At 65.2% G+C, this 57160-nt stretch carries 49 protein-coding genes and 1 pseudogene (1 of these 50 cut by a window edge); 26 read left to right on the top strand and 24 right to left on the bottom strand.

Going from position 1 to position 57160, the window contains the following annotated elements:
* The 3 genes and pseudogenes from BLV25_RS13445 to BLV25_RS13435 form a co-directional block, all read left to right on the top strand.
* Positions 1-469 (top strand): annotated as a pseudogene (locus tag BLV25_RS13445) (IS5 family transposase) (it extends 352 nt beyond the left edge of the window).
* Between the two features lie 377 nt (positions 470-846).
* Positions 847-1482 carry an IS6 family transposase gene (locus BLV25_RS13440; RefSeq protein WP_092734199.1) on the top strand — a complete coding sequence of 212 codons (636 nt, stop codon included), beginning with the start codon at positions 847-849 and terminating at the stop codon, positions 1480-1482.
* A gap of 83 nt (positions 1483-1565) precedes the next feature.
* Positions 1566-2465 (top strand): glycosyltransferase family 2 protein, encoded by a 900-nt coding sequence (locus BLV25_RS13435; protein WP_256335735.1) that lies wholly within the window; start codon positions 1566-1568, stop codon positions 2463-2465.
* A 12-nt stretch (positions 2466-2477) separates the two neighbouring features.
* Here the strand turns inward: BLV25_RS13435 and BLV25_RS13430 are convergent, their stop codons facing one another.
* Together BLV25_RS13430 and BLV25_RS13425 are read right to left on the bottom strand one after the other, a co-directional pair.
* Positions 2478-3920, bottom strand: a complete 1443-nt coding sequence (locus BLV25_RS13430; RefSeq protein WP_092734193.1) for an oligosaccharide flippase family protein — start codon at positions 3918-3920, stop codon at positions 2478-2480.
* 164 nt (positions 3921-4084) lie between these two features.
* Positions 4085-5377: a glycosyltransferase family 4 protein gene (locus tag BLV25_RS13425; RefSeq protein ID WP_092734190.1), complete on the bottom strand. Its 1293-nt coding sequence runs from the start codon at positions 5375-5377 to the stop codon at positions 4085-4087.
* Between the two features lie 5 nt (positions 5378-5382).
* Here BLV25_RS13425 and BLV25_RS13420 point away from each other — a divergent pair, with 5 nt between their 5' ends.
* The 4 genes from BLV25_RS13420 to aglM all read left to right on the top strand — a co-directional run bounded on the left by BLV25_RS13420 (position 5383) and on the right by aglM (position 9951).
* Positions 5383-6522 carry a sugar nucleotidyltransferase gene (locus BLV25_RS13420; protein WP_256335734.1) on the top strand — a complete coding sequence of 380 codons (1140 nt, stop codon included), beginning with the start codon at positions 5383-5385 and terminating at the stop codon, positions 6520-6522.
* Positions 6519-7478, top strand: coding sequence for an NAD-dependent epimerase/dehydratase family protein (locus BLV25_RS13415; protein ID WP_092734184.1), 960 nt, complete (start codon positions 6519-6521; stop codon positions 7476-7478). Before BLV25_RS13420 ends, BLV25_RS13415 begins: the two co-directional genes overlap by 4 nt.
* A gap of 62 nt (positions 7479-7540) precedes the next feature.
* Positions 7541-8599 (top strand): NAD-dependent epimerase/dehydratase family protein, encoded by a 1059-nt coding sequence (locus BLV25_RS13410; protein ID WP_092734181.1) that lies wholly within the window; start codon positions 7541-7543, stop codon positions 8597-8599.
* A 44-nt stretch (positions 8600-8643) separates the two neighbouring features.
* The gene (gene aglM, locus BLV25_RS13405; RefSeq protein ID WP_092734178.1) at positions 8644-9951 is read left to right on the top strand and encodes a UDP-glucose 6-dehydrogenase AglM; all 1308 of its coding nucleotides are present in this window, start codon (positions 8644-8646) and stop codon (positions 9949-9951) included.
* Between the two features lie 530 nt (positions 9952-10481).
* Here aglM and BLV25_RS17510 read toward each other — a convergent pair.
* Positions 10482-10625, bottom strand: coding sequence for a hypothetical protein (locus BLV25_RS17510; RefSeq protein WP_176819500.1), 144 nt, complete (start codon positions 10623-10625; stop codon positions 10482-10484).
* Between the two features lie 108 nt (positions 10626-10733).
* On the opposite strand from BLV25_RS17510, the gene BLV25_RS13400 reads away from it, so the two are divergent.
* Together BLV25_RS13400 and BLV25_RS13395 are read left to right on the top strand one after the other, a co-directional pair.
* Entirely contained in the window at positions 10734-13916 is a 3183-nt protein-coding gene (locus tag BLV25_RS13400; protein WP_092734175.1) for an oligosaccharyl transferase, archaeosortase A system-associated, read from the top strand.
* A 6-nt stretch (positions 13917-13922) separates the two neighbouring features.
* Positions 13923-14885, top strand: a complete 963-nt coding sequence (locus BLV25_RS13395) for a DUF368 domain-containing protein (RefSeq protein ID WP_092734172.1) — start codon at positions 13923-13925, stop codon at positions 14883-14885.
* Between the two features lie 93 nt (positions 14886-14978).
* On the opposite strand, the gene BLV25_RS13390 is transcribed toward BLV25_RS13395, so the two are convergent.
* From BLV25_RS13390 to BLV25_RS13360, 7 genes are all read right to left on the bottom strand, one after another.
* Positions 14979-17681, bottom strand: a complete 2703-nt coding sequence (locus BLV25_RS13390) for an outer membrane protein assembly factor BamB family protein (protein WP_092734169.1) — start codon at positions 17679-17681, stop codon at positions 14979-14981.
* On the bottom strand, positions 17681-19579 hold the full coding sequence (locus tag BLV25_RS18095; protein WP_081758153.1) for an ATP-binding protein: 1899 nt from the start codon (positions 19577-19579) through the stop codon (positions 17681-17683). The genes BLV25_RS13390 and BLV25_RS18095 overlap by 1 nt, the downstream gene beginning before the upstream one ends.
* Positions 19576-20250 carry a hypothetical protein gene (locus tag BLV25_RS13380; RefSeq protein WP_092734166.1) on the bottom strand — a complete coding sequence of 225 codons (675 nt, stop codon included), beginning with the start codon at positions 20248-20250 and terminating at the stop codon, positions 19576-19578. The genes BLV25_RS18095 and BLV25_RS13380 overlap by 4 nt, the downstream gene beginning before the upstream one ends.
* Before the next feature lie 6 nt (positions 20251-20256).
* Positions 20257-21273 (bottom strand): hypothetical protein, encoded by a 1017-nt coding sequence (locus tag BLV25_RS13375; RefSeq protein ID WP_021072418.1) that lies wholly within the window; start codon positions 21271-21273, stop codon positions 20257-20259.
* 3 nt (positions 21274-21276) lie between these two features.
* Positions 21277-22392, bottom strand: a complete 1116-nt coding sequence (locus BLV25_RS13370; protein ID WP_021072419.1) for a hypothetical protein — start codon at positions 22390-22392, stop codon at positions 21277-21279.
* A 182-nt stretch (positions 22393-22574) separates the two neighbouring features.
* The gene (locus tag BLV25_RS13365) at positions 22575-23369 is read right to left on the bottom strand and encodes a DJ-1/PfpI family protein (RefSeq protein ID WP_092734163.1); all 795 of its coding nucleotides are present in this window, start codon (positions 23367-23369) and stop codon (positions 22575-22577) included.
* Positions 23370-23421: 52 nt separating this feature from the next.
* Positions 23422-24288, bottom strand: coding sequence for a translation initiation factor eIF-2B (locus BLV25_RS13360; protein WP_021072421.1), 867 nt, complete (start codon positions 24286-24288; stop codon positions 23422-23424).
* 167 nt (positions 24289-24455) lie between these two features.
* On the opposite strand from BLV25_RS13360, the gene BLV25_RS13355 reads away from it, so the two are divergent.
* The 3 genes from BLV25_RS13355 (at position 24456) to BLV25_RS13345 (ending at position 27802) form a co-directional block, all read left to right on the top strand.
* Positions 24456-25121: an AIM24 family protein gene (locus BLV25_RS13355; RefSeq protein ID WP_021072422.1), complete on the top strand. Its 666-nt coding sequence runs from the start codon at positions 24456-24458 to the stop codon at positions 25119-25121.
* Positions 25122-25414: 293 nt separating this feature from the next.
* Positions 25415-26596, top strand: a complete 1182-nt coding sequence (locus BLV25_RS13350) for a tubulin/FtsZ family protein (protein WP_021072423.1) — start codon at positions 25415-25417, stop codon at positions 26594-26596.
* 3 nt (positions 26597-26599) lie between these two features.
* Positions 26600-27802 (top strand): tubulin/FtsZ family protein, encoded by a 1203-nt coding sequence (locus BLV25_RS13345; RefSeq protein WP_092734160.1) that lies wholly within the window; start codon positions 26600-26602, stop codon positions 27800-27802.
* Between the two features lie 44 nt (positions 27803-27846).
* Here the strand turns inward: BLV25_RS13345 and BLV25_RS13340 are convergent, their stop codons facing one another.
* The gene (locus BLV25_RS13340; protein ID WP_021072425.1) at positions 27847-28107 is read right to left on the bottom strand and encodes a hypothetical protein; all 261 of its coding nucleotides are present in this window, start codon (positions 28105-28107) and stop codon (positions 27847-27849) included.
* A gap of 115 nt (positions 28108-28222) precedes the next feature.
* Complete coding sequence (locus BLV25_RS13335) at positions 28223-28801, bottom strand: TetR/AcrR family transcriptional regulator (RefSeq protein WP_021072427.1); 579 nt, start codon at positions 28799-28801, stop codon at positions 28223-28225.
* A gap of 103 nt (positions 28802-28904) precedes the next feature.
* On the opposite strand from BLV25_RS13335, the gene BLV25_RS13330 reads away from it, so the two are divergent.
* A complete protein-coding gene (locus tag BLV25_RS13330; protein ID WP_092734318.1) occupies positions 28905-29699 on the top strand; it encodes an MBL fold metallo-hydrolase in 795 nt (264 codons plus the stop codon).
* A gap of 301 nt (positions 29700-30000) precedes the next feature.
* Entirely contained in the window at positions 30001-31053 is a 1053-nt protein-coding gene (gene moaA / locus BLV25_RS13325) for a GTP 3',8-cyclase MoaA (RefSeq protein WP_021072429.1), read from the top strand.
* Positions 31054-31060: 7 nt separating this feature from the next.
* Here moaA and BLV25_RS13320 read toward each other — a convergent pair whose 3' ends face one another.
* The gene (locus BLV25_RS13320; RefSeq protein ID WP_021072430.1) at positions 31061-31318 is read right to left on the bottom strand and encodes a hypothetical protein; all 258 of its coding nucleotides are present in this window, start codon (positions 31316-31318) and stop codon (positions 31061-31063) included.
* Positions 31319-31320: 2 nt separating this feature from the next.
* Entirely contained in the window at positions 31321-31767 is a 447-nt protein-coding gene (locus BLV25_RS13315) for a UPF0179 family protein (protein ID WP_021072431.1), read from the bottom strand.
* Positions 31768-31844: 77 nt separating this feature from the next.
* On the opposite strand from BLV25_RS13315, the gene BLV25_RS13310 reads away from it, so the two are divergent.
* Positions 31845-34715, top strand: a complete 2871-nt coding sequence (locus BLV25_RS13310) for a GNAT family N-acetyltransferase (protein ID WP_092734157.1) — start codon at positions 31845-31847, stop codon at positions 34713-34715.
* A gap of 52 nt (positions 34716-34767) precedes the next feature.
* On the top strand, positions 34768-35778 hold the full coding sequence (locus tag BLV25_RS13305) for a D-2-hydroxyacid dehydrogenase (RefSeq protein ID WP_092734154.1): 1011 nt from the start codon (positions 34768-34770) through the stop codon (positions 35776-35778).
* A 38-nt stretch (positions 35779-35816) separates the two neighbouring features.
* Here the strand turns inward: BLV25_RS13305 and BLV25_RS13300 are convergent, their stop codons facing one another.
* Positions 35817-36545 (bottom strand): fumarylacetoacetate hydrolase family protein, encoded by a 729-nt coding sequence (locus BLV25_RS13300; protein ID WP_092734151.1) that lies wholly within the window; start codon positions 36543-36545, stop codon positions 35817-35819.
* Between the two features lie 254 nt (positions 36546-36799).
* Between BLV25_RS13300 and BLV25_RS13295 the strand changes: the two genes are divergently transcribed.
* Positions 36800-39859 carry an FAD-binding and (Fe-S)-binding domain-containing protein gene (locus tag BLV25_RS13295; RefSeq protein WP_092734148.1) on the top strand — a complete coding sequence of 1020 codons (3060 nt, stop codon included), beginning with the start codon at positions 36800-36802 and terminating at the stop codon, positions 39857-39859.
* Between the two features lie 253 nt (positions 39860-40112).
* The gene (locus BLV25_RS13290; protein ID WP_021072436.1) at positions 40113-40298 is read left to right on the top strand and encodes a DUF7331 family protein; all 186 of its coding nucleotides are present in this window, start codon (positions 40113-40115) and stop codon (positions 40296-40298) included.
* 103 nt (positions 40299-40401) lie between these two features.
* Here BLV25_RS13290 and BLV25_RS17505 read toward each other — a convergent pair whose 3' ends face one another.
* Positions 40402-40569 carry a hypothetical protein gene (locus BLV25_RS17505; RefSeq protein WP_176819501.1) on the bottom strand — a complete coding sequence of 56 codons (168 nt, stop codon included), beginning with the start codon at positions 40567-40569 and terminating at the stop codon, positions 40402-40404.
* 99 nt (positions 40570-40668) lie between these two features.
* On the opposite strand from BLV25_RS17505, the gene BLV25_RS13285 reads away from it, so the two are divergent.
* Positions 40669-41232: a Rieske (2Fe-2S) protein gene (locus tag BLV25_RS13285; protein ID WP_092734145.1), complete on the top strand. Its 564-nt coding sequence runs from the start codon at positions 40669-40671 to the stop codon at positions 41230-41232.
* Positions 41233-41327: 95 nt separating this feature from the next.
* Entirely contained in the window at positions 41328-42398 is a 1071-nt protein-coding gene (locus BLV25_RS13280; protein WP_021072440.1) for a CNNM domain-containing protein, read from the top strand.
* Positions 42399-42513: 115 nt separating this feature from the next.
* Here the strand turns inward: BLV25_RS13280 and dpsA (BLV25_RS13275) are convergent, their stop codons facing one another.
* From dpsA (BLV25_RS13275) to BLV25_RS16890, 4 genes are all read right to left on the bottom strand, one after another.
* Positions 42514-43083, bottom strand: a complete 570-nt coding sequence (gene dpsA, locus BLV25_RS13275; protein ID WP_021072441.1) for a DNA starvation/stationary phase protection protein DpsA — start codon at positions 43081-43083, stop codon at positions 42514-42516.
* A gap of 1 nt (position 43084) precedes the next feature.
* Positions 43085-43660 (bottom strand): DNA starvation/stationary phase protection protein DpsA, encoded by a 576-nt coding sequence (gene dpsA, locus BLV25_RS13270; RefSeq protein WP_021072442.1) that lies wholly within the window; start codon positions 43658-43660, stop codon positions 43085-43087.
* A gap of 12 nt (positions 43661-43672) precedes the next feature.
* Complete coding sequence (gene dpsA / locus BLV25_RS13265; RefSeq protein WP_021072443.1) at positions 43673-44218, bottom strand: DNA starvation/stationary phase protection protein DpsA; 546 nt, start codon at positions 44216-44218, stop codon at positions 43673-43675.
* 104 nt (positions 44219-44322) lie between these two features.
* Positions 44323-44631: a hypothetical protein gene (locus tag BLV25_RS16890; protein ID WP_143114454.1), complete on the bottom strand. Its 309-nt coding sequence runs from the start codon at positions 44629-44631 to the stop codon at positions 44323-44325.
* A gap of 128 nt (positions 44632-44759) precedes the next feature.
* Here BLV25_RS16890 and BLV25_RS13260 point away from each other — a divergent pair, with 128 nt between their 5' ends.
* A complete protein-coding gene (locus BLV25_RS13260; protein ID WP_092734142.1) occupies positions 44760-45179 on the top strand; it encodes a metal-dependent transcriptional regulator in 420 nt (139 codons plus the stop codon).
* 656 nt (positions 45180-45835) lie between these two features.
* Here the strand turns inward: BLV25_RS13260 and asd are convergent.
* Entirely contained in the window at positions 45836-46876 is a 1041-nt protein-coding gene (gene asd / locus BLV25_RS13255; protein ID WP_092734139.1) for an aspartate-semialdehyde dehydrogenase, read from the bottom strand.
* Positions 46877-47200: 324 nt separating this feature from the next.
* On the opposite strand from asd, the gene BLV25_RS13250 reads away from it, so the two are divergent.
* The gene (locus BLV25_RS13250; RefSeq protein ID WP_092734136.1) at positions 47201-48895 is read left to right on the top strand and encodes a Na+/H+ antiporter NhaC family protein; all 1695 of its coding nucleotides are present in this window, start codon (positions 47201-47203) and stop codon (positions 48893-48895) included.
* Positions 48896-49229: 334 nt separating this feature from the next.
* Here BLV25_RS13250 and BLV25_RS13245 read toward each other — a convergent pair whose 3' ends face one another.
* The 3 genes from BLV25_RS13245 to BLV25_RS13235 all read right to left on the bottom strand — a co-directional run bounded on the left by BLV25_RS13245 (position 49230) and on the right by BLV25_RS13235 (position 50575).
* Positions 49230-49598: a DUF5615 family PIN-like protein gene (locus BLV25_RS13245; RefSeq protein WP_021072447.1), complete on the bottom strand. Its 369-nt coding sequence runs from the start codon at positions 49596-49598 to the stop codon at positions 49230-49232.
* Entirely contained in the window at positions 49595-49870 is a 276-nt protein-coding gene (locus BLV25_RS13240) for a DUF433 domain-containing protein (protein WP_021072448.1), read from the bottom strand. The genes BLV25_RS13245 and BLV25_RS13240 overlap by 4 nt, the downstream gene beginning before the upstream one ends.
* 207 nt (positions 49871-50077) lie before the next feature.
* A complete protein-coding gene (locus tag BLV25_RS13235; protein WP_092734133.1) occupies positions 50078-50575 on the bottom strand; it encodes a hypothetical protein in 498 nt (165 codons plus the stop codon).
* Positions 50576-50875: 300 nt separating this feature from the next.
* Here BLV25_RS13235 and BLV25_RS13230 point away from each other — a divergent pair, with 300 nt between their 5' ends.
* The 4 genes from BLV25_RS13230 to BLV25_RS16885 all read left to right on the top strand — a co-directional run bounded on the left by BLV25_RS13230 (position 50876) and on the right by BLV25_RS16885 (position 56947).
* Complete coding sequence (locus BLV25_RS13230; protein ID WP_092734130.1) at positions 50876-53074, top strand: amino acid permease; 2199 nt, start codon at positions 50876-50878, stop codon at positions 53072-53074.
* Between the two features lie 167 nt (positions 53075-53241).
* Positions 53242-54888 carry a potassium channel family protein gene (locus BLV25_RS13225; RefSeq protein ID WP_092734127.1) on the top strand — a complete coding sequence of 549 codons (1647 nt, stop codon included), beginning with the start codon at positions 53242-53244 and terminating at the stop codon, positions 54886-54888.
* 486 nt (positions 54889-55374) lie between these two features.
* The gene (locus tag BLV25_RS13220) at positions 55375-56571 is read left to right on the top strand and encodes a Cdc6/Cdc18 family protein (RefSeq protein ID WP_021072452.1); all 1197 of its coding nucleotides are present in this window, start codon (positions 55375-55377) and stop codon (positions 56569-56571) included.
* 10 nt (positions 56572-56581) lie between these two features.
* The gene (locus BLV25_RS16885) at positions 56582-56947 is read left to right on the top strand and encodes a hypothetical protein (protein ID WP_143114453.1); all 366 of its coding nucleotides are present in this window, start codon (positions 56582-56584) and stop codon (positions 56945-56947) included.
* Positions 56948-57160 lie beyond the last annotated feature (213 nt).

Genomic DNA, 57160 nt, shown 5'->3' with positions numbered 1-57160 from the left:
ATTCGACCGTAGTCACGCTTCGAAACACTACACGAAACGCGCTGAACTCACGATACAGCAGCTCAAGGTGACGTTGCTGGTCGATGCGAAGGTAAACGCGATTCTCGATTTACACGTGACGACGACTCGAAAACACGATAGCCAGATTGCTCCGTCCTTGATCAAACGCAACCCCAAGAATATTGACGTTCTGCTCGGTGACAAAGGCTACGACGACCAGAAAATCAGTCGACTTGCCCGTCAATACGAGGTTCGGCCACTGATTAAGCATCGTGAGTTCACGTCACTCCACCGGGTATGGAACGCGCGCTTAGATACTGATCTCTACGGCCAGCGGAGTCAATCCGAGACTGTGAACTCAACGCTCAAGCGGAAGTACGGTGCGTTCGTCCGGTCACGACGCTGGTGGAAACAGTTCCGTGAACTCACCATCGCCTGTCTCATTCATAATGTAGACCGATCACTCTGAGCGGTCAATACAGGTGGCCTATCTGTCGACGAGTTGTAGGGTGACGAATATAACGAGAGTAAGCGGGAGAATATACACGAGGAGAATAGCCATGAACCCGATAGCCATATTAACTGCGCCACCGCGAGGGTGTCAAGGTTAGATGATGGAATTATGGAAAGCTGCGAAGGCTTTGACCCAGCGGTCTACTGATTTCCAGGAGCTATAGTGGGGAACCGGCTATAGAAGAGTCTGGTTCGGTATTTGAGCAGGCCGAACCCGGCTTCGACCAGAGACCGTTCCCCCCACGTTTCACGGCGTGAGTCACAGAGATCGAGGTCATCGGGCGGTGTTTAGTTAAGCGTGAAAAGCGAGGCGGGTGAATTTCTTGCTGGTCTATGGCAGAAATTGCCCGCCTCACCGGTCATAGAGAGTGGATTGATTTGGATTTTGTGGAGCGAGAGCGGACACCCGAGTCCGCGATGGCGTTGGGTATTCAATCGCACGTTGCGGGACTCTCGCTGTCGAATACCGTCGATTTACTCGATTCACTGGGTGTCCAACGCAGTCGAAAAGCCGTCCACGATTGGGTTCAAAAAGCCGATCTACAGCCAGAATCCGGTAAATCACCGAATCAGATTGCGCTCGACGAAACAGTGATTCGCATCAATGATCAGCAATTCTGGCTGTACGCTGCCGCCGATCCGCAGTCGAACGAACTGCTTCACGTCCGGCTATTTGCGACGGCTACAACCGCCCTCACAGAAATTTTCCTGCGCGAACTGTGTCAAAAACACGATGTCGAATCCGCCGTGTTTCTTGTTGACGGCGCGAAACACCTCCAAACCGCGCTTTCCCGAGCTGGGCTCCGATTTCAGATACATCACCACGGAAATCGAAATGCTGTCGAACGGATCTTTCGAGAACTGAAGCGTCGAACCTCGTCGTTTTCAAACTGCTTCAGCCACGTTGAACCGGAAACCGCCGAAAACTGGGTGCAGAGCTTCGCTCGATGGCTCAATGCTACTAACTAAACACTACCAGGACTCCACCTACTGCCGAGACACCAACGCACGAAGCAAAGTTAAAGTGGGAACAAACACTTCGACAATGCAGTTTGCCTCCGCAGTATACCATCGCGGTAATTCATCTTAATATGGCTGAAACCGTGGCTCAGTCACTAACGAGTATCCTTGAGCAGATCGACGAACGTTTCGAAGTCGTTGTCGTCGATGATGGGTCAACGGATGGTAGCGTTGAGATTCTCAAATGGCTTGAAGAGGAATATGAGGCTCTCCGAGTAACGACAGACGCAGGCAATTCGAACCACGGAGAGGCACGGCAACACGCAATTGAACTGGCAAATGGGGAGTACGTTCTGTCATCCCTGGATGCCGACGACGAGTTCACACCGTGTATCCAACAATTCGTCTCGCTGTATCACGAGTTAGAGGACACCAAAGAGAACGAATTTCTTCTCCTCGGGTACGGTCTCTATATGGCACCGCGCTCACTCCTTCAAAAGATACCGTACCGGAGTATGGGGTACGGAGAGGACCGAGACCTCTACCGCAGACTGCTCGCCGAAGACGCACTGCTGAGTCTCAGCCATCACCGGATACGCCGAACGCTGGGGTACCAGCCATCGAAAACTGAAAGCCTCAAAATCGGGGTCGAAACGATCAAAAATCAGTTCCGGAGCGGCCTCCATCTGCGTCCGTACCTCCGGTGGGCGTTCGAGGAGATGATCGGGAAACGGGATCGAATCTCCTCGGTTCGTGGGTTGCTCCACTTGATCGTCGCACCGCTCGCATACTTACTCTCACTCACTGAAGAGCGATACGAGGCACCCGAACAGTTCCGAGATATCGGGGTTTACAAGAACGCGCTGATGGACGCACATATGACCCTCTCGGAGATGGAAGAGCGATCCGGCATCGAGGTCGACCGCAACGCGATCGGGCCACGGGGCTGCGCCGTTTTCGATATAGATCAGAAGCGGAGCCTCATAGACTAAACATCAATGTGACTACCCGCTAAGTGTCTGTTTAGTATCCGTCAGCGTGGACTGTACAACCTCCCTGAATCCGGAGTCGACGACAAATAACATCCCCATATAAACGGCAGCACCGACACCGACTATACCAAGAAGGTGAAAAACCGTCGGTATACCGAGTACTTTGGCGAGTGCTTCCACGACTATGAACATCAGTGAACCGCTCACGGCCTGAGTGAGTAGCCCACCCGGAAGCGGCACTGTACCGAACTTCGTCCAGAAGATCACTTGTCCGACCGTGAGCATCACAAAGTGGGCGAGGACGATGGCGCCGACGACGCCGAGAAATCCATACTCGAAAAATAAAACAGGTATCGAGACAGCCTGCACAGCAAGACTAACTGCGATACTCCGGGTTCCCAACTCCGGCATATCCAGACCATCGAGGAAGGCGAACTCAATTCGCGTGAGAGTACGAAGGATGTGGTAGAACGCTAACCCGATTAGTGCGCTCGCGGCGAGCGGGTCAGACATATCGAAAAACGTCTCCATAAGCGCGTCGGAGAGCGCGAAACTTCCGAAGGCAAGTGCAACTGCGAGAATCGAGACGTGATGGTGAGCGTTCCGGAACTCTTCGAACATCGTCTCGCTCGTTACGGAGCTCGTTTTCGCCATTACTGCGGGAGCCAGACTCCCGCCAACGTGGCTACCGAGTATGAGGAGTCGGTTTGCGGACGTGTAGTATCCGATAGCTGCATCCATTCCAACGAATCCGAGGACAAGAACCGGAAGGCGCTGATACACCGTTGATACCCCAGAGGAGACAACGCTCCACCGGCCGTACTTGAGCAGCGATCGTGCTACCGAAAACCGTGGCCGCGAGACCGATACAACCGACACGAGATAGTGTCCGAGGACTGTCGCTACTGTCGCGGCTGTCGTGGCCGCAAGGAGGCCAAAAACCCTGAATCCGAGCGCAAGGACACCGAGTTGGAGGATCGTCTGAAGAATTCCATAGACGTTGTCGACGAGTGTAGCATGTCCGGTATGTCCGTAGCCGCGATAGGCATCAATTTGAGTGTTGAGGATAGTGCGGCTGATGAAGACAGTCGCTGCCACAAGAACGATGTTAAAATCGAATCGGATTGAAACAAGGTTTGTCGTCACAATACCGAGTACACCAACCGTGACAGTTAGGGCGTACAAAAGCGCCATAGTGAGCCCTGTCCCATAGACTTCGTCGGCGTCGTGGTCCTTCTCGCTTCCACGCTTTAGAACTGCTTGACCGAGTCCGTTTATCGGAAACAGCGCAACGCCCACTACAGAGAGGATCAGATAGTACTGGCCGAGACCGGACGCACCGAGGATATACGCCATAGCGATCAGTCCGAGGAAACTGATCCCCGTGTCTGCGAGAGTTCCAGCAAACGAGATCGTGGCCTGCTTGCGGATGTTGATGTCCCCCGCTTTGCTCATCGCTTATGCGCCTTTCTATCACCGTTCACATAAGTCCGCCGTGTCGCATTCAAACAGATGGATCAATTCTGCTAGCAGTATGAGCTCCCCTGACTGCCGGCTATGGAAAGAGAGTATTGTGTTCGCTGGCATCAAAAACCGCTCAAACCCCGCAAAGAGTGGTATCAGACGTACTCGTTCGAGAAAATGAATCCCTTCCTGAGTACTTCGAACGTCGACTTTCGCCCCACGGGAAGTGCTTCGACGCCGCCCCAAGAGATACGTTCCAATCGATGGAGCAGATCGTCGTCCCCGAACGCGGTTCCGATACGGTGGTCGTACTCTGCTTTGAACGCCGCTATGTCCTCGGTCAGGTCGTTTAAGCCCCGAGCGGAGTCGGTGGGGATCAGCCCGGCGTCGGCAGCTAACCGCTCGTAGAACTGTTCGAGCCGGGTCACGACACGCTTCACGTCGAACTCGGACACTCGCTCCGTGGCCGCATCGCCGAACTGATGGCGCCGGTCATCGTCGCTTAACAGAGCCGAGAGTGCGTCACCGTACGCAGTCGGCGAGTTCGCGACGTACCCCGTCTCCCCGTGGTGGACGAGCTCCACCTGTGCGTTGTCCCGCATCGGCGTCGAATCGACGACCGGAGGGACACCGTTGGCCATCGCCTCCGCGATCACGTAGCCATAGCTTTCCCCGATCGCGCTCGTGTGGGCTAACACGTCGATAGTGGCGTAGAAGTCCGACACTGTCTCCGGGGGAAGTGGGTCGACGTACGTGACTTGATCTTTCCACCCATAGCTTCGGATCTGCTTTCGGATCTTCTCCGGAACTCCCACGAGAAACAGTTGTGCGTCGGGTGTTCGTTCTAACACCCTGTCGAACGCCCGTATCGTGAGCTTTCCCCACTTCTCGGGGACTGGACGGCCAATCTTCCCGACAACGGGGGCGGAGTTCGGTATCCCATACTCTTCACGGAGCGACTCTCCCTTAGAAACTTCATCTACATCTAAGGGGTTGTACAGATGAGCCATATTCTCGTTCCAGTTCCCGTCGAGCCCGATGTTGTTGACTATCACCGTCCGGAGTAGTATCGTCTTCGACGGGTAGAAGAAGTAGTCGACGCCGTTGCCCGAGTCCGTCTCGAAATAGTTGCCAAACTGGTCCGTTCTGATATGGAGAGGAACTCCCGCATCCGCCGCCGCCGCGCTCAGCAGTTCGGTATCGCCAGAGTGGCTGTGAACGATATCTATCTCCTTCTCGGATATGTATTCGGCCAGATCCGCGACTCCGTCGGGTTCGTAAACGTCGTACCCTGATTCACGGAGTGAGTCCGCACGGGGACCTCCCTCGTGAACACCGACCGCGTACGTGTTGAACTCCTCGCTGTGTTCTCTGATGAACAGTTCAGCTGCTTTTTCCGTCCCTCCGATATCCCAGCGAGTCGGTGCATGGAGAACGTTCAGAGCCATCTGATATGGGCTACTGTTCGACTTTCCCACATAGTTGTTGCCTTCCACCGGTATGGTTCAGAAAGTCACGAATCTCAACGACGTGCCGTAGAGACGATAAAGACTATACCACTCAGAACCACTCACTGACAACTATGAAGGCAGTCATCCCTGCCGCCGGCCAGGGCACTCGCTTGTACCCGCAGACCCACACCAAGCCGAAAGCGATGGTGCGAATCGCTGGAAAACCCATTCTCGGCCACATTCTCTCCCGCCTCTTGGAGACCCGCGTCGACGAGGTCGTGATCGTCGTCGGTGGGACGATGCAGGATCAGATCGTCGAGTACGCCGAGCAGTACTTCGGCGACGAGTTCACGTTCCAGTTCGTCGAGCAGGAGAGTGCCGAAGGGCTCGGGCACAGCATATACCAGACTGAAGAGATCGTCCGTGGCGAGCCGGCACTGATCGTGCTCGGGGATATGCTGTTCGAGAACGGCTACGGCACCTTCCTCGAGGCCCACGACGCCCTCGACGACCCGGACGCGAGCATCGGCGTCAAAACCGTCGACGAGCCACAGCACTACGGCGTCGCCGAGCTCGGGGAGGAAACCCGGATCGAACGCCTAGTCGAGAAACCGGACGATCCGCAGTCTGACTACGCGATCAGCGGCGTGTACATCGTCGAGAATACCGACCTGCTGTTCGACTCTCTTGACTCTCTCGTCGACAACGATGTCCGCGGCGCGGGCGATGAGTACCAACTCACCGACGCCCTCCAGCGGATGATCGACGCCGACGCGCGGATCGACATCTTCGAAGTCGAGGACTGGTACGACTGTGGCCGCCCCGAAACACTTCTCGAAGCGAACCGGGTGCTGCTCGCGAAAGGCGACAACGACGAAGCGGACACGCTCGACAATGTAGTCGTCGTCCCCCCCGTTGATTTCGGCGACAACGTCGTGGTTGAGGAGGCGCTCGTCGGCCCGAACGTGAGTGTCGATGCCGACTCCCGAATCACCGACAGTATCGTCCGGAACAGTATCGTCGGCCAGAACGCGATCCTCGAGAGCGTCAACCTCGAAGGAAGCATCGTCGGTGACGGGGCAGCCGTACGAAGCGAGGCGAACCAACTGAACGTGGGCGACAACAGTATCATCGAGCTATGAGCGACGCGCCACACGCTATCGTCACTGGTGGCGCGGGGTTCGTCGGGAGCCACTTGGTGGATTCCTTGCTCGAAGACGGGTTCGAAGTTACGTCGCTCGATAACTTCGGGAGCGGTCGATCGGCCAACCTTGAGCATATCGATACTCCCAGGTTCGAATCCCTCGAACACGACGTTCGCGAACCGTTCCCGGACCTCGGTCGCGTTGACTACGTGTTCCACTTCGCGTCGCGTGCGAGCCCCAAGGACTTCGAATCACACGCCGTCGAGATCGCTCTGACGAACAGCGAAGGAACTCACAATGCACTCGAGTTCGCGCGAAAGAACGATGCGCGAACCGTTCTTGCATCAACGAGTGAGGTCTACGGCGATCCGGAAGTCCACCCGCAGCACGAGGAGTACAACGGGAACGTGAACGTTCGTGGGCCCCGTGCGCCGTATGACGAGAGTAAGCGGTTCTCCGAAGCGCTCGCGCGCGCTTTCCAGCAGCAATACGACATAGACATTCGAACGGTCCGCATCTTCAATACCTACGGCCCGCGTATGCGCCCCGACGACGGGAGGGTTATTCCGAATTTCCTGTCTCAAGCGCTCCGTGACGACGATCTCACGATCTACGGTGATGGCACACAGACGCGGAGTTTTTGTTACGTCTCCGATCTCGTCTCCGGGATTCGTTCGTTCGCGGACGCCGATCCCTCCGTAGCCGCGGGAGAAGTGATCAACTTGGGAAGCACACACGAGATCGAAATCCGAGAGCTCGCCGAGGTCATCACCGAAGTTCTCGACACGAGATCAGGAACTGTTCATCGAGAGTCACCGGAGGATGACCCACAGCTCCGTCGTCCGGACCTCGAACGGGCACAGAGTCTGCTCGGTTGGGAACCGATGGTGGGCTTGGAAGACGGTATCGAACGAACTGCGGAATACTTCGCTGAAGAACTGGAGTCGGAATAACCGAACCACAGTTTCTGACTCAAAGAGAAACCTATTACCCGGCTCAAATTTTGTGTAAATCTATGTCTTCATCTCCGGATCGGGTCCTCGTCACTGGAGGTGCCGGGTTCGTCGGGAGCCACGCCGCCGCATACTACGACGATCGCGGGAGCAAGGTGACCGTTCTCGACAATCTAAGCCGCGTCGACACGCTCGAAACGGCCGACGAGTCTCGGAACACGGCCGCTTACAACTGGAACTACCTCGAGGAAGAACATCCCGATGTCGAACTACTCGAGGGAGACATCCGTGATTACGATCGGCTCGAGGAGGTCGTAGAGGGACATAACGCAGTCGTTCACACCGCGGGTCAAGTAGCGGTAACGGCGTCGATTCAGGATCCCCGAACCGACTTCGAAGTCAATGCTCAGGGGACGTTCAACGTCCTCGAAGCGGCACGAACGGCCGAGAGCGATCCTGCAGTCGTCATCGCGTCCACGAACAAGGTCTATGGGGACAACGTGAACGCGATTCCCGTCCGAGAGGCGGATTCTCGATACTGGTACGACGACTCCGAATTCGAGGACGGGATCCCCGAAAGCCTCTCTATCGACGACTGTGAGCACACGCCCTACGGCGTATCGAAACTAACTGCCGACCTCTACGTTCAAGACTACGCGGAACGAAACGAGGTCGACGCAGCAGCGTTCCGAATGAGCTGTATCTACGGCACACGCCAGTTTGGTAACGAAGACCAAGGCTGGGTCGCCCACTTCGCGCTGAGTACACTCCGTGACGAACCACTCACGATCTTCGGCGACGGGAAGCAAGTCCGCGATGTTCTCTACGTCGAAGACCTGATTCGTGCCTACGATGCGTTCCTCTCTGATCCCGAAGAGAAGCCGGCAGTGTACAATATTGGCGGCGGTACGGAGAACACCACCAGTTTGATCGAGTTCCTCGACCTACTCGAAGAGAAGACTGGAAAACGGAGCGAGATCACTTTCGACGATTGGCGGGAAGGTGACCAGAAAGTATACGTTTCGGACATCTCGCGTGCCCGTGACGAACTGAATTGGGTTCCCAATGTGGACTTCGAGGAAGGTATCGATCGCTTCATCGAGTGGTACGAGGAATACTGACGTAGCGGACCATTCTTATTCGGTGCTGTAGAAACAGAGAAGGAATGCAACTCTCAGTCGTTGGGTCCGGCTACGTCGGAACGACTATCGCCGCGTGTTTCGCGGACCTCGGACATAATGTCGTCAATATCGACATCGATCAGGAAATCGTCGACACGATTAACGACGGCGAGGCACCGATCCACGAGGATGGGTTGGCCGAGATGATCGCAAAGCACGCTGGCCCGGAGTCGACCGGTCGACTTCGAGCGACGACCGACTATGAGGAAGTTCTCAACACCGAACTGACGTTCCTCTGTCTTCCGACCCCGGCCAACGACGACGGCTCTATTGACCTCTCGATTATGAAGGCCGGCGCCGAGCAGCTCGGCGAGACGCTTGTCGAAAAGAACGAACGCCACAACGTCGTCGTGAAAAGCACCGTCGTCCCAGGGACGACTGAGGACACGATCGCACCACTCGTCGCCGAGACTGGCGGTAAGCGCCTCGGCGATGACCTCGGCGTCGGTATGAACCCCGAGTTCCTCCGGGAGGGATCTGCCGTAGCTGACTTCTTGGATCCTGACAAGGTGGTTTTAGGCGCCGACGACGACCGGACACGCGAGCAGATGGGAAACGTATTTGCGCCCCTTGTGGAGCGTGCCGACGATCCGCCTGTCGTTGAGACCGCAACCCGTGAAGCCGAGATGATGAAGTACGCCAACAACGCGTTTCTCGCGTCGAAGGTCTCGCTCGCCAACGATCTCGGAAACATCTGCAAAGAACACGGCGTGGATATGTACGAGGTCGCCGACGCGATGGGGTTGGACGAACGAATCGCTCGTTCGTTCTTGAATAGCGGTCTCGGCTGGGGAGGGAGCTGCTTCCCGAAAGACACTGCAGCCATCATTGCCGCCGCCGAGTCGAAACGATACGACGCACCGATGCTGAACGCAGCGACGGAGGTGAACGACCGACAGCCCCAGCGCTTCCTCGACTTGCTCGACAAACACGTTGACGCCGAAGGAAAACGGATCGCCGTTCTCGGCCTGGCGTTCAAGCCAGGGACCGACGATATTCGAAACACGCGTGCAGTACCCGTGATCGATGGGCTAATACACCGGGGGGCGGATGTCATCGCTCACGATCCGGTTGCAGTCGAAAATATGCGTGATCGGTATCCTGATATCGAGTACGCAAGCTCGGTTTCGGAGGCACTAGAGGACGCAAACGCCTGTCTTGTTGTGACGGATTGGGACCAGTACAAAGTCCTCGACGAAGAGTTCGATCGAATGGAGACACCGATCGTTCTCGACGGTCGTCACTGCATCAACCGTCGGGAAGGGATCACGTACGAGGGGCTGACCTGGTAGCGAGCCTACTGGTTCACAAACATTATCCCTTATGAGTTCGTTATGAGTTCGCGAAGCGAAAGCGGCAACTTACTCCAGTCACTCCGCGACGCGGCGCCTGACTGATACCACGTCCCGTCCTCCCCCTCACGATGGTGTGGTGGTTCTGGATGCGGGTACAGATTTGCCCCGTCCCTCCAGAACGGGTAAGTATACTTCTCGGAGAACGACGCCTGGCATCACCTCTAGGAGACGAACTACATCGTGGGACTCCCTCCTCAACGATCCCCTACGACATCTAGACGGGTTTTCCCATTGGAACGTTCCGGGGGTAGGTACCCTCTACGACCAGTTGCTCGCCCTCATCGCTCTGAACGTCGGCCTGGGCGCCTTCCCGGACATACTCATCGCCAAAGCCCTGCTCGTTCAGCAGCCTTCGGTACTCTCGCAGTGGGCTCCGTTTTCCTCATCCGAAAACGGCTCAGAAACCGTATCGGCGGTCTGGTCGGGGTGTTCATCCTCGCGATAACGTTCACCCAGCTCCGATTCAACTACTCTCCCGCGATCGTCGTCGCGAACGCGATCTGTTCGGACGCACTGGTGTGTATCGACGTCGACAACGCGTTCTCAACGGCCTCCGTGAAGACCTCGTAGCGATCCATCGTGTACGTACAGATAACGACGGAGACCTGCATTGTCGTCGCGTTCCGCGGTCAGCCGAATAAGGATTACTGAACGGCGGAGTTCGTCATCGCATCGGGATATGACAAGGCTTATGCGGATTTTGGGACTCGTCACTGACAATGAGCGACCAGACCGACTCGAACTCTCGCGAGGACGCCTCCATCCTCGACGCGTTCGAGCGTTGGTACCACGTCCCCGCGATCCTCGTCGTCCTCGCGGTGATGTTGTACTCGCGCCTCCGCGCGTACGACGAGTTCATCGTCGACGGCCAAGTGTACTTCCGCGGCAACGACGCCTGGTACCACCTCCGTGAAACGTCCTACCTCCTCGAGCACTGGCCGAACACGATGCCGTTCGAAGTTTGGACCGGATTCCCGTATGGCTCGCACGTCGGCCACTTCGGCACCCTCTGGGACCACCTCATCGCCGTCTTCTCGGTCCTCGCCACGCCGGTGACCGGCGGCGGCGAGGAGGGCCTAATGCGCGCGATGCTCGTGATCGCGCCGATCGTCGGCACCGCCGTCGCGATCCCCACGTACTTCATCGCACGCCGGTTCGTCGACCGCCTCTCGGCAGTCGCCGCCGTCGCCGTGCTCGGGCTCATACCCGGCACCTTCCTCAACCAGACGATGGTCGGCTTCCCGGATCACCACGCCGGCGAGGTCTTCTTCTCCACGCTCGCCGTCCTCGCAGTCTTCCTCGCGCTCGACGTCGCCGAGCGCGAAAAGCCCGTCTGGGAGCTCGTGGTCGATCAGGACTGGGATGCGCTCAAGAGACCTCTCGGCTACGCCGCCGCCGCCGGCCTCGCGATCGCCTTATATATGGCCATCTGGCAACCCGGCGTGATGCTGGTCGGCTTCACCGGCATCTTCCTCGTGATCAAGATCACGAGCGACGTGGTTCACGAGGATAGCCCGGAGCCGATCGCCTTCGTCGGCGCGGTCTCGATGGGCGTCGCCGGTCTCCTGATGATCATCCCGCTGAACGACTACTCCTTCGGCACGACCGCCTACTCCCTGACGCAGGTCGTGCTCCCCCTGGGCGTCGCGGCCGGCAGCGCGTTCCTCGCGTTCCTTGCGCGCCAGTGGGACGACCGGGATCTGGACGTCCGCACGTACCCCGCCGCGGTCGGCGGGCTGATCGCCGTCTCGCTTGGCGTCCTCGCGGTCGCGATTCCCTCCGCCTGGGGAACGATCACCAACAACCTCCTCCGGACCATCGCCTTCTCGACGGCGGCCGCGACCCGCACCATCAGCGAAGCCCAGCCGCCGCTGATGCAGTCGGAGTTCGCTCCGTTCGTCCTCTCGCAGTACGGCTTCGCGTTCTTCTTCGCGCTGGCCGCGATCCTCTACGTTCTCGCGCGACCGCTGATCCGCAGCGACGACGCGCGCGAGACGGGCTACGTCGTCGCCGCCGGGGTCCTCATCGGCAGCGTCTACGTGATTCCGGACGTCTACGACGCGATCGGCGGCGTCGTCGGGCTCTCCTGGCAGGTCGTCGGCCTGGCGATCGCCACGGCGCTGCTCGTGGGCGCGACCTACCTCGAGCGGTATGCCGCCCGCGACCTCTACTTCGTCGTCTGGGGGCTGTTCATCCTCGCGATGGCGTTCACCCAGGGCCGGTTCAACTACTACCTCGCGGTGGTCGTCGCGGTCGGCGCGGGCTACGCGTTCCAGCTCGCGCTCGGCGCGCTCGACGTCCGCGGGAAGTCCGTCGTCGAGGCCGCCGACTCCGTGCAGGGCTGGCAGGTGATGATCCTCGGCGCGGTCGTGCTCGTGCTGTTCGTGCCGCTGGTCGCGATGGTCACGCCGGCGTGGGCCGCCGGCGCGAACACCGGCCCCGGCAGCGTCGTCGAGTGGGACGAGAGCCTCCAGTGGATGAACGAGGAGACGCCCCATCCGGGCGAGCTGGAGGGCCACGACAACGCGCTGGAGTATCAGGGCACCTACGAGCGTCCGGCCGACGGCGACTTCGAGTACCCCGAGGGCGCCTACGGCGTCCAGTCGTGGTGGGACTACGGCCACTGGATAACCACCAGGGCCGAACGGATCCCCAACGCGAACCCGTTCCAGCAGAACGCCCGGCGCGCCGCGAACTTCCTGCTTGCGCCCAGCGAGGAGCGCGCGCAGAGCGTTCTCGCCGACCAGAGCACCGAGGGCGAGCACACCCGCTACGTGATGGTCGACTGGCAGATGGTCCACCCGCAGTCGAAGTTCACCGCGCCCGTCACCTTCTACGACGACGGGAACGCGACCCAACGCGACTTCCTCGGGGCCGTCTACCGGCCGACCCAGCAGGGCGGGTTCCGCGTCGCGACGCAGACGCGCGAGCAGCGCTACTACGAGAGTATGATGGTCCGGCTCTACGAGTACCACGGCAGCGCCAAGGACCCCGAGCCGATCGTGCTCAACTGGGACGAGACGCCCGTCGAGACCGCCGACGGATCGCAAACCACCATCCGGACGGTTCCGCAGGCCGAGGGCGAGCGGTTCGCGCAGGTCTTCAATTCGATGGCCGAGGCGGAGTCGTTCGTCGAGAACCAGAGCGGCACCGCACAGATCGGCGGCATCGGGTCGGTCCCGACCGAGCGCGTCGCGGCCCTCGAACAGTACCGGCTGGTTCACGCGACCGAGTCGAACGTCAGTCAGTACTTCAACACGCAGCTGCGTGACACCCAGGCCAGCTGGGTGAAGACCTTCGAGAAGGTCCCCGGCGCGACCATCGAGGGCTCCGGCGCCGAACCCGGTCAGGAGGTGGAGGCGGCCGTCGAGATGACCTATCCGCACTCCAACGAGACGTTCGTCTACCGGCAGTTCGCCACCGCCGACGAGAACGGCGAGTTCTCGTTCCACGTGCCCTACTCGACGACCGGCTACGACGAGTACGGCCCCGAGAACGGCTACACCAACGTGAGCGTCCGCGCGACCGGCCCCTACCAGGTCGGCACCGCGCCGACCGCGAGCAACGGGAGCCTCACCTACAACACCGGCACCGTGACGGTCACCGAGGGCCAGGTCGTCGGCGAGAACGACTCGGTCTCGACGGTCGAGCTCGAGGAGGAGTCGATCCTCGGCGGCGACGACGGGAACACGACCGACAACGACACCGCGTCGGACGGCTCGACCGCGAACGTCACGGACGGGTCGAACACGACCGACGGCGGCTCCACGAATTCGACCGACGGCGGCTCCACGAATTCGACCGACGACGGCTCCACGAACGCCCTCGAACCGGTGCCAGCGGCGACGGTCGCCGCCGACGTCGTCACGAGGACGACCGCGTTCAGCGCGGTCACCCCCTAACCCGCGATGGTCGACGCCCCCGAGGCGGTCGACGTCCCCGCGTGGCTCGGCGTCTACCTGCGCGGGGTCGCGATGGGCTGTGCGGACGCGGTCCCCGGCGTCTCCGGGGGCACGATCGCGTTGATCACCGGCATCTACGAGCGGCTCATCGCGGCGGTGACCGCGGTCGACCCCCGACGCGTCCGGCGCGTCCTCGCGGGCGCCCGCCCGAAAAACCTGCCCGACGCCCGCGCCGCGTTCCTGGAGATGGACGCCCCCTTCCTCATCGTGCTCGGGGCGGGCATCGGGACCGCGATCGTGACCGTCCTGCGCGCCGTCGAGCACCTGCTGGAGGCCGCGCCGGTCGCCACCTTCGGGTTCTTCTTCGGGCTGATCGCCGCCTCCGCGGTCGTCCTCCGCCACGAGGTCGACCTCTCGACGCCGGGCCGGAAGGGTTCCGCAGTCGCCGGGTTTCTCGTGGCGTTCCTCGTCTCGGGGTACGCCGCGGGCGCGCTCGGCGACGGGCTGGCGGTCGTCTTCCTCGCCGGCGCGCTCGCCGTGAGCGCGATGGTGATGCCCGGCGTCTCCGGGTCGCTCGTGCTCGTGATCCTCGGCCAGTACGAGCGGATGACCGACGCCCTCTCGACGTTCATCGACGCCCTCCTCGGCGCGGTTTCGGGCGGGAGCCCGGACGCGCTGCTCGCGGCGGCGCCGCCGGTGGTCGTCTTCTGCGGCGGCGGGGTGGTCGGCCTGTTCACGGTCGCGCACGCGGTCCGCCGCGCGCTCGCCGCCTACCGGGCGGCCACCGTCGCGTTCCTCGTGAGCCTCATCGTCGGCGCGCTGCGTGCGCCGATCGTCGAGGTGGGGCGCGTCCTCGCGGACACGGGCTCCTCGTGGGGGGCCGCAGCGCCACGGTTCGCGATCGCGGCGGTCGGCGGCGCCGCGGCCGTCCTCCTGTTGGACCGGTACGCCGGCGCCATCGAGTACTGAGCGGATCAGCGGGTCGCTCGCCCGGCCGGAATTAAAAGGAGCAGCCGATCGGCAGTTAAAGCAGCAGCCGCTCGTCCGCTCGCTGCAGGATTCCTACTCGACGGAGAAGCCGGTGGAGACGCGCGGGGAGTGGTCGGGGCCGCTCCGCTCCGTCTCGCGGTCGATCGAGACCGACCCCGGCGACCCGACCACGAAGAGCGTCTCCTCGTGGTCGCTGTTGGCAACTGTCCCGGCGACGTCGACCGCGACGTCGAGGCCCCCCTCGACGCCCTCGACGTCGACGTAGTGAACGTGGGTCTCGCCGGGAGCGAGCTCCGGGACGACGTCCTCGTCGTAGAGGATCGTCCGGACCTGCTCCCCACGGGCGGCGATCGACAGGTCGGTCACGGTCGACCCGCCGTCGTTCTCGACCGCGATCGCCACCGTCCCGCCGTCGGCGTCGACCGACGTCTCCGGGTCGACCGTGACGGCGAGCGTGTCGAGCCCGTCCGCACCCTCGGTGGGTGCCTCGACGAGCACCTCCAGCTCGCGGGCGGGCGCGACCGAGCCGTCGGCGACGTATCGCAGGGTGTCGTAGCCGCCGACGCTGCTCGGGTCAGGCCCCTCAACCGGATAGGTCGTCGTCACCGACTCGTAGGGCGGGACGTGAACCTCCTCGGGCGGGTCGCGGAACTCGTAGACGTCGAGCGCGAGGTCGCGCACGCGGAGCCGGCTCTCGGCCGTGTTGACCGCCGTCACCTCCAGGGCGTACCCGTCGCGGTCGGGCAGCAGGAGCCCCCGGCAGTACAGTTCGGGGAACTCGGGGTCGGTGTCGAGCTTGCCCGCCGTCCGTTCGACGCCGCCGCTCTCGACGGTCACCGGCGGGACGACGTCCTCGCCGACGCCGGTGAAGGAGTGGAGCCGGGTGAACGTGCGGAATTCCCCCGGTTGGATCGTCTCCGTGACCGGCGCCGCGTCGGGCGTGCTCACGGTTACCGCCTCGGGCCCGTGGCCGACGTTCTCGACGTCGACGTGCTCGAGACAGAGGTCGCCCACAACCGGGGGCAGGGGATCGATCCGGCGTTCGAGTTCGAGCTCGCCGCTTCCGGGCGCCGCGTCGCCGCGGGCGGGGGCGTCCCCGCGAGCCGGGTTTCCGCCCGGCGCGGTCGCGGCCGGCGCGCGGGCGTCCCCGCCGGCGCTCACGACGGCCGACTCCGGGACCTCGATCCCGGATTCGTGATCGACGAAGTGGCCGTTTACGGAGATCGTGGCGGCCCCATCCGCGACGGGCGGCGAGACGAGCTCGAGGACGCTGTCGGGACCGCCCTCGAACGTCCGGGCGACCGTCGTCGCGAGCGCCTCGCCCTCGATCGTCAGCTCGTCCACGACGGTCGCCCGCGAGTCGTTCCGGACGCGAACGACGACCACGTCGTCGGCATCGTCGAACTCGCAGTCGGCGTTGAGGGGGTCCTCCGGTCGCGGGACGTCGATCGTGCGGCGGATGCTGTTGGCGTCGGAGATCGTCAGCGTGCCGTCGGCCGGCGCCTCGAGGGTGAGCGTCGTCTCGTCGTTGGGGTCGATCCGGTCGACGCGCTCGTTCATCGGGTTGATACGGACGTCCTCGACGGGGACGCCGGTCGTGTTCGCGAGCGTCACGGAGACGCGGAGCCCCTCCGGCGTCAGCCGCGTCGGCGTGACGGTCACGTCGATCGAGTCGTTCCCGCCGGTGACCCGCAGCCGCTGTTCGACGATCGGCTCGCCGTCGGCCGTGATTGTCAGATCGACGACCTCGTCGTCGATCGACGCTAGCGGGAACCGGAGGCGCTCGGACTCGTCCTCGAGCAGCGTCACCTCGTGGGACGGGTCCGAACACCGTGCCCCGGTCAGGTCGATCGCGATCGTGGCTGCGGCCGCGGTGTCGCCGACGTTGTGCAGCTCCGCGTGGATCGCGTCGGCGGCGGCGGTTAGCGACTCCGAGAGCACCGTCGCGTCCAGCGTCCACTCCTCCGAGAGGCGGCGGTAGACGTTCGCGACGGTGTCGACGATCACGCAGACCGGCTCGCCGCCGGCGGCGGTGACCGGCAGGCCGTCGTCGAGCGCGAGGGACGTCCACTCGCCGTCGGCGTCGATGGACCGGATCTCCCCCTCGGCGCGGAGAATGATCTCCTCGCGGCCGAAGGGATCGATCCGGTCGACCTGCCAGTCGTGGCTCCACTTCCGGTCGCCCGTTTCGACGTCGATCCCGACGCAGCGGGCGTCCTTCATCACGCAGACGATCGTGTCCCCGACCACGCCGAGGTCGCTTATCGCCCCGTCGACGCGCTCCTGCAGCCGGCTCTCGCCGGTCGGTCCGAGAACCGACAGGAACGACCACGCCGCCAACACGAGCGCGTCGTCGGTACAGACGACCGCCGGCGTCGCGGAGACGTCCGAGTGCGGCCGGTCGACGCGGAACCGCTCCTGGCCGCTGGTCGCGTCGAGGCCGACGAGCTCGTCGTCGTCGGTCAACACGACCGCGAAGCCGCTCTCGCCGGGCGCGGCCACGCGGACCGCATCCGGGATCGAGACGCGCCAGAGCCGCGTCCCCGAGAGGCTGTAGGCGTCGACGCCGTCGTCGGTGACGGCGTAGAGGTGGTCGCTCAACGCGACGCTCTCGGCGGCCGACGGCAGGGTGATCTGGTCGCGCTCCTCGCCGACGACGTACACCTCAGTCCCGTTGGCCAGGATGCAGACGCGGTCCTCCGAGACCGCCCACGCGTCGAGTTCGCCCACCTCGAAGGAGGACGTCCGAACGTACTCGGCCGTCCCGGCCGGCATCACCGGTCACCCCGGTCGATCGACCCCGCGTCCCCGATGGGTTCCTCGCCCGGCCGATCGGCCGGTCCGCCGTCGGCGGCCGATCCATCGCCGGACGCGGCGGCTTCGCCGGCGCCTGATCCGCTCTCACCGGAACCGGTTCCGCCGTCCGTCCCCCCGTTTCCGGAACCGGTTCTGCTGTCCGCTCCTCCGTTGCCGGCCCCGGCGCCGCCATCCGGTCCGCCATCGCCGGCCCCGTCGCCCTGGTCGGCAAGCAGCGAGGAGAGCGCGTTGCCGCCGGGGGCGCCGGGACCGCCCTGTAGGTCGATCCCGAGCTCGTCGGCCTGCTCGTGAACGTAATCGCGCATCTCCGGGTAGCCCTCCAGGTCGTCCAGCTGCTCGCGGACGCTCGAGACGTACTGTCTGACCGTCTTCGGCTCGGTTCCCTCGAGCCGGTCGAGCAGGTACTCCGTGGTCACCTCCTGTGGCTCGCCGTCGATCACGCTGCGGATGAGCTCGCGCTGGAGGTCGCTGCCCAGGATGCGGTCGGCCACCTCCGCCGGCGTGTAGCCGACCGACGCCTCGCCGAGCCGCTCGAAGTCGATGCTGTCGGTGTTCGGCAGGGAGGCGAGCTGCTTGCGCCAGACCTCGGCCATCACCCGCTCGTCGGGCTGTTCGATGAACTGCTGGATCGGGAACCGCCGGGTCGCGGCCGGGTCGATCGTGAAGGGCATGTTCGTCGCGCCGATCACGAGCAGGTTGTCCTCGACGTCGTTCATCTCCTGGAGGAACGCGTTCGTCAGCGCCCGCTCGTGTCGCTGGAGGTTGTCGTCGCTCCGGTCCGGAATGAGCGTCTCTATCTCGTCGAAGAAGAGGACGGCGAACCCCTCCTCCTGGGCGATCCGGTGGGCCTGATTGAAGACGGCGCTGACGTTCTTTTCGGCCTCGCCGGCGTACTTCGACTGGATGTCGCTGCCGCGGATCTCCAGGAAGACCACCTCGCCGTACTGGTCCTCGATCCCGGTCTCGTGTTTCGCCTCGTAGGCGATCGCCTCCGAGACGTGCGTCTTGCCGCAGCCCGGCGGACCGTACAACAGCATGCTCCCGCCGCGCTCGGCGAACTCGTCGCCGTACATCTCGACGATCCGCTCCCGGACGTCCGTGTCGAAGAGGGCCAGCAGCATCCGCGCCGTCTCCTTGACCGACTCGAGACCCGCGACGTCCTCCTCGAAGCTCACGTTCGGAACGGTCGGCTCGATGGAGACGGTGGCTCCGTCGTCAGGTCGCCCCTCGCCGCCGGGAGCACCCCGCCCGCCGGGTCCGCCGGCGCCCGGGCCGCCTCCGGCACCGCCGCCGCGTCGGCCGGAGCCGCCACCAGGACCGCCACGCTGGCCGGTGCCGGCCGGCTGTCGCGGCGGCTCCGCGGGCTCGTCGACGAACTCCAGGTCGGTGTCCTCGGTCACCCGGAGCGTCGAGTAGGCGCCCGGCTCGGCCTCGGTGACCGTGAAGCGGACCAGCGACCCCCGGACCTCCGCGACCTCCTCGATCCGGTGGAGCAGGTACTCCTCCGACCGGAGGTACTCCTCGAGGACGTCCGGCGCGACCGTCTTCGGGTGGATGGTCGCCGAGTCGGCCGCGGGAATCGACGCCAGGCTCGCGCTCCCGTCGACGACGAACTTGTCGCCTCCCGAGAAGTCGATCCCGCCGAACAGATGCTCGACGTTGGCGTTGATGTATGCTTTGTTCCCGATGTTGCTCACGATCTGGTCGTCCTCGGTCTCGACCCGGAAGTACGCGCTCCGGTCGTTGTGGATGACCTCGACGAGGTCGGCATCGGCGCCGACCTTGCTCGCCCCGACGCGGACGTGGGAGGTCGGTTGGTCGTCGGTCTTGATCGGGTTGAGGTTGTTCCGTGTCATGTCGTAGTGGTGGTCTCGTCGGTCAGCGTCCGTGCGGCCGTGAACGCGGCCTCGGAGCGGTCGATCGTCTCCCGGTCGGGTTCGTTCGTCCAGGCGGCCGCCCGGCGGACGAACGCGATGAACGACGCGAGGTCGCCCAGCAGCTCCGCGACGCCCTCCCAGGCGGCCGCCAGGTCGGTGGCGCCGTCGATGCGCTGCCGGTCGGCGAGCTTCCGGCACTCCGCGGTCACCGCGACGGCGTGGGTGACCAGCCGGTCGAAGAGGACGTCCCAGTTCGCCGCCCGCGGACCGGCCGTCGACAGGGGGACGATAACCGTCTCCGCGACCGTCTCGATCCGATCGACCGAGGGGTCCGTGGGATCGAGATCGACGTCCGCCTCGACGTCCTCCGGCGTCACCGCCGCTTGCTCGTCGCTCCAGGGGTCACGCTCGAACCGCTGGTCGAGGATCGTCGCGATCGCCTCGTCGTCGCGTCGGGAGGCGACGCCGTCGGTCGTCGGGAGCGGGACGCCGAGCAGACACAGGTCGACGAGGTCACAGACCGCGTCCAGCGCGTCCGCCACGACGTGCCAGGCCTCGTCGTCGGCGTCGTCGTAGCGGCGCTTTCGAAGCTCCCCCGTGGTCCGGTCCCGTGCGTGCCGCAAGGTCCCGAGGAACGATGCAGCGAACATCCCGCCCTACCGTGTCGTCTCGAGCGTCGCGTCCTCGTCGAGCTGTTGGACCTCCTCGGAGGTCGTCGACTCGCGCATGTCGAACAGGTCCTCGACGAACTCGTCGTCGGACTTCTCCTCCATCTGCTCGCTCGGCTCGGTCACGTCGCCGAACTCCGCGACGAAGCTCTCGAGGTTCTCCAGGTCCTGGAGCGCGCCGCTCTCCGTGAAGTTCTCCGAGAGCGCAAGCTTGCGGAACTCCTGGCTTTGGTCGATCAACAGCAGCTTGATGTTCTCCATGTCCTCGACGACCGCGCCGAGGATCTCCGGGCCCTGCGTCTCCGCGACCGGCGAGGCCGCCTTCTCCTCGAACATCTCGTAGCGGTGGTACCGTTTCCGGAGCATCTCGAACCGCCGCTTCTCGTCGTCCGGGAGCTCGGAGGGCATCCGCCCCGCCAGCAGCCCCTTCATCTCCTGTTTCAGCTCGTCGGCCTTCTGGGCGTACTCCTGTTCGAGGTTCTGGGTGTCCGAGAGGTCCTCGAAGTGTTGCTGGAGCGTCTCCTGGTTCTGTTTGACCCGCTCGATCGCGGAGTCGATCCGTTCGACGCAGGCGTCGAGCGTGGCCGCCCAGTTGTTGAGCATCGAGCTCGTCCCCTCCTCGCGGATCCGCTCGTAGGACATCAACACGACGACCTCCTCGCCGTCGATCGAGATGATCTCCTGGTCGTCGAGATACTCGAGGACGGCGTGGGCGGCGTGTTCGTTCCGGACGTGCTCGGCCTCCGACTCCACCAGCGCGTCGACCGCGACCTGCTTGTCGATCACGCCGCGGCCCCCCTCGATCATCAGCTCGTTGCCGAGGTGTCCCTGGGCGAGCGTGGAGATGATCTCCTCCCAGTTGGCCTGCGGGTCGTCGTCCGATCCCCGGTCGGCGATGCTGGCGTCGAAGCGGACCGGCTCGTCCGCGCTGCTCTGGGGAACGGCCGTGACGAAGGTCGTTCCGTTCTGTTCGCTCGTCGTGAAGTCGCTGAATCTGGTTCGCATCGGTTAGAATGCCTCCTCGATCTTGGCGTTCGCTCGCTCGCGCACCTGCTCCCTGAGGTACCGGTTCGCCTCCTCGCTGTCGGCCAGCCGGAGCCCCTCGATCTCGGCTTCGGCCTCCTCCTTCATCACCGACGGGGTCGCGGCCGCGGTGTCGGACAACAGCGGGGTGACGATCTTCTCCGCATGGGCGTCGATCTCCTCGACGAGGGGGGCGCGATGGACCGCGATCCGGCCGTCGACGTCGATGTCGACGACGTCCTGGAGCCCCTCCTCGACCGCGTCGATGACGTCCTCGCGCTCGGACCGGCTGACGTTCTCGAGGATGTCGGTCCGTCCCTCGATGCGGGCGGTGACGACCTCGCGGTACTCGCTCGTGGGCATCGCGTGGCCGACGTCGTCGAACTCCGCGATGACGTCGTCGGCGATCTCCTCGGCCATCCACCGGCCGTAGTCCTCGATCGCGCCCCACACGAGGTATTCCCCGTCGAGGTCCGCCAGAAAGCCGAGCTGTCCCTCCAGATACCGGATGACGTCGGTCGTCGCGTTGACCGAGATGATCTGTTCGAGCTCGTCGTGCGACAGGATGCCCAGCGGTTCGCTGCCGCGCGACTGCTCCCTGAGTTCGTCCTCGAGCCTGTTCTGGCCCGTCTGCTCCTTCAACAGCGACCCGACCGAGTAGTACTCCCGCGAGCCCGCCGCGATCCGGAAGAGCATGTCGTTCGAGACCAGCTTGTCGACGAAGAACTCCACGTCGTCGACCGCGAGGTTGAACTCGTTGCGGATCTGCTCGGCGGTGACGACCTGCTGCGTCGAGAGGAACAGGTCCTTGAGGCGGTTCGGAATCCGGTTGTCGTGGCCCGTCGAGAACAGGTCGTAGTAGTAGACGCCCGACCGGATCCGCCGGAAGTCCTCGTGTTCCTGCCCGGCGATCTCCTGGAGCGACTCCTTGATCTCCGAGCGACTCAGGCTGCTCGCCTTCGTCAACCCGGTGTCCTCGGACTCGTACCGGTCCCGGATCTCCTCGCTCACGCGGTCGACGTAGAGAAAGCCGTAGTTCTCCCGCGCGATGGAGATCGCGATCTCCCCGAGCAGGTCGGTGTCGGCTGGGCGGAGCGGCATCAGTCCGTCAACGTATCTGTAGCATACTAAATGTATTGCCATTCGCGTCGAATCTAACCGCCGACGGCGGGATCGGTTCCCTCCGCTTTCGCGGATCGGTCGATAGTTCGTCGCGGTCAGTCGAGTCGTCCGGCCGCCGTTCGTCGCGGTCAGTCGGGTCGTCCGGCCGCCGTTCGTCGCGGTCAGTCGGGTCGTCCGGCCACGTTCCCTCGCGGCTCGTACTCGAGCACCGTGGCGACCCGGTCCGCGAGCGCGTCGCCGAAGACGTCGCGAACGAGATACAGCCCGAGGTCGATCCCGGAGGTCACCCCGCCGGCGCTCACGACGTCGCCGTCGTCGACGACTCGGGCGTCGACGACCGTCGCTCCCGACTCCCGAAGGTCATCGATCGCGCTCGCGTGTGTCACCGCTCGGCGACCGTCGGTGATCCCCGCCGTGGCGAGCAGCATCGTTCCGGTGCACACCGACGCCAGCCGGACGTCCGTTTCCGCGAACGAAGCGAGCGCGTCGGGGATGACGCCGCGTCGGGCCTCCACCCACGCGCTCGCCGCCGCGTCCCGGGCGTTCCAGCCGCCGCCCGGGACGACGAGCAGATCAGGGTGATCGGCGGCGGGCACGGCGTCCCCCGTTCGGTCCGGGCCAGCGAGCGTTCCGTCCGGCTCGATCCGCGTCCCGTGGCTCGCGACCACGCGGTCACGGGGTTCGAGGGTTGCGTATTCGACGTCGATGGCGGACGGTGCGGTCGCGTCGAGATCCCCCTCGAAGGACCGCTCCGCGAGGAACTCGCCGGCGGTGGCGAACACCTCGTAGGGGGCGATCGCGTCGAGCTCGTCGAACCCGTCGTACAGGAGGACCCGAACGACGAAGGGGCCGACGTCGGCAGCTGCTCGTTCCGAGTCGGTCGCTCGTTCCGAGTCGGTCGCTCGTTTCGAGTCGGTCGCTCGTTCCGAGTCAGCCACATCGGTCGGGGTGGACATACCCGAGACAGGACGGCCACCCTCGTGGGTGTTTCCCCGGTCGCCGGCCTGCCTACGACGACGGCGTCAGGTCGTCGATCGGGACGTCACCCTCGTCGGTGATGACCTGATCGACCGCCTCGACCGGCGTCGCGTCGTAGGCGGGGTTCTCGATCCTCACGTCCTCGATCGGCTCGCGCATCACCTCGACGGGGTCGCGGAAGTCGTTCTCGAAGCGGAAGGACTCGATTATCTTCGCGCTCGAGCCGACCACGGTTACCGGAACTCCGAGCTCGGCGGCGGTCGTCACGAGCGGAAAGGTGCCGATCCGGTTGTAGTAGGTCCCGTCGGTGATGCAGGTCATCCCGAGCAGGACGCGGTCGCACTTCCGGAGGGCGTGACCCATCGCGCCGTCGACCACCATCGTCGCGTCGACGCGGGGGTTTGCCGACAGCGCACGCGCCGACTTCCGGCCGAGGTACCGGGGGCGTGCCTCCGTCGCGTACGCCGAGAGGTGCGTCCCCTCGGCCGTCGCGTTCTCGACCGCCTCCAGGACCGTCGAGGAGTAATCGTGCGTGAGGATCGTGTCGCCGTCGGCGAGGAGGTTCGCGGCGTGTTCGGCCGCCCGGCGCTTGCCGGTCTCGACCGCGTCGACCGCGTCGTCGATCGCGGCCTCCAGCAGGTGCTTTGCGCCCTCGACCGACTCCGCCTCCCCGATGACGGCGCGTTCGACGTCCCGGACCGCGTTGTGGAGTGCGGCGTGGGAGGTGTCGGATCGGCGGAGAACGCCCGCGTTGTGTTCGAGGTCACGCTCGAACGCCTCGAGGGAGGCGTACTCCCGGTCGAGGAGGTCGGCGAGCGCCTCGGCGGCCTTCACCGCGACGACGGAGGAGCTGTGGGTCTGCATCGCGCGGATCTCCGCGACGGTCTCGTCGATCATACCTGGAGGCTCCGAGAGCCGTCCTCAAAGGGGTTCCGACGGGGTGGCGGCGGGATGGCGACGGAATCGGGGAGGGGCCGCCCCGAGGCGAAGCCCGGAAGGCCCAAATTCGGGTTTGAGTCATCCCGACACCTTAGTACCATCCCGACCGATCCCGTGACGTCACGATGGACGTTCAGGAATTCACGCGGGCGAACCGGCCGACGGACGGCGGCGAGGCGTTTCGAACGGAGAACAACCGGCTTCTCGGGATCTCCCTCGACGGGACCGTGATGGTCAAGGCGGGATCGATGGTGGCGTACACCGGCGACGTCACGTTCACGGGCCGGTCGTCGGCCGAAGGCGGCGTCTCCGGCTTTCTCAAGGAGGCCGTCAGCGGCGAGGGAACCCCCGTGATGGAGGCCGAGGGGGCCGGCCACCTCTACGTCGCGGAGAACGGGAAGAAGGTGCAGGTCCTCGAGCTCGCGGACGGCGAGTCGATCTCGGTCAACGGGAACGACGTCCTCGCGTTCGAGTCGACCGTCGACTACGAGATCAATACGGTCGGGAGCCTCTCCGGGATGGCCGCCGGCGGGCTGACGAACGTCTACCTCTCCGGACCGGGCCGGATCGCGCTCACGACCCACGGCGATCCGGTCGTGTTGCAGCCGCCCGTGTTCACCGACCCGGACGCGACCGTCGCCTGGAGCGGGCACCTCTCGCCGTCCCTCGAGACGAACAAGGCGATCGAGATCGGACAGAAGTCCGGCGAATCGATCCAGATGGCGTTCACCGGCGAGGACGGGTTCGTCGTCGTGCAGCCGAACGAGGAGGGATCGGTCACCTCGGCCTGAGGATCGCGGTCGTTCGGTTCGTCGGGTGGCCGTTCGAGTGATCGGTCGATCGGCCGTTCGGCGTCGCATTGACGTTTCAATATGAATTCATTAGTTTCGTCGGTCGGCGTGTGACGCACCACTTACTGAAGCGGGCGGCACCGTTCGTCCCGAAGGTGGGATGACCCCGAGGAATTCCGGAGTTCGTCAGACGGACGTCATCGCAGCATCCGGATCGAACGATCGTTTCGCCCTCAAAATTGTCAAACACAAATTACATCGACTTTAAAACCCCTGGAGCGTGAACGGAGGGTATGAAGCTCGCCACGATCGGCGTCGGGAACGCCGGGAGCAAGATCGTCGACCGGATGCTCGAGTTCGAGTCCCAAACCGATCGGAACCTCTGCCAGCACGTTCACGCGATCAACACCGCGCGGACCGACCTCGCGAAGCCGGATTACATCCCCGAAGACCGGCGCGTCCTGATCGGCGACACGAACCAGAAGGCGAAGGGCCACGGCGTCGGCGGCGACGTCGAGGTCGGCGCCGAGGTGGCAAAGGCCGACATCGAGGAGATCCGCCGCGCGTTCGACGACGTCGACATCCACGAGGTGGACGCGCTGCTGGTCGTCGCGGGCCTCGGCGGCGGCTCCGGCAGCGGCGGCGGCCCGGTCGTGATCGAGACCCTCCAGGAGATGTACGACGAGCCGGTGTACGGGCTGGGCGTCCTGCCCGGCAAGTACGAGGGCGGCCGCCCGGCGTTGAACGCGGCCCGGTCGCTGCAGTCGTTCGTCACCAAGGTCGACAACTTCATCGGCTTCGACAACGACGCCTGGCGGGCCCGCGAGCAGACGATCGAGGAGGGCTACGAGCAGATGAACCGCGAGCTCGCGGCCCGCCTCGTCACCCTGCTTGCGGCCGGCGAGACGGACGACTCGGAGGTCGCCGAGAACGCGATGGACTCCAGCGACATCATCCGCACGCTCGACACCGGCGGCGTCTCGACGATCGGCTACGCCGCCACCGAGGTCGACAACGACGCCGCGACCGGCGGCCTGCTCGACCGCTGGAGCACCGGCGACGCGGCGCCGGAGGACGACAGCAGCAAGGCGACCAAGATCCAGGGGCTCGTCCGCCGGGCGGTCAACTCCCGGCTCACGGTGCCCGCCGAGATCTCCAGCGCCGACCGGGTGCTGGTCGTGCTGTCCGGTCCCCCGAGCGAGTTCTCCCGGAAGGGCATCGAGAGCGCACGCCAGTGGCTCGAACAGGAGGCCGACACGGTCGAGGTCCTCGTCGGCGACGACCCGCGGCGGAAATCCCCCCAGCTCGCGGCGGCGGTCCTCCTCTCGAACGTCACCGAGACCCCACGAATCGACGAGATCCAGAACCAGGCCGTCGACGCCCAGGAGAAGATCGCCGAGCAGGAGGCCGTCCGCGAGGAGGAGATCAACGACCTGATCACCGACGAGAACGACGACCTCGACCCGGTCGTCTAGCCGATGGAGCTCGCACTCGTCGGCGTCGGGGCGACCGGCAGCCGGATCGTCGACCGCATCCGCGATCGCGAGGCGGAGACCGGCCGCGCGTTCTCCGGGGGGAACGCGCTCGTCTGTGACATCTCACGGACGATGACCGACGACGTCGGGACGATCCCCGAGGAGCGTCGCGTCCTCATCGGCGACACCCACCCGGAGGTCACGGCCGACGGCGTCGACGGCGGCCCCGAGCTCGCGGCCGAGGTGACGCGGGGCGACCTCCCGGAGATCCGGCGCGCGCTGGACGCGCTCGACGTCTACGACGCCGACGGCGTCCTCGTCGTCGCGGGACTCGGAAGCGCGACCGGCAGCGGCGCCGGATCGGTGCTCGTCGAGGAGCTGCAGGCGACCTACGACGAGCCGGTGTACGCGCTGGGCGTTCTGCCGGACGAGTCGGACGGCGGGACGGCAGCGCTCAACGCCGCCCGCGCGCTGCGGTCGATCGTCCCGGCGGCGGAGAGCACGATCACCTTCGACCACGACGCCTGGCTGCGGTCCGAGTCGCCGGACCGTGACGAGGCGGCACGGGCGCTGGCCGAACGGATCGTCACCCTGTTCGCCGCGGGCGAGCGCGACTCGTCGCCGATCGCCGAGAACGCCGTGGACTCCAGCGACGTGGTGCGGACGCTCGCGCCGGGCGGCATCGCCTCGATCGGCCACGCCACGACCGAGGTCGACTCGGGGACGGGTCTGTTGGCCCGTCTGCTCTCGTGGTTCGGCTATGGGCCCGAGGAGCCGGAGCGGACGACCGACGCCGCGAAGGTCAACTCCCTCGTCCAGCGGGCGACCTCCTCGCGGCTGACGGTCCCGTGCGACGTCTCCAGCGCCGAGCGCGTCCTCGTCGTGCTGTCGGGTCCCCCGAGCGAGCTCTCACGGCGGGGTTTCGAGAGCGCCCGCCAGTGGATCGAGCAGGAGGCCGACACGGTCGAGGTCCTCGCCGGCGACGATCCCCGTACCGGATCGTCGACGCTCGAAGCACTCGTCGTCCTCTCGAACGTGACCGACGTTCCACGGATCGACGAACTCCAGCGGGCGGCACTCGAACACGAGGCGGAGCGTTCCGCGGACGAGACACGCGAGGCGGAGCGTTCCGCGGACGAGACGGACCATCCCGTGGACGAGGCACACGGTTCCGCGGACGATCCGGTCGCCGCCGACGATGCGTGATCGCGCCGGGCTCCGTGGGGTCCGGTGCTCGGCCGACCCGTTCCTCACACCCGAGAACGGCCACCGCCCCTGCCGGCACCGCCGGGGCCGACCTCATCCCGAACGACCAAATAGAGGATCCAGACCACGATTCCCCCGAAGAACCCGCCGACCGCCCACGCCAGCGCGTGGCCGCTGTTCCGCTTTTTCGCGTCCCGATAGATCAGCCCGGATACCACCACCGCGACGGCGAACGGGATCACGGCGATCAACAGGAGGATGATCAGTTCCGGAGTGCCGGGAACGACCGTCTGAAGCAGGGACATTACCGGTGGATCCCGAACGAAATATAAAAACGTTCCTCCGTGGGCGGCGCGAAGCCGCGCATCGAGAACGTGGAATCGAGCGACGCCGGAAGGGACGCGAGCCGGCAACCGACGGTCACTCCGCCAGCAGCCGCGTTTCGACGTATCGAGTCATCGTCGCGCGGAGCTGCTCGGGCGAGCGGTCCATCGCGACCTGCCGGGTGTACGCGCCCGAGACGGCCGTCACGAGGAACTCGGTGGCGACGGTCGGGTCGACCGTCGCGTCGAACTCGCCACGGTCGATTCCGTCCTCGATGATCGCGCGTATCCGGTCGAAGAGCACGTCGTCGAAGGCGGCCAGCCGCGCGCGGATGGCGTCGTCGTAGGGCGCCTGCGCCGTCACCTCGAGCATCGCCGTCCGGAACTCCAGTCCGGTTCCGGTCTCGTCGTCGGCGAGGACCGTCTCCAACAGCGCGGCGAGCCGGTCGCGTGCGGTGTCCCCGTCGATGGCCGCGAGCTGGGCGGTGTAGCGGTCATAAAGGTACTCCAGAAACTCGACGAAGAGGGTCTGCTTGTCGTCGAAGTAGTAGTGGACGGACGCCGTGCTCCGGTCGGCCTCGGCGGCGATGTCCTTGATCGTGAGATCCGCGTAGCCGTGCCGGCACAGGGCGCGATAGGTGGCCTCGAGGATCTCGGTCGCCGGGTCGTCGTCCATAGCGGATGGGGCTGAACTTACTGAGTAATTAGTCAAAAGGCCTTTGAAACCTTTCTTACCGCCGGCGTCCCGTAGTGGTCGTATGACCGATTCCCCGGAAACGATCCGGCTGACGGTGCTCGGGTCGGGGAGCGCGATGGCCGTTCCCGACCGGGCCCAGACCGGACTCCTGCTCGAGACCGGCGACCGGGCGCTGTTGGTCGACTGCGGGAGCGGCGTCCTCGGGCGGCTCGCCGGGACCGACGTCGGCTACGAGGGCGTCGGGACGGTGCTGCTCACGCACCACCACCTCGACCACGTCTCGGACCTGCTGGCGCTTCTGAAGGCGCGGTGGCTCGCCGGCCAGGAGCATCTCGAGGTCCTCGGCCCCCCGGGGACGAAGTCGCTGCTCGACGGGCTCCTCGACGTCCACGAGTACCTCGACGGGCGCGTCGATCTGGCGGTGCGGGAGGTGACGCCCGGCGACGACTTTTCGGCGGGCGGCTTCGACGTGGCCGCCGCGGACACGCGCCACTCCCTGCCGGGTCACGCCTACCGATTCGCGCCGGTGGAGTCCGGAGTCGCGGCCCGGGACGGTCCCGTGGCGTTCTCCGGCGACACCGAGGCGTTCGCCGGGATCGCGCGGTTCGTCGACGGCGCGTCGGTCCTTCTCCACGACTGCTCGTTTCCGGACGACGTGGACGTCTCGAACCATCCCACGCCGACCGCTCTCGGCGAGGCCCTCGCGGACGTCGACGTCGGCCGTCTCTATCTCACGCACCTCTACCCCCACACTCGCGGCCGCGAGGAGGAGATGGTCGACGCCGTCTCCGCGGCCGGGTTTTCGGGCGAGGTCGAGACCGCCCGCGACGGGCTCCGGCTCTCGATTCCCGTGAACGGGGATTCCGGGTCCGCCTGAGGAGGAACCGACCCGGTCCGGCCGACTGCGGCGTCACGTCACTCCGCCCGGCGCCGGATCACCCCTCCGCCCGGCGTCGGATCGTCCGCTCGACCGGCGCCGGATCACCCCTCCGCCCGGCGTCGGATCGTCCGTTCGGCCGGCATCAGAACGTCCGCTCGCCCGGCGTCAGAACGTCCGTTCGACCGCCGCCGGATCGAAACGACGACCGACGTCGTGTCGTCGATCCGTAACCTATCGAGGTTACGAGAATGCCGTTTCGACCCGGATGTTTAAGCACGTATGGCGGCATTCTTCGCATATGCCCGAACCGCTCTCGGACGATTTCGGACGGGAGGTCACCGGCGTCCGGATCTCGCTTACGGACCGGTGTAACTTCGACTGCGTCTACTGTCACAACGAGGGGCTCGGCGACACGCGGGGACCGATGGAGCCGAGCGAGAACGAAATGACCGCCGACGAGATCGTCCGGTTCCTGGAGGTCGTCGAGGGGTACGGCGTCGACTCGGTGAAGTTCACCGGCGGCGAGCCGATGCTCCGGGAGGATCTCGAGGAGATCATCCGCCGGACGCCGGACTCGATGGAGGTCTCGATGACGACGAACGGGACGTTCCTCCCTGGTCGCGCCGAGGACCTGAAGGCGGCCGGCCTCGACAGGGTCAACGTCTCCCAGGACGCGCTGGACCCGGAGGCGTTCGCGGAGATCACCGAGTCCGGCGCCTACGAGCGCGTTCTGGAGGGCGTCGAGGCCGCCCTCGACGCCGGACTCGCCCCGGTGAAGCTCAACATGGTCGTCTTCGAACACACCGCCGGCTACGTCGAGGGGATGGTCGACCACGTCGCGAAGAACGACGGGCTCCAGCTCCAGCTCATCGAGTACATGCCCGAGCTGACCGGCAAGCCGGAGTGGAACATCGACATCGACCGCGTCCACGACTGGCTCGCCGACGTCGCCGACCGCGTCGAGCACCGCGAGATGCACGACCGAAAGCGCTACTACATCAGCGACGACGGGACCGCGCCCGACGTCGACCTCGACGGCGGCGCCGTGGACGCGAACCATCCGGACGCCGCCGGAACCGGGATGGTCGAGATCGTCGATCCCGTCGAGAACGAGACGTTCTGTGCCAACTGCGGCCGCGTCCGCGTCACCCACGAGGGGTACCTTAAAGGCTGTCTCAACCGGAACGACGACCTTCGGTCGATGGGGGAGATGACCCGCGAGGAGATCGCCGAGACGTTCGAGGCGGTCGTCGCGAACCGGGTTCCCTACTACGGCGAGTACCTGGTCGAGGGCGAGGACGGCGAGTACGAGTTCAACGAGAAGTACCTGGCGACCCCCTCGGCGGACTGAGGATTCCTCACGCGTCGTCGATCGGCGCGATCCCGATCAGGTCGAGCAGGCCTCGAAGCGTGAGCCCGACCACGAGCAGTCCGCCGGCGGCGAGGAACGGCGCCGAGAGGGCCATCGCGGTCCCGTAGCCGACGACGAGCCGACTCAGGCCGCGGACCACGAACGAGGCGACGATCAGGCCGACGGCGAGCAGCGCGAGCCAAACGAAGCGGCTCGGCGTCAACCACGTTTCGGTCCCGTCGGCTGGGTCCGATCCGTCGGTCATCCTCACTCCTCGGGCGCGAACTCCACGAGCGTGAGGTCGCGATCGAGCATACAGTAGTCGTGCGGCGGTTCCCCGAGCACCTGCTGGATCGTTCGCTCCTCGTCGAAGTCGGCGCCCTCGGGGACGCAGTACTGATGGCTGGGGCAGTCGGTGTGCGGGCAGTCTCCGGCCAGCGAGGCGCGGCTGCCGGCGTAGGCCTGCCTGGAGGGAACGTTCGCCGGGACCGAGGCGGGTTCGACCTCGACCGCGCGCACCCCGGAGTCGTGGACCGCACACTCGAGCGTCTGGGCGTTCTCCCGAACGTCGGTGATCCGGTAGCGGGTCCCCGCCGAGAGGTTGAGACACTGGTCCCGGTAGGGACAGCCCTCGCAGTCGTCGGACTCGCCGCGGTAGACGAACTCCCGGCCGACGTCGGCGAGCCGCGTCCCGACGAGCGTGACGGTCGACATATTCGAGGAGACGGGCTCCGTCGCGTTAAGCCTCCCGCTCGAAAGCCACATACGGTCGCCTCCCGAATCCCGACGCAATGACGAGCGACGCGGTGACGGGAGAGGAGATCACGGACGTCGCCGAGCTTGCGCGCCGGCTCCGGGCGGAGGCGGTCCGGAGCAACGAGCGCCGCGGGCTCGTGCTGGCGGGCGACCGCGACGCCGGGATCGACGCCGCCTACACCGCGATCGAGGCCCTCGAGTGGAGGACGGACGTCGAGGACGGATCGGGCATCGAGGTCCGGGGGGACGTCGAGACCCGGGCTGACGTCGAGGTCCGGGCGGACGCCGATGCTCGGGCTGACACCGAGACCCGGGGGAACGCCGATGTCCGAGGGACCGCCGATGCCCGGGCTGACGTCGAGGTTCGACCGGACGCCGAGAATCGGGTGACTCTGGAGGACCATCCCGACCTGGAGGGGAACGAGACGCGGGCAGCGGCGACCGGGGAGGCCGGTCTGGACGTCTCCATCGTCTCGACCCGCGAGGGGTTCCGGTTCGACCGCGTCGCGCCCGTCCACGCCGACGACCTGCTCGGAACCACTCGCGACGTCGTCGTGCTCGACTGCCACGAGCGATTCCGGCCGAACGCGCTCGGACAGGTCGTCGGCGCGGTCGACGGCGGCGGGCTCCTCGTGCTCGTGACGCCGCCGCTCGCGGACTGGCCGGCGATCCGTGACGGGTTCGACGAGGGGCTTGCGGTCCCGCCGTTCGGGATCGACGACGTCACCGGCCGGTTTCGCGATCGGCTCGTCTCGACGATCCGGGACCACGAGGGGATCGCGATCGTCGACGTGGCGGACGCGTCGTCCGCGGTTGCTGTGCAGGGCGAGGGCGACGCGCAGGGCGAGGGCGACGCGCAGGGCGAGGACGATGCCGACCACGGCAGTACCGCCGCCACCGTTCGCGATCCGGGACTCACCAACCCTTCGGAGCGGTCCTCCGAGCGGTCTCCGGAACGACCACGGGAGCGCTCCGAGGATCGGACGTTCGACGCCCCCGCGGGAGCCGCGTTTCCGGACGCCGTCTACGCGGCCTGCCGGACGCGGGACCAGGTTCGGGCGGTCCGGGCGTTCGAATCCCTTCGCGGCCCGGGACCTGCGTCGGTCGTGGTCGAATCCGACAGAGGACGCGGGAAGTCGAGCGCGGCCGGGCTCGCCGCGGCGGCGTTCGCCCTGGAGGGGTTGGACGTTCGCGTCACGGCGCCGTCCGTCGACGCCGTCGGCCCGCTGTTCGACCGGGTTCGCAAGGTGCTCTCGGCGCGGAACGCGATCCGGACCGTCGGCACCGTCGACGTCACCGACGAGGACGGCCGCCGGATCGAGACCGGAACCGGCGGATCGGTCGGCTACGTTTCCCCGCCCGTCGCCGCGGAGCGTGCCGGCGGTGACGGGGCGGACGTCCTCATCGTCGACGAGGCGGCTGCGCTGCCGGTCGCGACGCTGGAGGCGTTGCTCGCGGCCGAGGCGGTCGCCTTCTGCACCACGATCCACGGCTACGAGGGTGCCGGACGCGGGTTCTCGGTGCGCTTCCTGGACCGGCTGCGGGCCGAGGCGGGCGAGACCGGACGGGACCTCGGGGAGATCCGGCTCGACCAGCCGATCCGGTACGCGCGCGACGACCCGATCGAGCGGTGGGCGTTCCGCGCGTTGTTGCTCGATGCCGCCCCGGTCGTCGCCGAAGCAGTCGAGGACGTGTGGGTCGACGACGCGCCCGAGAGCGATGGATCCGGACCGAATGCCACGCCCGCGAGCGATGGATCCGATCCGGCGCCGGACGTCAGCGGCTCGGCGCCGGACGTCACCTATCGTCGGCTGACCACGGACGACCTGCTCGCCGACGAACGGCTGCTCGCGGAGGCGTTCGGCCTGCTCGTGTTCGCACACTACCGGACCGAGCCGAACGACCTGGCCCGGCTGCTCGACGCGCCGAACCTCTCGGTGCGCGCGCTGACGGCGCGAGGACACGTGATCGCCGTGGCGCTGTTGGCCCGGGAAGGAGGGCTCTCCGCCGACCGCCGGGCGTCGATGTACGAGGGCGCTCGCGTCCGGGGGAACATGGTCCCCGACGTGCTCACGAGCCAGCTGCGTGACGAGGACGCCGGAACCCCGGTCGGGATCCGAACGATGCGGATCGCGACCCATCCCGCCCTCCGTCGGCGGGGGCTCGGAAGCCAGCTCCTCGACCGAGTCCACGACGAGTTCACCGGGGCCGAAGCGGACCACGCAACGGTCGACTACTTCAGCGTCAGCTACGGCGCGACGCCGGATCTGGTCCGCTTCTGGCAGCGCGCGGGCTACGGAACGGTCCACGTCTCGACGACGCGCAACGACGCCTCCGGGGAGCGATCGGCGGTGATGATCCGCCCGGCGAGCGCGGCGGGCGAGCGACTGCGGGACCGGCACGCGACCGCGCTCCGGGACCGGCTGCGGGACGGGCTCTCGGACGCCCTTCGCGATCTCGATCCCGACGTCGCCGCCGCGACGATCGCGGCGTGTCCGGTCGACGGCGGCGAGTGGTTGTCCCTCGACGAGCGGGACTGGCGCGCGCTGGTCGCGGCCGCGGACGGCCCCGGCGGATACGAGGTGGTGCCGGGGGCGGCCCGCGACCTCGCGTTCGCCGCCCTGCTCGACCGGGACGTCTCGGGCGGTCGGGGGCGCGACTGTGACGGTCCGAATAACAGCGAACGGGACGCGCTCGATGATGACGCTGGTGCTCTCACGGACCGGGAGGTCCGGCTGCTGATCCGGACGGTGCTGCAGAGCCGGCCTCGGGAGGAGGTGGCCGACGAACTCGGCTACGAGTCGACGCGCCAGTGTCTGCGCGCGCTCGGGTCCGCGATCGGGACGCTGCTGGATCGATACGGCGGCACCGTCGTGGCCGAGGAACGGGAACGGTTCGATCGGTGACCGAGCCGTCGGACCAATAACTGTTATGCGATCGGTGGCGGAACGGGGACGTATGTCCGACCCAGACGTTGATTCGTCCGACCCGGACGTTGGTGCCTCCGACTCGGACGTTGATTCGCCCGACCCGGACGTGTTGGTCCTGCGGCAGAAGCTTCACGGACAGGACGGAGCGGACTACGCCGCGATCCTTCGGGAGCGGCTCCCGGACCGGAATATCGTCCATCCCGCGACGCCCGACGAGCAGCGCGAGTACCTCCGAACCGCCCGCGTGGCGACCGGCTTCGAGCTCGACCGCGACCAGCTCGCGGCCGCCGAGAACCTCGAGCTGTTCGCCGGGGTCTACGCCGGCACCGGCCACCTCGATCTGGAGGCGTTCGAGGACCACGGCGTCGCGGTGACGAACGCCTCCGGCGTCCACGTGCCGAACATCTCCGAACACGTGATCGGGAGCCTGATCGCCCACGCGAGGCAGTTCCCGCGAGCGTGGGACAACAAACAGCGCGGCGCCTGGCAGACGCACCCGGTGCTCGAACTGCAGGGCTCGACCGTGGCGATCGTCGGCCTCGGCGCGATCGGAACCGGGATCGCACGGCGGCTGGACGCCTTCGGCGTCGAGACGCTCGGCGTCCGGTACACGCCCGAGAAGGGCGGCCCCACCGACGAGGTGTATGGCTTCGACGACGTGCACGCGGCCGTTGCCGCGGCGGACCACGTGGTACTGGCGTGCCCGCTCACCGAGACGACCGCGGGGCTCGTCGACGCGGAACTGTTGACGTCGATGCCGACGCACGGAATTCTCGTCAACATCGCGCGCGGCGGCGTCGTCGAGACGGACGCGCTGCTCGAGGCGCTCCGGCACGACGAGATCCGGGCCGCCGCGCTCGACGTCACCGACCCGGAGCCGCTCCCGAACGACCACCCGCTGTGGGACCTGGACAACGTGACGATCACGGCGCACAACGCGGGCAACACGCCGAACTACTTCGACCGCTGTGCGGAGATCCTCGCGGGGAACGTCGAGCGGCTCGCTTCCGGCGCGGAGCTTGAAAACCGGGTCGTCTAGGGACCGTCGCCTCGTTTCGGGGGAGGGGAATCGGATCGCTAGGGAAATCCGCCCTCGGCCACGGCGTTCTCGAGCGTCCCGACGCCCTCGTAGGTGATCGAGACCGCGTCGCCGGGTTCGATCAGGCCGGGGTTCGCCGGGCTGCCGAACGCGATGCAGTCGCCCGGCCGCAGCGTGAACCGCTCGGAGAGGTGCGCGACGAGCTCGAACGGGTCGAACAGCATCAGCTCGGTGTTCGCCGACTGGCGCCGCTCGCCGGCGACGATCGTCTCCATCTCGACGTCGGTCGGGTCCGCGAGGTCGGTCTCGATCCACGGGCCAAGCGGCGCCGAGCCGTCGAAGGCCTTCCGGGCCGTCCGCCCGACCTGGTCGAGCGCGTCGACGTCGTTCAGGATCGTGTAGCCCCGGACGACATCGGGCACGTCGGCCGGATCGAGCGCGCGACACCGCCGGTCGATGACCGCGACGAGCTCGCCGGCGTAGGTCAGCTCGTCGGTCCAGTCGGGCGCCGGGATCGGCTGCCCGTGGCCGAGCAGGCTCGTCGGCGGCTTGATGAAGAAGTCGGGTTCCGCCGGCCGCTCGTAGGCCATCTGGTCGAGCGTCTCCGCGTAGTTCCGCCCCACGCAATAGAGCGCCGAGGGCTCACACGGCGGCAGCAGCCGGCCGTCGACGCCGACCTCGTAGACGCCGTCATCGGCGTGTATCGTCCCGTCCTCGTACCGTCCCGCGACCGGGCCGTCCGGCGTGAGCAGGCGTGCCTGACGCATATCCCACGCCACTCCGGTCGAGTATATAAACGCGGCGAGGAACGCCTCGGGTTGGTATATAAATAAATCCGGGACTTCAGGAGGGGATATAAACGGAGTTCGGTTCGGCTCTCCCGTGTGCACGGGCCGGAAATCGAGTGACTAAACCGATCGTGGCTAACCGTTCACGATCGCGATGACGCTATTGGTCAATCGTGACCACGAACCGCGATATCGACTCACACATTTAACCGGATCCCGGACGGTGTTCGCGTATGGCGGTCGACGACCACTCGAACGATACGGCGGCGGACGACCGCGCGGACTACGACCCCGCTACCTCGGCGACCCGGCTCCCGTACGACCGTCCGGACGTCGCGGAGCACGCGGCGCTCGCGGCGGACCTTCGGGACCGGGTCGCGGGCGAGGTACGGTTCGACGAGTACGCGCAGGTGCTGTACGCCACCGACGGGAGCATTTATCAGGCGCGGCCAGCCGGCGTCGTCTTCCCGACCGACGTGGCGGACGTGCAGGCCGCGGTGCGGGTCGCCGCCGCCCACGACGTGCCGGTGTTACCCCGCGGAACCGGATCATCGCTCGCGGGACAGGCCGTCGGCCCGGGCTGTGTCGTTCTGGATATGACTCGCCACCTGGACGACATCGTGGCCGTTCGGCCGGACGAGCGCCGGGCGGTCGTGCAGCCGGGCGTCGTGCAGGACCACCTCGACGACGCGCTCGCGGAACACGGCCTCCGGTTCGCGCCCGACCCGGCGTCGTCGGGGCGGGCGACCATCGGCGGCGGCATCGGCAACAACTCGACCGGCGCGCACTCGGTCCGGTACGGAATCACCGACGCGTACGTCGAGGAGCTGCGGGTCGTGCTCGCGAACGGGGAGGTGATCCACACCCGGGAGGTCGTCCTCGACTCGCCCGAGTACGAGGCGATCGTCGCGGGCGACGACGTCGAGGCGCGGATCTACGAGACCGTGCGGGGGCTCGTCGAGGATAACGCCGCGGAGATCGCGGATCGATATCCCGACCTCAAGCGGTCGGTGTCGGGATACAACCTCCAGAAAGTCATCCACGAGCGCGCGGACGGCGAGCGCGTCATCAACCTCTCGAAGCTGTTCGTCGGCGCGGAGGGAACCCTCGGCGTCGTCGTGGAGGCCGAGCTCTCGCTGGTGACCGTGCCCGCGGAGACGGCGCTCGTCTGCTACTGCTTCGACGACCTGGTCGACGCCCTGCGTGCGGTTCCCGAGGCGCTCGAGCACGACGTCAGCGCGGTCGAGCTGATGGACGAGGAGGTGTTCCGGCTGGCCGCAGAATCCGAGGGCTACGCCGAGTACGCGGCGCCGATCCCGGATGGGACCGCCGCCGCGCTCCTCGTGGAGTACGACTCCGAGCTCGTCGACGACTTCGCGAACGCGATCGCCGCCACCACCGAGCGGTTCGTCGCGAACGGCGACGCGTTCGAGGCGATCGAGGCGTACGAGGAGTCCGCACAGGCGGACCTCTGGCGGCTCCGCAAGGCGGCGATTCCCCTGCTGATGAGCCTCGAGGGCGACCCGAAGCCGTACCCGTTCATCGAGGACGCGACCGTCCCGCCCGCGGAGCTCGCCGAGTACGTCGAGTCGTTCCAAGCGATCCTCGAGGCGCACGACACCACCGCGGCCTACTTCGCGCACGCCGGATCCGGAACGCTGCACATCCGACCGATACTGAACCTGAAGACGGAGTCGGGCGTCGAGACGCTCCACTCGATCACCGAGGACGTCACGGACCTGGTGCTGGAGCACCACGGCGCGTTCTCCGGGGAGCACGGCGACGGAATGGCCCGGACCGAGTTCACGCCGAAGATGTACGGCGAGACCCTCTGGACGGCGTTCAAGGAGCTGAAGACGGCCGTCGATCCCGACTGGCTGTTCCATCCCGGCAACGTGGTCTACCGCGACGGTCCCGACGACCCCGGCCCCGACTCGGAGCGCGGCGTCGGCGCGGACAACCGAGAGAACCTTCGGTACGGGCCACGCTATCGGTCGATCGAGCCGCAGACGACGCTCGACTTTGCGTCGGAGGGCGGGTTCTCCCACCTCGTCGAGCTGTGCAACGGCTGTGCGACCTGCCGGGAGACCGACTCGGGGACGATGTGCCCGACCTATCGGGCCTCGAGCGAGGAGGTCCAGTCGACCCGGGGTCGTGCCAACCTCCTGCGGGCCGCCATCAGCGGCGAGCTTCCCGCCGAGGAGATCCACTCGGAGCGGTTCCAGGGCGAGGTCCTCGACCTCTGTGTCGGCTGTAAGGGGTGTGCCAGCGACTGCCCGACCGGGGTCGACCTCGCGAAGCTGAAGGCCGAGGTGAAACACCGTCACCACGAGGAACGCGGGTCGAGCCTTCGGGAGCGCCTCTTCCGGGACGTCGATCGGATCTCGGCGATCGGGAGCGCGCTCGCGCCCCTCTCGAACGCCGCGACCGAGATTCCGGGTGCCCGCTGGGTACTGGAGCGGACGCTCGGGATCGCCGCCGACCGGACCCTGCCGACGTTCCGTTCGGAGACGCTGACTGACTGGTTCGCGGCCAGGGATGGGTCTGCAGTCGATGCCGCAGCGGCAAGCGGAACGGTCGTTCTCGTTCCGGACGCGTACACGAACTACAGCCATCCGGCGCCGGGGAGGGCGGCGGTCACGGTGCTCGAGGAAGCGGGGATCCGCGTCGAAATGCCCGACGATCTCGCGCCGTCGGGCCGAGCCGCCTATTCCGCCGGGTTCCTCGAGACCGCCAGGGATCGAGCCCGAACCAACGTCGGCGCGCTCGCCGGCCGCGTCGACGACGGCGCGAGCGTGCTTTTCCTCGAGCCCGCCGACGCGGTGATGGTGCAGGACGAGTATCGCGATCTCCTCGATGGTCCCGCCGTCGAGCGCGTGGCAAACAATTCCTATAGCGTGATGGAGTTCATCGATGCGTATCGGATCGACGAGGAGCTCTCGTTCGATGCACCCGACCGGACGCTGACGTACCACGGTCATTGCCACCAGAAGGCGACCAACGCGGACCACCACGCCGTCGGCGTGCTTCGCCGTGCCGGCTACGCGGTGGATCCGCTCGATTCCGGCTGTTGCGGGATGGCCGGTTCGTTCGGCTACGAGGCCGAACACCACGACCTCTCGATGGCGATCGGTCGGATCCTGGGCGACCAAGTCGCGGCGAGTGACGGCGAGATGGTCGTCGCTCCCGGTGCGTCCTGTCGCACCCAACTCGCCGATCTGGATGCCGAGCACCAGCAGCCACCGCATCCGATCGAGTTGATCGCCGAGGCCCTCGTGGCTGAACCGGAGTGAGTGTGTCCCAAGAGGTGATCGCTCCGTGAGCGACGGCGGTTGCCGGAGCGGCCTCCTGACGCGATCCGAACGGATCCGATAAACTGCGTAGCGCGATACGAATCGTCGTTCCGACGTTTCACTGGATCCGGGGGAGGGATCGGTTGTGATCCGGCTCTCCGCGCCGGCTCACACGTCCTCGAGCAAACAGCTCCGAGTCACGGTGACCGACACATCCAAACCTTTTTGTTTTAGGTTTGCCTAAAGAATCTCAATGACGACGTCTCGTAGTCAGACGCCGGCGTCCGGCGCCCGCACCGAACCAACCGGAGACGATCCCCTTGAGGAAACCCCTGAACTGAACGTCTACGAGATCCACTCCGAACGAACCGTTCTGACCGAGCCGGGCAACACCGACGCCTGGATCGCCACCGATACGACGGTCACGTTCTCGGAGTAGCGTCCGGCTTGCGGCGGTCATCGGTTCCCGGGCATCGTCCTTGTCCCGGGCATCGTCCTCGTTCCGGGCATCGTCCTCGTTCCGGTCATCGTCCTCGTTCCGGTCATCGATGTTCCCCCTCCACATCGATCTCGGCTTCGACCTCGATGGTGAGGCCGTCGGCATCGAGCTGCCCCTCCACCTCGCGTCGGTCGCCGAGTTCCAGCTCGAACTCGTCCGGGTCGACTTCGACCTCGACTTCGAGATCGACGTCGACGTCGGCATCGGCCATGTCCCAACTGGATTTAGCCAGGCCTAAAACGATGACGGGTTCGACCGTCGATCCGCGGATCCGAAAGGTACTTTTTAGGCGAACCAAAATCGTGGACGGATGCGTGACTCGATTCGGGTGTCCGTGGAGTCGGATTCCGAGGAAGCATCGGTTCACGTTCACGATGACGCGGGGGAAGTCGCCACCGACGGTGTGACGTTCCGATTCAGCATCGACGGCGCCGACGTCACGGAGGCGGACACCCCCAGCGACGAGGACACGTCGACCCGAGCGCACGAGGGGTCCGACGACGGCGAGCGTGATCCCCGTTACATCGCGCCGGTGACCGAGATCCCGACCGACAGCACGCTCCGCTGCACGGCGGTCGACGGAAACCGCACCACGGAGATCATTCTTCGGCGCGAGCGTGATGCCGGCGTCTTCGCCTGGCGAAACTCGTGTCCGCACAAGCCGAACGTCCCGCTCGATCCGGGTGACGGTGCGATCATCGACGACGATCGGATCGTCTGTCACGCACACGGGGCGCGCTTCGAGTGTGGCGACGGATTCTGCACGGCCGGCCCCTGTCGGGGGGACGCGCTTGACGAGATCGACGTCGAAGTGCGCGATTCTGACGTCTACCTGTCCGACGAACGATTCGCCGCGTGCAACCTCCCGTATTGACCTCGACCGCGCCCGGCGGCCATCGTCGTTCGATCCGGTCGACGGCGGTTTGACCTCAAAGATAAAACGTCTCGACGAGATATCACCACCCATCGATGAACACGGCTGAAATCCTGATCCGGCTTCTCGCCGGGCTCCTGCTCATTCTGACGAACGGGTTCTTCGTGGCCATCGAGTTCGCGCTGACGCGCGCGAGACAGTTCTCGAAGGACGAGTTCATCAACGACGGCCATCCCGCACTCGAGCGCGCCTGGGAGATGACCCAGGATCTCGAGATCTATCTCACGACGTGTCAGGTCGGAATCACCGCCTCCAGCATCGCGGTCGGGATCGTCGCCGAGCCCGCGCTCGCCGCCATCTTCGAACCCCTCTTTGCGGGCTCGGCCCTCGCAGGTATCGGAACGGGCGCGTTCATCGCGTTCCTGATAATCAACCTCGTTCATCTCACCCACGGCGAACAGACGCCGACCTACCTCGGCGTCGAACGCTCACGGATGGTCTGTCGGTACGGCGCCACCCCGCTGTATCTCTGTAACTGGCTGATCTCCCCCCTCATCACGCTCGGCGACGCGGTCGCGAAGTGGACGCTCAAACTGTTCGGCATCGAGATGACCGGCGCCTGGCTCGAGACCGAGGAGGACGTCATCGAAACCCGAGCCGACCTGCGAAACCGTCTCGGATCCGTGCTCGAGGAGGGCGGGCTTCCGGAGGAGCGACGCGAGGAGATCATGAACGCCCTCCACGTCGGTGAACGTGAGGTTCGCGACGTGATGATCCCGTCGGAGGAGATCGTCACCCTCTCCACGGCGGTCGACACGGCGGAGAACTTTCGGCGGATCGCGGACCATCCGCACACGCGCTACCCGATGGTCGGCGAGGAGCTGACGGACTTCGAGGGCATCATCTACGCCCCGGTGCTCGAACGCCACCGCGAGGAGTTGCAAACCGGCGACCTCGATCTCGTCGATCTCGCGGCGCCGCCGATGACGCTGTCGGCGGACGCCTCGATCAGCGACGCGATCGACCAGTTTCAGACCGAAAACCAGGAGCTCGCCCTCGTGGTTGAACACGGTGAGATAGTCGGTATGTTGACGATCACGGACCTCCTCGAGTCGATCATGGGTGACATCGAGGATCCCATCGATCGCGACGAGATCACGCCCTGACGGCGCAGTCCACGACCTCCTGCCGGCGCAGGCGCAGTCCACGTCCTGCCGACAGGACTAGATGGAGAGACTGGATCGACCGACTAGGGCTCTCCGCCGAGGTAGCGACCCGCGATCAGTTCGTCGATCCGTGCTGGACCAGCGTATCGTCTGCGAGGTACCTCTCGAGCGTGTGTGCGTCCGCTTCGAGCGTCGTGAGGTGGTCGCGCAGCAACTCGCTGGTCGCGTCGTCACCCAGTCGGTCCGCCAGTTCGATGTGCTCACGTATCTGCACCGCCAGCGTGGCGTAGCCGTCGAGATCGCGGTCGAGCGAGGACCGCACGTCGTAGTGGTGCGGTGCTTCGATGTGGATCGGCGCGTGCTGGCGGATCCCCATCGGGCCACAGACGGGCACGCCGCCGAGCGCGTGCACCCGGAGCGCGAGGTCGTCGGTGATCTCGGTGAGCCGGTCGGCGGCGTCTTCGAGGAAGTCGCCGACGTCGCCCGACTCGGATCCTTCGACGAGCCAGTGATGTTTGCGTACCTGGTTGAACAGGATGTAGAGCCCGGAGAGTTCGGAATTCAGCGCCTCCACGATCCGTTCAGCCGCGGTCGGGTCGATGCGGAGGGCGTTCTCCTCGACCGTGTCCCACTCCTGGCGAACGTGGTCCGCATCGGGTTTCCGGAGATGTGGTGTACTCGCCATGCTAGTTCAGCGCGTCCTCCCGAACGAGCGTATCGTTTTCGAGGAACTGTTCGATCTCGTGGGCGTCATCCTCGAGGTCCTCGAGGCGGTCCCGAAGCAGTTCTCCCGTCGCCGCATCGCCCAGGTCTTCGGCCAGGCCGACGTGATCGCGCATGCTCGCGATCAGCGTGGCGTAGCCCTCGAGGTCGCCTTCGAGCGAGGCTCGGATGTCGTATAGATCCTCCGCCTCCAGGTGGACCTCGGCGTGGTCCTGCAGCGTCGGCGGCGTGTTCGGTGGAATGCCTCCGAGTTCGACGATCCGGACCGCGAGGTCGTCGTTGATGTCGCGCACGCGCTCGTACGCGTCCTCGAGGAAGTCCGCCACGTCGTCGTGTTCCGCCCCCTCGGCCGTCCAGTAGTGCTTGCGCAAGAGATAAAACAGGTTGAACGATCCGGCGTGGTCGACGCTGAGGGCGTCGACGATCACCTCGGCTTCGTCGCGGTCGATCCGGAGCCGGTTGTCACTAACCGTTCCCCACTCCTGGCGGCGTTCGCCGGCGTCGGGCTCGCGGACCAGTCCGATCTGACTCTTCGTCATCGTTCGTATCCCTCAGTTGAGTGCCGCTTCGAGAACGAGCGTGTCGTCCTCGAGGAAGTGCTCGAGCTCGTGGGCGTCATCCTCGAGGTCCTCGAGCGTATCACGGAGTATCTCGCTCGTCGCGTAGTCCCCGAGGTCCTCGGCGAGCGAGATGTGCTCGCGCACGGTTTCGATGATCTCGCCGTACATGGCGAGGTCGTTCTCCATCGAGGTTCGGACGTTGTAGACGTCCTCACCCTCGAACTCGACCGGTGCGTGGTCCGAAAGGGCGCTCGGACCGCTGATCGGCACCCCGCCGAGGGCCTGGACGCGTTCCGCGATGTCGTCGGCGTTGTCCTCGGCGTCCTCGGCGGCGTCGCCGAACCAGTCGTGAAGCTGCTCGAACTCCGCCCCGGCGACGTTCCAGTGGTGCTTCCGGAGCTGGTGATAGAGGACGTACGTGGCGGCGAGATCGGTGTTCAGCGCTTCGATGACCTGTTCGGCCTTGTCGGTGTCAATACGGACGGCATTCTCCTCGACGGTGCCGGCCTCTCGACGAAGGGATTCGTTGGTGCTCATCAACTCCTCCTTGGACCTCCATCCACATAAATATTGTCAACTATAGAATATTTTAGGCCTGCCCAAAAACGTCCTGGGGGAGCAGGGGGATTTTATATTTCGGCCTAATCAACCTCATAACTCGATCTAACCCGGAGATCGTACTGCGTATCCTCACCGTGAATCTCCGATATCAAACTGCATCTTCGTGATAGCGTTTTGATATAACTTCGAGGGTTGACCGACGTCCGCTCCAACGGTCCCACGGGATCTCGCCGTTCTCCGCGCTCTTTCCCACCGTTTCCCTCGTCTTTCGCCACCGTTCTCCTCGTTTCTCCACCGTTCTCCTCGTTTCTCCACCGTTCTCCCCGTCTTTCCTCACCCTTCCCTCCGCCTTTCCCGTGGTCATCGACGGATCCGGTTTCCTCGCCCATCGGGATCGAAGAATACATATTATTTTAGGCTTACCTAAATCGTAATGCACTCGCTACGGATCGCGTTCGTCCGGCAACCGACTCGCGATCGGAGACACGCTGGGAGCCACGCGATGAGGTCCTGACCCATGGGTTCGAGGGATCGATATCTCAAAGTGATTTATGCTCTCGAACGGACGCGCGTTGCGGACACGTTCATCGCCACCGGTGCCGTCGCTGACGTGCTGGACGTCCATCCCTCGAGTGCGACCGAAATGTTCGCGAAACTGGAGTCCGACGGCCTGCTCCACTATGAAAAGTACACCGGCGTCACACTAACCGACGCAGGGCGCGATCGTGGTCGGGCGCTTCTCGAAAACTCGTGTCTCATCCAGCGGTTCCTGCGGGACGTCCTTGAGGTCACCGACTACCGGGAGGAGGCACGAGCGATCGAACCAGTGTTAAATGCGGACGTCGCGGACCGGCTGTCGCTTCTCATTGATCGGCCGCCCGAGTGCCCGGACTGTTTCGACGGAGAGACGGGTCGCTGCAGCTACCTGGATGAGTGACATCCTCCCCGCGCTGAAGCGCGAGGATTCCTTGGTGGGGCGTCGGGCCGTTCCGTCAGCCTCCGAAGGCAACTTCCCCATCCACGGCGGATGAGTTCCGGGTTTCTGCGCTACACGTCGGCCCTCGAAACGAGGGGATGGCGTATTCGGCGTCCGAGAGGGACGCGGTATCCGCTTGTGCCGTACCCGATACCGTCTAACCCGAGGCGTCCGAATACCGGGCAACCACCCACGGTTGGAATGTGAGTGGACACGGGTCGTGCCATCGACCGTACTCCACCGATGAGGGCGGAGTGCAACCGCGAACGGGGCGTGTTTTGGTATGCTGTCGCCCCCTCGTTTGCGCGGTCGTTGCCGACCGTCTCCAGTGACGGGTAGGGGTACTGTTAGGACGGCGAGCGAATCTCAACCACGTATTCCCCACCGGGTTTGCCGGTGGTGGGCGTGGAACCGTCCGTATCAGCGGGAAGCGACCCCGATTCTTCCGATTGAAAGTTTACGCGAGTTGTCTTGCTCCACGGTACGACGCCGGGCTACTTGCTAATGTCGATTGTTGAGGGTTTCTCGGATTCATCCCCGCGCGAAAGCACGGGGCTTTCTCCTCGATACTCCGTAACCGATGGGCGGGATCATCCGACGGACCAGCCCTGCAGCGTTCAGATCCAGCCTTCTTCCGCCAGCAGCTCGCCGTTGAGGATCGACGCGCCCGCGGCGCCGCGGATGGTGTTGTGCGCGAGGCAGTTGTACTTCACGCCCTTCGTGGTCGTCCGGACGCCGCCGGCGACGATCCCCATCCCGTCGGCGTAGGTGCGGTCGAGACGGGGCTGTGGGCGGTCGGGTTCCGAATCGTCGAAGACCTTGATCAGTTGGTCCGGGGAACTGGGGAGATCGGCGGCAGGCTGGTCGCGCATCGCCTCGCGGACGGCCTCGGGCGAGGGGTCCTCGGCGAGCTCGGCGAAGACGTTCTCGAGGTGTCCGTCGAGCGTCGGGATCCGGTTACACGAGGCGGCGACGTCGACCCCGTGGAGGGTGACCTCGGCGCCGTCGAAGGAGCCGAGCAGCTTCCGGGACTCCGTCTCCATCTTCTCCTCCTCGCCGCCGATATGCGGGATCGCGTTGTCGATGATCTCCATCGAGGTGACGCCGGAGTAGCCGGCGCCGGAGACGGCCTGTAGCGTCGCGATGTGCGCGCGGTCGAGCCCGAACCGGTCGAGCGCCGCGAGGGTCGGAACCATCGTGATCGTCGAGCAGTTCGGGTTCTTCACGAGCGCGCCGTCCCAGCCGCGCTCGTCGCGCTGAACGTCGATCAGCCCGAGGTGGTCCGGGTTGATCTCGGGAATCGTCAGCGGGACGTCCTCGGCCATCCGGTCGTTCGAGGAGTTCGAGGAGACGACGTAGCCGGCCTCGAGGAACGGCGGCTCGACCGCCGCGGCGACGTCCGAGGGCAGCGACGAGAACAGGAGGTCGACGTCGTCCGGAACCGCTTTCGGGTCGGTCTCGACGACTTCCATCTCGGCGACGTCGTCCGGGATCGGCGTGTCCACGCGCCACTTGGCGGCTTCTCGGTACGTCTTGCCCGCGCTGGCCTCGCTCGCGGTGACCGCGGCGAGATCGAAGGTCGGATGATCGTCGAGCAGTTGGATGAATCGCTGTCCGACGGCGCCGGTGGCACCGAGGATGCCGACTCGTACAGTCATTGCTGGGTGTGGGTCGTTCCCGCATAAGTGCGTTCGGATTCGCGACGATCGATGGGGTGATCGACGGTCGATCGTCCGAACGGACGGGGCGTTCACCGAACCCGAACGGAAGTGGCGTGGCCGAACCCGGACGAGAGTAGTGTAGTCGAATCCGGGCGGAAGTGGCGTGGCCGAACCCGAACGAAAGTAGGGTAGTCGAATCCGGACGACCTGGTCCGTTCGTCGAACGCGACCGGGACGGACCGGGATGGGACGACGACGACGTAGTGGTGTTCTCCGAACGGGGTATGTTTTTAAGTATTCACCGAACGAATCGTCTCGGATATGGCAGAGTTCGGCGCCGCATCACTGATCCCACCCGTGCTCGCGATCGCGTTGGCGATCGTGACACGCAAGGCGGTACTGTCGCTGTTCCTGGGCATCTGGTCCGGCGGCGTGATCCAAGCCGGAGGGCCGAACCTCCTCGGGGACCCGGTCGGCTGGGTCTCCGGGGTGGTCTCGGCCGGATTCGGATTCTTCCCGGCGTTCGACTGGATCATCGCGGCGATCGCCGGGGAGTTCCACGCCACGATCATCGTTTTCACGCTGTTTTTGGGCTCGGGCGTGGCGATGGTCTGGAACCTCGGCGGCTCCTACGCGATCCGGGATTGGGCCCTCAAGCGGCTCACGACCCAGCGCAAGGCCGGGGTCTCGATCGCCGTCCTCGGCGTGATCCTCTTTTTCGACGACTACGCCAACACGGCGATCGTCGGCAGCTCGATGAAGGACGTCTCGGACCGGCTCCGGATCTCCCGCGAGAAGCTCTCGTACCTCGTCGACTCGACGGCGGCGCCCGTGGCGACGCTGGGGATCTCCTCGTGGGTCGCCTTCCAGCTCTCGCTCATCAGCGACGGCTACGAGGCCGCGGGCGTGACGGACCACCCGCCCGTCTTCGAGGTGTTCGTGAACTCGATCCCGTTCAACATGTACGCGATCCTGGCGATCGTGATGGTGTTCGTCATCGTGATCTCCGGCCGCGATTACGGCGAGATGCTGGTTGCGGAACACCGGTCCTGGTCGACCGGCAAGGTCAACCGCGAGGAGGCGCGGCCGATGCAGGACGTCGCCGCGGAACTCGGCGATCCGTCGGCGGCGAACCCGCGGCTCGTGAACTTCTTCGGCCCGGTCGCCGTGCTGATCGCCGTCACGCTCATCGGCGCGCTGTGGACCGGCGGGTTCACCCTCGGCGGGTTCCTCGCGGACCCGACCGGCGCCCTCTGGGACGGCGTCACCAATGCCGCCTACGACAAGGCGCTGTTGTACGGCTCCTTTGCGATGGTCGTCACCGGGTTCGTCCTCGGGAAGGCGTACGGGATCTTCGGGCTCGGCGAGGCAACGGACACGACGATCGACGGGTTCGGGATCATGTTGACCGCGGTCTCCATCCTCTCGCTGGCGTGGGGGATCGGCGAGGTCGTGAGCGCACTCGGCACCGGCGAGTACGTCGCCGGCGTCGCCGAGGGCGTGGTGAACCCAGCCATTCTGCCGGCGCTCGTAGTTGTCATCGCGGCGTTTATGGCCTTCTCGACGGGGACGTCCTGGGGCACGATGGGCATTCTCACGCCGATCGTCATTCCCGTCGCGTGGTCGATCACGGGCGGCGGCGCCGCGGGCCACACCCTCGTCGCGGCGATGGTCGGCGCGATCTTCTCCGGGTCGATCTTCGGCGATCACACCTCGCCGATCTCGGACACGACCGTCCTCTCGGCGACGTTCACCGGCGCCGACCTCATCGACCACGTCCGAACGCAGCTCTACTACGCCGGGACCGTCGGGATCGTCGCGATCGTTCTGCTGCTCGTGTGGGGATACGTCGGCATCTCGCCGGTCGTGTTGCTCCCGATCGGCGCGGTCGTCCTCGTGGGTCTCGTCTACGGGCTCTCGGAGTTCGACGCGCGGCGTCGCGGCGTCTCGCCGATCGCCGCGAACGCGCCGCGGGACGACCTTGAGGACGTGGACGCGGATCCGGGCGCGGACTGAGCGGATCCGGGTGCGGACTGAGGACGTTCGTCTCGGAGTTCGGCAGCGCCGGAGCGACGGTACGAAATTCGGACGCGTCGGACGCCTTAAGGACGTGTGGTTGCTAGGAGACGTACGCGCCTTTAGTCCCCGCCGGAGCATTCCCGACTGGGAGCGATGACCGAGCGGCGAACCCGGGCGCGGTACATCCTCGTCCGAGCACGTTCGAGCGTGTTCGGACCGTCCGCCGGAACGTCTCCGGCCGCCCGGCACGAGGGTTTCCCGGTCGACACGGCACGCCGCCGGAGATGAGACCGGTCGTTAGTGTTCCGGGCGTACACTTTCGCTCGCGCAGTCACTCGTGGAGCCAGTCGTACCACTCGTCGAGATCGACAAGTTCGTTCTCGATACCCGTCGAACCGTACTGATTGAAGACCTCATCTACTGTTCGAGCAAGCCCTTCGGGATCGTTATCGGGGAGTTTCTGATCGTAGTACAGCAGCATTCCAGTATGGTCGTGAGTTCGGTGAAGCGGTTCGAAATCCTTGGCGTTGTTCGTGAGCAAGACGACGGTCTCATCTGCACACCACTGGAGGAGTCCGACATCGTTCGTGTGTTCTCCGAACTGGTCTTTCGCTTGAACGACATCGTATCCGCGTTCGGAGAGCAGTCGCTCGAAGATCCGACCGACGTGTTCGTCCAGAAGAATCCGATCCCCCGTCACTGGATAGTCTCTTTTGGCTTCAGCGAGGACTCACGGACGCGCTCGAACGCGTCTTCGTTTTCTCGTTCGAGGTCACGCATCTCCTCGACGTGATCGTAGTAGTACGAGAGTGCCTCGTAGACCTCTGCGAGAGAGAGATCGAGCTGATCAGCGACGTATGCAGGCGATTGACCGCTATCTATCACTCGCGCGGCTACGTGACGAACGCCGACTCTCGTCTCGTCGATACGGGGTTCCCCGCCGAGCACATCGTCGTCACGAGTGATCGTCATACAGTCCCGTAGGGCCGCCTTCGTTTATACGTCTTTGGCGCCGCTCCCTATTGCACCCGTTTCACTTCGACCAACCCTACTAGTAGAAACTCGCCCGGTAGTGTTCCGGGCGTACATTTGGCTCGTTTCGTAGCGCTCCGCTCGCCGTTTGACCGCGACGGGGGTTCCGATGTGTCCGGGGCGCGCGTGGTCGTTCCTCACATCGAATTATGAGGATTCGTCAGCGAGCCACTGCCGTAGCTCGGTTTCTTTCTCGTCGTAGACTGCGTCCGGATGCCGATCCGTTCCCTGACGTACGATGGCTTTGAGTTCCTCGAACAGCTCTTCGCAAAGCGATTCCAACTTCTCGGAATCGAGCCGGGAGCTGTCGTTCATAATCGGGAACTCACTCCGTTCGGACTGGGACAGTTCCTGATGGAGTCCGCGAGCGAGGGGTTCATACAGGTTGGCGACGCGTTTCCAGTCCGCCACCTCTTCCAGCGACTGCCGTCGATACTCGTCGTCGGTACTGACCTTTTCCGCAAAGTTCCATATGTACACCTCGGTTTGCTCCCCGAAGTAGAACCACCGATTCACCAGCCAATCCTCTTCGGTATCGGCCGGCTTGATGATCAGCAAATGATTGCTACCGACTGGTCCGCCCGTATCAAACACTAGCGTTGCCTTACACCCGTTGACGGTTCGCTCTTCTATCGTTTCGCGCACGACGGCGTTCCCTGCGGTATCAGTCAAATACGTTCGGAACGGATGTGGTTCGCGCCAGATCGAGTACCGGTATCGGGACTCGAGATACCGCGGGCCCGAAGAATTCCGGATATCCGTAGCATCATCGAGCCAAACTGGCTGTGAAAATTGTATCCGACCACGCCTTTATTGGAGTGTATCTCTTTTTTCCGGTCACACGTGAACGACCGCCCAATCGTCGCTGATTCGTTGTTCGTCTCGGGGTTCGACGTTGCGGGATCGGGTGCCCGGAACCACCGTGCAGGTTTCGGGGCACGGTAGATGGGGAAGCAGCTGGAGCGTGATCTGGGCCTTCCGTCGGTGACGGCCATCAGCATCGGTGCGATGGTCGGGAGCGGCATCTTCATCCTGCCGGGGCTGGCGATGGAGATGGCCGGTCCCGCGGTCGTGTTCGCATATGCCCTCGCCGGCGTGTTGGTGTTGCCGGCGGCGCTGAGCAAATCGGAGATGGCGACCGCGATGCCCGAGGCCGGCGGGACCTATCTGTACATCGAGCGGGCGATGGGGCCGCTGTTCGGAACGATCGCCGGCGTCGGCACGTGGTTCTCGTTGACGTTCAAGGGGGCGCTCGCGCTCGTCGGCGGCGCGCCGTATCTGGTGTTGTTGTTCGACCTGCCGGTGACGCCCGTCGCGCTGGCGGTGGCGGGCGTCCTGATCGTCCTGAACGTCGTCGGCGCGAAACAGACCGGGCGGATGCAGATCGCGATCGTCGCGGTCATGCTGGCCGTGATGGTCTGGTTCATCGTCGTCGGGGCGCCAAGCGTCGATCGTGCCCGCTTCGGGGGATTTTTCGGGAGCGGATTCGAGGGGATCCTCAGCGCCACCGGGTTCGTGTTCGTCTCGTACGCCGGCGTCACCAAGATCGCCAGCGTCGCCGAGGAGGTGGAGAACCCCGACCGGAACCTCCCGCTGGGTATCCTTGGATCGCTCGTCATCACGGCGGGCATCTACGTCGCCATCGTGACCGTGATGGTCGGCGTCGCGGATGCGTCCGCGCTCACGAACACGGAAACGCCGATGCAGGTGGCGGCGAGCAACGCGCTGCCCGCGATCGGGGTTGCGGCCGTCGTGGTCGCGGCGCTGCTCGCGCTGATCAGCACCGCCAACGCGGGCATTCTCTCCTCGTCACGGTATCCCTTCGCGATGAGCCGCGACGGACTCGCTCCGGACCTCTTCGAGGACGTCAGCGACCGGTTCGAGACCCCGGTGAACGCGATCACGATCACCGGCGGAGTGTTGCTCGTGCTCATCGCGTTCGTCCCCATCGCCGACATCGCGAAGCTCGCCAGCGCGTTCAAGATCCTGGTGTTCGTGCTGATCAACGTCGCGCTGATCGCCTTCCGACAGGGGTCGATCGAGGCGTACGAGCCCAGCTTCGAGTCCCCGCTGTATCCCGTTCCGCAACTGGTCGGAATCGGCGGCGGGATCGTGCTCCTGCGGTACATCGGGTTCGTGCCGCTCGTCGGAGCGGTCGTCATCATCGTCGGCTCGATGGCGTGGTACTACCTCTTCGTCTCCCGGCGCGGCGGCGTTCCTCGGGAGGGCGCGATGACCGACGCCCTCCGCCGGAGCGTCGGTCGGGACGTCGTCGAACAGACCGAATCCGAGGTCGAAACCGCGGGCCACGAGGTGCTCGTGGCGGTGACCGAGCGGACGCCCCCGGACGTCGAACGCGCCCTGATCGATCTGGCGGCGGACCTGGCACGAACTCGGGAGGGTGGCGTTCGCGTCGCCCAATTCGATGAGGTCCCCGACCAGACGCCGCTCCCGCAGTCGGCCGCGACGCTCACCGAGGCCGACCAGGCGTTCGAGGCCAGAATGGCCGACCGGGCGACCGATTCCGAGATCCCGATCCGGTACGGCGAGGTCGTCAGCCACGACACCAGGCACGCCATCGTCAACTACGCCGACCACGTCGACGCCGACACCCTCCTCATCGAACGCTCGGCCGGGAGGGACACGCTGCTGGGCAGCGACACGCAGTGGATCGAGGACCACGCACCGTGTGACGTCGTCGAGGTCTCGAACCTCGATCACGATGCGGTCGAGCGGATCGGTGTCATTACCGACGAGGGACCGTTCGATCCCGCGAAGGTCGCCCTCGCCGACGCCCTCGCCACGGCGACCGGTTCGACCGTCACGTTCTACCTCCCCATCGGGGAGGATCAACCGGAGAGCCGTCGAAACACCACCGCGGACTATCTCACCGAGCTCGTCGCGCTCTGTGCGGCGCCGGTCGAGACGCGTCTCGTCGAGTCGGGAACTGACGCCGCGGTCGAGCGCGCGGCGACCGATTCGGACGTCCTTGTCGTGAGCGGCATCCAGCGCGATCTCACGGACCGCCTCCTCGGTCGCGGGTCGGACCCGGTCACGGCCGGAACGGAACACGGAACGCTCGTCGTGTACGGGGCGAGCCAGCCGGGACGGATCCGCCGGGTGGTCGAGCGACGGCTGTTTTAAATCCGGTTCGGGAACGGGGGCAACTCCGATTCGAGGACGGTTTTGGGAACCGGATGTGGAAGGTGTGGCAGTTCGTTTCGGAACCGAAAGTGATCCGTATGGCAGTTCGTTTCGGAACCGAAAGTGATCCGTGGACCTTCATACCTGCCCGCCGAACGGGTGAGCGTATGGTGTTGCGTACGCGGCGGACGGCGTTCTATCTCGCGTTGGTGCTGGCCACGACCGTCCTCTTCACTCTCGTGTACAACACCGGAATGGCGGTCTGGGAGGGACGTCCCCAGCCCCTCTACCGCTCGCTCGAGGTGGTCGTCCAGAGCTTCACGACCACCGGATACGGGGAGGACGCGGGCTGGCAGTCGCCGCAGATGAACCTGCTCGTGATCACGATGCAGCTGGCCGGGATCGGGCTGATCCTCACCGGGGTCGACGTCTTCGCGGTGCCGTGGCTACGGGAGGCGGTCACGCCGACTCCGCCCGAGTCGATCGACGTCGGCCCCGGCCACGTGGTGATCTGTGCGTACACTGCGCGGACGGAGGCGTTCATCACCGAGCTCGAGGCCCGCGGCCGCGCGTACGTGCTCGTCGAGCCGGACGCGGACACGGCGCGCGAGCTCCACGACGAGGGATATCGGGTGATCCACGGCGATCCGGAATCGACGGCCGCGCTCGAGAACGCTCGGATCGGGACCGCGGAAACGGTCGTTGCGGATTCGACGGACGACGCCAACGCCAGCATCGTGCTGGCGGCCCGCGACGCGAACCCGGACGTCCGAGCGATCACGCTCGTCACGGATACGGACCTGGCTCGGTATCACCGCGCCGCGGGCGCGGACGAGGTGCTCTCGCCGCGACAGATCCTCGGCCGGAGCCTGATCGGCGAGATTCCGACCGCGGTCGCGACCGACGTCGACGACGGCGTGACGCTGGGCGAGGACTTCGAGCTCGTCGAGGTGACCGTCGCCGCGGATAGCGACGTCTGTGACCGCCGATTCACCGAGGTGAACGTCCGCGAGCGGTTCGGCGTGAACGTGATCGGGGCGTGGATCGGGACCGACTTCGAGACGCCGGTCGACCCGGAGATGCAGCTTGACGCCGGAACGCGGCTGCTCGTGGTCGGCGCGCCGGACCGGATCGAGACGTTCCGCGAGGCGACGGCGGCAGCGGTTCGAACCTTCCCGTCCCAGCGGATCGTCCTCGCCGGATACGGCGATTCCGGGCGCGCGGCGTACGAGGCGCTCGCTCGGACGGGGTCGCGCGTGACTGTTCTCGATTCGGAGAACGTTGACGACGGTGACGTGGTCGACGTCGTCGGTGATGCCCGGGACCCGGCGGTCCTCGAGGCAGCGGAGATATCGGAAGCATCGGTGTTGGTGCTCACGATCGGCGACGATACGACCGCGATCTTCACGACGTTGATCGCGCGGGAGCTGAATCCGGATCTCGACATCGTGGTTCGGGCAAACGACGACGCGAACGTCGAGAAGCTCTATCGGGCCGGTGCCGATTACGTCCAGTCGTTGGCGACCGTCAGCGGTCGGATGTTGGCCTCGACGGTGTTCGAGGACGAGGAGGTGCTCGCTTACGACAAACGGATCAACGTGGTTCGGCTGCCCGCCGGGTCGCTCGGCGGATCGACGATCGCTGATGCGGACGTCCGTGGACGAACCGGCTGCACGATCGTCGCCGTCGTGCGCGGCGGCGCGCCGATACACGGGTTCGATCCTCACACGTTCCAGATCGAGGCGGACGACGAGTTGATACTCGTCGGGACTGACGACGATGTCATACGGTTCGAACGCGAGTTTGTGGAGTAGGCCGGCGTTGGTCGGTGTGTAGGCCGGAGTCGGTCGGTGTGTAGGCCGGAGTCGGTCGGTGTGTAGGCCGGAGTCGGTCGGTGAGTAGGCTGGCGTCGGTCGGTGAGTAGGCCGGCGGCGGTTGGTGAGGCGGGACGATCGGCCGGGGAGAGTGAGAGTACATTTCGTGTGCTTTCGGTTGCTCGGGTGGGGGGAGGGATAGAACGAGGATGGGGAACCGGGGGGCGGAGACTATCGAGACGTTTATATTTACGATCGATTTTCGCTGCTCTATCGGAGTGAGAGAGTACGTTTCGTGTGCTTTTCCAAAAGAACCTTCCTCGCGCTAGATCCGTAACCAGGGGATGTCACGCGATCACATCCGGAGCCAGTGCGACTCTTATGGCTCGATCGCGGATCGATCAAAGCAGACGAAACAAACGAAAAGAGGTTTTAAGTAGTCGTGGGGAGAACGGCGGAACAGGTATGGGAGGACCGCGGATCTAGATGGGCGGACCGTTCAGCGATCTCACGGAGACGATCTTCGCGGACAAGTCCGTGCTCAACGAGAGCTATCAGCCGGAGGAGATCCTCGAACGCGACGAGGAGATCGAGGCGTTCAGCCACGCGCTGCAGGACGTGCTGTTCGGTCGCGAGCCCGAGAACCTCTTTTTATACGGGAAGGCCGGTCTCGGGAAGACGGCCGTGACGAAGTATATGATGAACGAGCTGCAGTCGGAGGTCGCGGTTCGTGAGGAAGCGAACGACCTTCACGTCCATCAGGTCAACTGCAACGGGAAGACGCTGTTTATGGTCGTGCGTCGACTGGTCAACGACCTGCTTCCGGAGGACGCAAGCGAGTTTCCGAAGCGCGGGCTCGGGACCGGCGACGCGTTCGACGAGCTCTACGCGCAGCTGGACCGGCTCGGCGGCACGCACCTCATCGTCTTCGACGAGATCGACCATCTGGACGACGTGAACACCTTGTTGTACGAGCTGCCGCGAGCGCGGTCGAACGGCCACCTCACCGACTCGCTCGTCGGGATCATCGGGATCAGCAACAACTACACGTTCCGCCAGTCGCTGTCGGCGAAGGTCAAGGACACGCTGATGGAGACTGAGATCTCCTTCAGCCCCTACGACGCCGGCGAGCTGCGGCGGATCCTCCACGACCGTGCCGATCGCGCCTTCATCGACGGGGCGTGTGACGACTCCGCGATCGCGAAGGCGGCCGCGCTGTCGGCACAGGATATGGGTAACGCCCGACAGGCGATCGATCTGCTTCGAGTCGGCGCCGAGGTCGCCGAGCGACAGGGAGACGAGGTCGTCTCCGACGACCACATCGAGGACGCACGGACGCTCGTCCAGCGCGGGCGGCTCCGGAACAAGATCCGCGACCAGACCGAACACGCCCAATACATCCTCGAGACGATCGCGAAGCTCGACAAGCGCGGCGACGTCCCGGCGCGTTCGAAGACGATCCAGGACGGCTACGAGCAGGTCGCCGAGGCGTACGGCGCCTCCCCGCTGACCACGCTGAAGAGCATCCAGGATCACCTCTCGGATCTGCATATGCTCGGGTTTCTCCTCCGCCACGAGCGCAACTACGGCTTAAAAGGGGGCCAGTACTACGAGTACGAACTCGACCTCGATCCCGACATCGTTCTCGAGACGCGCGAGGAGATCCTCGCGGCGGCGGATTGAGCGTGAAGCGGTGACGACTCTTCCTGTCAATACTATCCTTGTTATTATCCTCAGTTCTAAACAGATGTATCGTATAGAGATGGGTAGTATAGATTATATTGTATATCGCGGTGGTTTTACGGAAACGAAGTATGATGGTGCATTTATGACGTCGGAAGAACACACAACAGTGACGATTTCGAACGAAACAGCGGAAAAAATAGCTGAGATCGCACGTGAACACGATCTCGAAAGTATGCCAGATGCGATCGATTATGCAGTGGATGTGACTCGAGATTTAGAAACGACTTCAGATCCTGAACTAGAAGAACTCTCGGATTCGGAATTCGCAGATGAAATTCTCAGCATCTCGGATACTGAGAATTTCTCACAATAATCACAGTACTCACGTCTCTCTCCCTATCACTTCCTCTCTCTACAGGCGGAGTAGGTCGAGTGCCTCGGGATCGTTCCGAAATCGGAGACTTCCGTGATGACGTGACGCTTCGCATCTCGAACCGCTTGTCCCGAAGTCCTTCACCGTTCACCTTCTCCCCTCCACACCCCGACCCTCCCGGTTCGAAAGCACACGAAACGTACTCTCTCACTC

Source organism: Halopenitus persicus (genome assembly GCF_900107205.1).
GTDB lineage: Archaea > Halobacteriota > Halobacteria > Halobacteriales > Haloferacaceae > Halopenitus > Halopenitus persicus.
This window is presented reverse-complemented; position numbering and strand designations above follow the sequence as displayed.

What these genes read in the sequence shown, in the direction of transcription:
- BLV25_RS13345 (WP_092734160.1), top strand. Translation starts at nt 26,600, where the DNA reads ATGGAGCTCGCACTCGTCGGCGTCGGGGCGACCGGCAGCCGGATCGTC.
- BLV25_RS17510 (WP_176819500.1), bottom strand. Translation starts at nt 10,625, where the DNA reads ATGCAGGTCTCCGTCGTTATCTGTACGTACACGATGGATCGCTACGAG.
- dpsA (WP_021072443.1), bottom strand. Translation starts at nt 44,218, where the DNA reads ATGAGCACCAACGAATCCCTTCGTCGAGAGGCCGGCACCGTCGAGGAG.
- BLV25_RS13360 (WP_021072421.1), bottom strand. Translation starts at nt 24,288, where the DNA reads ATGATCGACGAGACCGTCGCGGAGATCCGCGCGATGCAGACCCACAGC.
- BLV25_RS13310 (WP_092734157.1), top strand. Translation starts at nt 31,845, where the DNA reads ATGACGAGCGACGCGGTGACGGGAGAGGAGATCACGGACGTCGCCGAG.
- moaA (WP_021072429.1), top strand. Translation starts at nt 30,001, where the DNA reads ATGCCCGAACCGCTCTCGGACGATTTCGGACGGGAGGTCACCGGCGTC.
- BLV25_RS13340 (WP_021072425.1), bottom strand. Translation starts at nt 28,107, where the DNA reads ATGTCCCTGCTTCAGACGGTCGTTCCCGGCACTCCGGAACTGATCATC.
- BLV25_RS13315 (WP_021072431.1), bottom strand. Translation starts at nt 31,767, where the DNA reads ATGTCGACCGTCACGCTCGTCGGGACGCGGCTCGCCGACGTCGGCCGG.
- BLV25_RS13420 (WP_256335734.1), top strand. Translation starts at nt 5,383, where the DNA reads ATGGGCTACTGTTCGACTTTCCCACATAGTTGTTGCCTTCCACCGGTA.
- BLV25_RS13350 (WP_021072423.1), top strand. Translation starts at nt 25,415, where the DNA reads ATGAAGCTCGCCACGATCGGCGTCGGGAACGCCGGGAGCAAGATCGTC.
- BLV25_RS13370 (WP_021072419.1), bottom strand. Translation starts at nt 22,392, where the DNA reads ATGCCGCTCCGCCCAGCCGACACCGACCTGCTCGGGGAGATCGCGATC.
- BLV25_RS13410 (WP_092734181.1), top strand. Translation starts at nt 7,541, where the DNA reads ATGTCTTCATCTCCGGATCGGGTCCTCGTCACTGGAGGTGCCGGGTTC.
- BLV25_RS13395 (WP_092734172.1), top strand. Translation starts at nt 13,923, where the DNA reads ATGGTCGACGCCCCCGAGGCGGTCGACGTCCCCGCGTGGCTCGGCGTC.
- BLV25_RS13415 (WP_092734184.1), top strand. Translation starts at nt 6,519, where the DNA reads ATGAGCGACGCGCCACACGCTATCGTCACTGGTGGCGCGGGGTTCGTC.
- BLV25_RS16890 (WP_143114454.1), bottom strand. Translation starts at nt 44,631, where the DNA reads ATGGGCGAGGAAACCGGATCCGTCGATGACCACGGGAAAGGCGGAGGG.
- BLV25_RS13320 (WP_021072430.1), bottom strand. Translation starts at nt 31,318, where the DNA reads ATGACCGACGGATCGGACCCAGCCGACGGGACCGAAACGTGGTTGACG.
- BLV25_RS13380 (WP_092734166.1), bottom strand. Translation starts at nt 20,250, where the DNA reads ATGTTCGCTGCATCGTTCCTCGGGACCTTGCGGCACGCACGGGACCGG.
- BLV25_RS13280 (WP_021072440.1), top strand. Translation starts at nt 41,328, where the DNA reads ATGAACACGGCTGAAATCCTGATCCGGCTTCTCGCCGGGCTCCTGCTC.
- BLV25_RS13300 (WP_092734151.1), bottom strand. Translation starts at nt 36,545, where the DNA reads ATGCGTCAGGCACGCCTGCTCACGCCGGACGGCCCGGTCGCGGGACGG.
- BLV25_RS13355 (WP_021072422.1), top strand. Translation starts at nt 24,456, where the DNA reads ATGGACGTTCAGGAATTCACGCGGGCGAACCGGCCGACGGACGGCGGC.
- BLV25_RS13225 (WP_092734127.1), top strand. Translation starts at nt 53,242, where the DNA reads ATGGTGTTGCGTACGCGGCGGACGGCGTTCTATCTCGCGTTGGTGCTG.
- BLV25_RS13230 (WP_092734130.1), top strand. Translation starts at nt 50,876, where the DNA reads ATGGGGAAGCAGCTGGAGCGTGATCTGGGCCTTCCGTCGGTGACGGCC.
- BLV25_RS13375 (WP_021072418.1), bottom strand. Translation starts at nt 21,273, where the DNA reads ATGCGAACCAGATTCAGCGACTTCACGACGAGCGAACAGAACGGAACG.
- asd (WP_092734139.1), bottom strand. Translation starts at nt 46,876, where the DNA reads ATGACTGTACGAGTCGGCATCCTCGGTGCCACCGGCGCCGTCGGACAG.
- aglM (WP_092734178.1), top strand. Translation starts at nt 8,644, where the DNA reads ATGCAACTCTCAGTCGTTGGGTCCGGCTACGTCGGAACGACTATCGCC.
- BLV25_RS13250 (WP_092734136.1), top strand. Translation starts at nt 47,201, where the DNA reads ATGGCAGAGTTCGGCGCCGCATCACTGATCCCACCCGTGCTCGCGATC.
- BLV25_RS13220 (WP_021072452.1), top strand. Translation starts at nt 55,375, where the DNA reads ATGGGCGGACCGTTCAGCGATCTCACGGAGACGATCTTCGCGGACAAG.
- BLV25_RS13440 (WP_092734199.1), top strand. Translation starts at nt 847, where the DNA reads ATGGCAGAAATTGCCCGCCTCACCGGTCATAGAGAGTGGATTGATTTG.
- dpsA (WP_021072442.1), bottom strand. Translation starts at nt 43,660, where the DNA reads ATGACGAAGAGTCAGATCGGACTGGTCCGCGAGCCCGACGCCGGCGAA.
- BLV25_RS13295 (WP_092734148.1), top strand. Translation starts at nt 36,800, where the DNA reads ATGGCGGTCGACGACCACTCGAACGATACGGCGGCGGACGACCGCGCG.
- BLV25_RS13425 (WP_092734190.1), bottom strand. Translation starts at nt 5,377, where the DNA reads ATGGCTCTGAACGTTCTCCATGCACCGACTCGCTGGGATATCGGAGGG.
- BLV25_RS18095 (WP_081758153.1), bottom strand. Translation starts at nt 19,579, where the DNA reads ATGACACGGAACAACCTCAACCCGATCAAGACCGACGACCAACCGACC.
- BLV25_RS13390 (WP_092734169.1), bottom strand. Translation starts at nt 17,681, where the DNA reads ATGCCGGCCGGGACGGCCGAGTACGTTCGGACGTCCTCCTTCGAGGTG.
- BLV25_RS13240 (WP_021072448.1), bottom strand. Translation starts at nt 49,870, where the DNA reads ATGACGATCACTCGTGACGACGATGTGCTCGGCGGGGAACCCCGTATC.
- BLV25_RS13285 (WP_092734145.1), top strand. Translation starts at nt 40,669, where the DNA reads ATGCGTGACTCGATTCGGGTGTCCGTGGAGTCGGATTCCGAGGAAGCA.
- BLV25_RS13290 (WP_021072436.1), top strand. Translation starts at nt 40,113, where the DNA reads ATGACGACGTCTCGTAGTCAGACGCCGGCGTCCGGCGCCCGCACCGAA.
- BLV25_RS17505 (WP_176819501.1), bottom strand. Translation starts at nt 40,569, where the DNA reads ATGGCCGATGCCGACGTCGACGTCGATCTCGAAGTCGAGGTCGAAGTC.
- BLV25_RS13305 (WP_092734154.1), top strand. Translation starts at nt 34,768, where the DNA reads ATGTCCGACCCAGACGTTGATTCGTCCGACCCGGACGTTGGTGCCTCC.
- BLV25_RS13400 (WP_092734175.1), top strand. Translation starts at nt 10,734, where the DNA reads ATGAGCGACCAGACCGACTCGAACTCTCGCGAGGACGCCTCCATCCTC.
- dpsA (WP_021072441.1), bottom strand. Translation starts at nt 43,083, where the DNA reads ATGGCGAGTACACCACATCTCCGGAAACCCGATGCGGACCACGTTCGC.
- BLV25_RS13260 (WP_092734142.1), top strand. Translation starts at nt 44,760, where the DNA reads ATGGGTTCGAGGGATCGATATCTCAAAGTGATTTATGCTCTCGAACGG.
- BLV25_RS13430 (WP_092734193.1), bottom strand. Translation starts at nt 3,920, where the DNA reads ATGAGCAAAGCGGGGGACATCAACATCCGCAAGCAGGCCACGATCTCG.
- BLV25_RS13365 (WP_092734163.1), bottom strand. Translation starts at nt 23,369, where the DNA reads ATGTCCACCCCGACCGATGTGGCTGACTCGGAACGAGCGACCGACTCG.
- BLV25_RS13335 (WP_021072427.1), bottom strand. Translation starts at nt 28,801, where the DNA reads ATGGACGACGACCCGGCGACCGAGATCCTCGAGGCCACCTATCGCGCC.